The organism is Corallococcus sp. AB018 (genome assembly GCF_003986945.1).
GTDB classification, from domain to species: domain Bacteria; phylum Myxococcota; class Myxococcia; order Myxococcales; family Myxococcaceae; genus Corallococcus; species Corallococcus exiguus.
In genome coordinates this window covers 1-57,671 of the sequence record NZ_RAWR01000026.1, presented here as the reverse complement: position 1 = coordinate 57,671, position 57,671 = coordinate 1, and the positions used below count along the sequence as shown (strand labels likewise).

General features: G+C 69.2%; 22 protein-coding genes and 1 pseudogene (1 of these 23 running past the window's edge). 6 read left to right on the top strand and 17 right to left on the bottom strand.

Annotation, left to right across the window (positions count from 1 at the left end):
• From D7Y11_RS08530 to D7Y11_RS08475, 13 genes are all read right to left on the bottom strand, one after another.
• Positions 1-287, bottom strand: the start of a protein-coding gene (locus D7Y11_RS08530) for an aspartyl/asparaginyl beta-hydroxylase domain-containing protein (RefSeq protein WP_121776331.1). It extends 565 nt beyond the left edge of the window; only the first 287 of its 852 coding nucleotides appear in the window; it begins with the start codon at positions 285-287; its stop codon lies beyond the left edge, outside the window.
• Between the two features lie 55 nt (positions 288-342).
• Positions 343-1,668, bottom strand: a complete 1,326-nt coding sequence (locus D7Y11_RS08525) for a glycosyltransferase (protein WP_120574211.1) — start codon at positions 1,666-1,668, stop codon at positions 343-345.
• 24 nt (positions 1,669-1,692) lie between these two features.
• Complete coding sequence (locus D7Y11_RS08520) at positions 1,693-3,213, bottom strand: hypothetical protein (protein WP_120574210.1); 1,521 nt, start codon at positions 3,211-3,213, stop codon at positions 1,693-1,695.
• On the bottom strand, positions 3,210-18,812 hold the full coding sequence (locus D7Y11_RS08515; RefSeq protein WP_126933437.1) for a non-ribosomal peptide synthase/polyketide synthase: 15,603 nt from the start codon (positions 18,810-18,812) through the stop codon (positions 3,210-3,212). Before D7Y11_RS08515 ends, D7Y11_RS08520 begins: the two co-directional genes overlap by 4 nt.
• A gap of 44 nt (positions 18,813-18,856) precedes the next feature.
• Positions 18,857-23,401, bottom strand: coding sequence for a type I polyketide synthase (locus tag D7Y11_RS08510; RefSeq protein WP_120574208.1), 4,545 nt, complete (start codon positions 23,399-23,401; stop codon positions 18,857-18,859).
• The gene (locus D7Y11_RS08505; RefSeq protein ID WP_126933436.1) at positions 23,401-38,322 is read right to left on the bottom strand and encodes a non-ribosomal peptide synthase/polyketide synthase; all 14,922 of its coding nucleotides are present in this window, start codon (positions 38,320-38,322) and stop codon (positions 23,401-23,403) included. Before D7Y11_RS08505 ends, D7Y11_RS08510 begins: the two co-directional genes overlap by 1 nt.
• Positions 38,319-38,507: a hypothetical protein gene (locus D7Y11_RS43215; protein WP_158641906.1), complete on the bottom strand. Its 189-nt coding sequence runs from the start codon at positions 38,505-38,507 to the stop codon at positions 38,319-38,321. The genes D7Y11_RS08505 and D7Y11_RS43215 overlap by 4 nt, the downstream gene beginning before the upstream one ends.
• Positions 38,508-38,548: 41 nt before the next feature.
• Positions 38,549-40,192 (bottom strand): cyclic peptide export ABC transporter, encoded by a 1,644-nt coding sequence (locus D7Y11_RS08500; protein ID WP_126933435.1) that lies wholly within the window; start codon positions 40,190-40,192, stop codon positions 38,549-38,551.
• Positions 40,193-40,264: 72 nt separating this feature from the next.
• Complete coding sequence (gene sbnB / locus D7Y11_RS08495) at positions 40,265-41,278, bottom strand: 2,3-diaminopropionate biosynthesis protein SbnB (protein WP_126933434.1); 1,014 nt, start codon at positions 41,276-41,278, stop codon at positions 40,265-40,267.
• Between the two features lie 43 nt (positions 41,279-41,321).
• Positions 41,322-42,281, bottom strand: coding sequence for a 2,3-diaminopropionate biosynthesis protein SbnA (sbnA, locus tag D7Y11_RS08490; protein ID WP_199753707.1), 960 nt, complete (start codon positions 42,279-42,281; stop codon positions 41,322-41,324).
• A gap of 108 nt (positions 42,282-42,389) precedes the next feature.
• The gene (locus D7Y11_RS08485) at positions 42,390-43,775 is read right to left on the bottom strand and encodes a serine hydrolase (RefSeq protein ID WP_126933432.1); all 1,386 of its coding nucleotides are present in this window, start codon (positions 43,773-43,775) and stop codon (positions 42,390-42,392) included.
• Entirely contained in the window at positions 43,772-44,878 is a 1,107-nt protein-coding gene (locus D7Y11_RS08480; protein ID WP_126933431.1) for a serine hydrolase, read from the bottom strand. The genes D7Y11_RS08485 and D7Y11_RS08480 overlap by 4 nt, the downstream gene beginning before the upstream one ends.
• A gap of 279 nt (positions 44,879-45,157) precedes the next feature.
• Positions 45,158-46,036, bottom strand: coding sequence for a hypothetical protein (locus D7Y11_RS08475; protein WP_126933430.1), 879 nt, complete (start codon positions 46,034-46,036; stop codon positions 45,158-45,160).
• Positions 46,037-46,220: 184 nt separating this feature from the next.
• On the opposite strand from D7Y11_RS08475, the gene D7Y11_RS44195 reads away from it, so the two are divergent.
• Complete coding sequence (locus tag D7Y11_RS44195; RefSeq protein ID WP_233607240.1) at positions 46,221-46,406, top strand: hypothetical protein; 186 nt, start codon at positions 46,221-46,223, stop codon at positions 46,404-46,406.
• Positions 46,407-46,648: 242 nt separating this feature from the next.
• Positions 46,649-47,020: pseudogene (locus D7Y11_RS08460) on the top strand (transposase); the annotation flags it as partial.
• Between the two features lie 261 nt (positions 47,021-47,281).
• Here the strand turns inward: D7Y11_RS08460 and D7Y11_RS08455 are convergent.
• Genes D7Y11_RS08455 through hutH form a run of 3 tightly spaced genes read right to left on the bottom strand, consistent with a single transcriptional unit; the run spans position 47,282 to position 51,426 of the window.
• Positions 47,282-49,027, bottom strand: a complete 1,746-nt coding sequence (locus D7Y11_RS08455) for a zinc ribbon domain-containing protein (protein WP_126933427.1) — start codon at positions 49,025-49,027, stop codon at positions 47,282-47,284.
• The gene (locus tag D7Y11_RS08450; protein ID WP_126933426.1) at positions 49,024-49,872 is read right to left on the bottom strand and encodes a hypothetical protein; all 849 of its coding nucleotides are present in this window, start codon (positions 49,870-49,872) and stop codon (positions 49,024-49,026) included. Before D7Y11_RS08450 ends, D7Y11_RS08455 begins: the two co-directional genes overlap by 4 nt.
• 30 nt (positions 49,873-49,902) lie before the next feature.
• A complete protein-coding gene (gene hutH, locus D7Y11_RS08445) occupies positions 49,903-51,426 on the bottom strand; it encodes a histidine ammonia-lyase (protein ID WP_126933425.1) in 1,524 nt (507 codons plus the stop codon).
• 146 nt (positions 51,427-51,572) lie between these two features.
• Here hutH and D7Y11_RS08440 point away from each other — a divergent pair, with 146 nt between their 5' ends.
• The 4 genes from D7Y11_RS08440 to D7Y11_RS08425 all read left to right on the top strand — a co-directional run bounded on the left by D7Y11_RS08440 (position 51,573) and on the right by D7Y11_RS08425 (position 56,649).
• Positions 51,573-52,850, top strand: coding sequence for an aspartate kinase (locus tag D7Y11_RS08440; RefSeq protein ID WP_126933440.1), 1,278 nt, complete (start codon positions 51,573-51,575; stop codon positions 52,848-52,850).
• A 119-nt stretch (positions 52,851-52,969) separates the two neighbouring features.
• Positions 52,970-53,269, top strand: a complete 300-nt coding sequence (locus D7Y11_RS08435) for a helix-hairpin-helix domain-containing protein (RefSeq protein ID WP_233607239.1) — start codon at positions 52,970-52,972, stop codon at positions 53,267-53,269.
• 9 nt (positions 53,270-53,278) lie between these two features.
• Entirely contained in the window at positions 53,279-55,297 is a 2,019-nt protein-coding gene (locus tag D7Y11_RS08430; protein WP_126933423.1) for a zinc-ribbon domain-containing protein, read from the top strand.
• Between the two features lie 155 nt (positions 55,298-55,452).
• Positions 55,453-56,649 carry a glycosyltransferase family 2 protein gene (locus D7Y11_RS08425; protein ID WP_120600211.1) on the top strand — a complete coding sequence of 399 codons (1,197 nt, stop codon included), beginning with the start codon at positions 55,453-55,455 and terminating at the stop codon, positions 56,647-56,649.
• Positions 56,650-56,744: 95 nt separating this feature from the next.
• Here D7Y11_RS08425 and D7Y11_RS08420 read toward each other — a convergent pair whose 3' ends face one another.
• Positions 56,745-57,593: a CHAP domain-containing protein gene (locus D7Y11_RS08420; RefSeq protein ID WP_126933422.1), complete on the bottom strand. Its 849-nt coding sequence runs from the start codon at positions 57,591-57,593 to the stop codon at positions 56,745-56,747.
• Between the last annotated feature and the right edge of the window lie 78 nt (positions 57,594-57,671).

The window sequence follows — 57,671 nt, the reverse complement described above, 5'->3', positions numbered from 1 at the left end:
GGGATGATCTCCACTCCCCGCATCACCGCGTCCAATTCCTGTCGGATGACCTTCCAGTTGCGCTCCATGCGGCTGGTGAAGGGAAACGCCGCGGGGTCGAAGAAGGTATTGTTTGCGTCCGGCCGCTGGTGGATGGCCTGGGTGACCTGCCTGGCCGTGAAGAGGGCCCCTTGCGTGAGGGCCGTGCCGGCCAGCTCCAGCGCCTGTTGTTTCAGCGCCTGACGCAGACCCGGGGGGCGCGGGGGGGGATTGTTCCCGGAGCTGGAGGGGCTTTGGGTGTCTTCCATGTCTGGCTTTCTGGAGAGGGATTGAAGGGTTGGAAGGGAACGGGTGGAGAAGGGCTCACGCCCGGACCATGTGCTGCTCGAGGGACTCGGCCAGCGCCTGGTCCTGTTCGGCGGCCTGGAAGCAGTCCTGCATCCGCTCCAGGGCGCCGCGGTACGAGGGCCCGCTGATGATCTCCTCCAACTGCTGGACGAGGAGGTCCGGCGTCAGCGTGTCGATGCGGGTGCGCACGCCCAGCCCGTGGTGCGCGACCCGCGCCGCCATGCCGGGTTGATCCCACTGGACCGGCAACACGACCATGGGCACGCCGAAGTAGATGCACTCCTTGATGCTGTTGAAGCCGCCGTGGGTCACCATCGCGGTCGCGCGCCGCAGCATCCGCAGCTGGGGCACGTGCTTCACGGACACGAGGTTGTCCGGCGTTCCTCCTGGGACCTCCTCCGTCCACTGGTTGGTGGCGACCACGAACTGCCAGCCCGGGCGCTGGCGGGCCGCCTGGGCGACGGACTGGTGGAAGCGGCGGGCCTGATCCGCCTGGTTGACCATCGTCCCCAGCGAACACACCACCAGCGGACGCTCCTCATCGAGCCGCTCCCAGGGGAAGTCCGGCTCCTGCCGCTCCAGGTCGATGCAGGGCCCCGTGAAGTGGAGGCCGGCGGAGGGCTTCGCGCCGCGGAACTCCACGAACTCCCGCGGGCAGGGCACGAGCAGGGGCTCGTGCGCGCCGGTGACGCGGCCGCCGAAGTCCAGGCTCGACACCGGGTAGCCATGCTTGCGCGCCAGCGCGCGCCGGAACTTCATCGAGTCCGGCTCAATGCCCACCCAACTGCCCAGCGAGCCCAGCTTCGTGTCGATCAGGATGCGTCCCCAGTCCACGGTGTTCCGGACGAGCGTGGGGAGCCGCTCGTCGGGGATGAGCCCCGAGCTGGTCGGTGGCGTCCGGGGCTCCCAGCGCAGGGGGATGCTCGTGCTCAGCGCCACGGTCGGCACCCGGTGGCCGTGGAGGACGAGGGCCTGCTCCGGCTGCAGGATGTCGATGACGCCCAGGTCCGGGCGCGTCCGCTCGACGATCGCGTCGAACTCGCCCTGGAGCATCGCCTCCAGCGTCTGCGTCTGCCTGCGGGCCAGCTCGCGCAGGAACACCAGCCTGGACAGGCCGCTCAGCGTGCCCAGCCGGGCATTGCTCCTGGCCTGGAAGCCCTTCGGGTAGAGGGACTCGAAGAGGCACTCGAAGCCGAAGCCCTCCGCGCGGATGAAGTCCTCCGTGTCAGGGAGGCTGCAGTAGATGATCCGGTGGCCGCGCTTCTGGAGCGCGCGGGCCATCTTGAACGTGGGGTTGATGTGCCCGCGCGCGGGCATGGGAACGAAGAGGATGGTGGACATGCCTGCACCTGGGAGAAGGGGCGGCTAACGCGGGCCGGGGTCGCGCAGGAGGGAGGGCTCCAGGAAGGCGGAGTCCGGCGGGTACCAGGCCCACGCGCCCGGCGTGGACCCTGGCGGGCGGGCTGACTCCGGAGTCGCGAGCGACAGCACGCCCTTGTCGAAGAGCGCCTCCAGCGGCGCGAGCGGGGGGGCCCCGCGCAGGACGTCGCCCGCGGAGTTGCCCAGCACCCGCGGCAGCAGCGCCTGTTCCTCCTCGCCCAGCCGATCATCGCGGTAGTCGGAGCGGAAGCGCCCGCTGGCCGCGTCGAGCCGGCGCACGGTGGGGCTCAGCCGCACGACCAGGTCCTCGAACGCCCAGTCCGGCCGCGCGGGGTCCGACTCCAGCCGGGCGATGCAGGCTCGGACGCTGGAGGAGAAGGCGGCGCGGGTGAAGGTGCGGCGGATCAGCGCGGCGCCCCGCTGGCAGGCCTCACGCAGGGGCGCTGGCGCGAGCACGTCCTGGAAGATGCGGGCCGCCAGGGAGGCGTAGGCGTCCGGGGCGCCAGCGGCCATCGCCTCGGTCTCGTGGACGAGGATGCCGTGGCCCGGCGGGAGCGCGTGGCGGTTGTTGCCCGCGCCGTTGGTGTAGACGGGACAGCCGTTGAGCACGGACTCCAGCACGTACATCCCGAAGGGCTCCGGGGTGGTGTTGTAGCAGAGCCCGAAGCGGGCCTCGCGCACGAGGCGGAAGAGGGCGGGCTGGCTCAGGTGCGGGACGGGCAGCAGCAGATCCTCCAGCGTCGCGTCCGCGGCCTGAAGCGCCTGGGCGAGCGCGTGCGCCTGGAAGGGGAAGTCGAAGCGGAGCACGTGTTGCAGCAGCGCGAAGTCCTGGGCGGCCACCACCAGCCGCACGGGAGGATGGCCGTGCTCGCGGGCTTGCGCGCGCAGGCCCAGGAGGATGGCGCAGACGGACTGCCAGTCCGCCTTGCCGGGCTGGATGGCGTGGCCCAGCACCTCGCCGCGGTCCAGCGCCTCCTGCACGGTCCGGGGCAGCTCGACGCCGGGGAGGCGCCCCTCGCCGTCGGGGGCCTCCAGGCACGGCAACGTCGGCACGAGGGTGCTTACGTTCGCGGCCCCGCGCGGATCCAGGCACCGCCGAGCGGACCAGTCCGGGGTCAGCAGCAGCGACGTGAGGGTGTCGTGGATGTAGGGCGACAGCGCCCCGTACAGGTCGATGAGCGGGTTGCCCAGCCACGTCGTGGGCTGGCCGTGGAGGCCGTGGAAGAACACGAACGTCCGCCGCGCCAGCTCCCTGTTGGGCGCGCGGATGCCCAGGCCCATGTCGCAGTAGACGGCCAGGTCCGCGGCGGGCCGGGAGTGCAGCGCCAGCACGCGCCGCGCGTTGGCCACCGGGATGCCGGAGTCCCCCGTGTTGGGGTAGTGGCGGTTGAAGCGCTCGACGTCGTGGCCGAGCGCTCGCAGCTCCTCCTCCATCCAGGCGTTGATGGCGCCCGCGACGCTCTGGAACGGCTCCGCCTCCAGGTACAGCCGGGTCCTCGTGCTCATGCGACCTCCCGTGACTTCGAGTCCGAAGGGGGCGGGGCCAGCGACCCCAGGGGCCGGTCCGGTTCCTCCACCACCTCCATCAACAGCGCCTGGAGCGCGTCCACCATCCGCGCGACCGTCGTCGCGTCGAAGAGCTCCGTGCGGTACTCCAGTTGGCCCGTGAGTCCTTCCGGGCCGTCCGTCAGCAGCAACTGCAAGTCGTTGAGCAGCAGGCCCAGGTCCGCGTCCAGCGGTTGGATCTCCAGCCCGGCCAGGGTGACCGCTGGCGCGGCGGAGGCGTGGAAGACGTAGCCGAGCGGGCTCAGCGGACGGCGGTCCACGACACCTGGACGCAGCAGCGACACCAGCTCCGCGTGGGGCAGGTCCTGGTGCTCGGAGGACTCCAGGTAGCTGGCGCGCACGCGCCGCAGGACCTCTCGGAAGGAGGGGTTGCCGGACAGGTCCGTGCGCAGCAGCAGGTAGCTGGCGAACATGCCCACCAGCGGCTCCAGCTCCGGGCGCGGGCGGTTGGCGTGCACGATGCCCACCACCGTGTCGCCGCACTGGAGCGTCCGCGCGAGGAACGTCTTGAAGGCCGCCAGCCCCAGCAGGAAGGGGGTGACGCTCTCGCGCCGGGCCAGCGTGTGGAACCGGGCGGACAGCGCGGGCGGGAGCGTGAAGCCGTGGCGTCCCTTGCGGAAGGTGCCGGCCTCCGGGCGCGGGCGGTCCAGGGGCAGCGACGCCGGCAAAGGCTTCTCCAGGCGGCGGCTCCACCAGTTGCGGTGGTGCTCCAGCACCTCGCCGCGCATCCACTCGCGCTGCCAGCGGGTGTAGTCGCGGTAGCTCACGGTGAGCTCCGGCAGCGGCGAGGGCTGCTCGTCGCGGAAGGCGGGGTAGAGCGCAGTCAGCTCTCGCAGCATCACTCCGCCGGACACCTGGTCGGTGAGTGCGTGGTGGACGGCGAGCATGAGGACGTGGCGGCTGTCCGTGACGCGGAAGAGGCGCGTGCGCATCAGCGGCCCGTGCTCCATGTCGAACGGGCGCCAGCCTTCTTCTTCCATCCGAGACATCAGCGCCTGCTCGCGCGTGTCCTCGGGCAGGGGGCGGAGATCCTCCATGGGGAGTTCCCACTCCGTGGGCGGGGCCACGCGCTGTACGGGCTGACCGTCCACGCTGGGGAAGGTGGTGCGCAGCGGTTCGTGGCGGCGCACCAGCTCTTCAATCGCGCGCCTCAGGGCCTCCACGTCGAGGGAGCCGTCCAGGCGCAGCGGGGTGAGCACCTGGTTGTAGACGCTCCCCGCGCCCATTCGCTCCGGGGACCAGTAGGCGGCCTGTGCGTGCGAGAGGGGGACTTCGCCGTCCTCGGTAGAGGGCGTGATGGGGGGCGGCCTCGCGAGTGAACCGCTGCGTGGGGCCCGGAGCCGATCCGCGAGGCGGGCCACGGTGGTGCGGTCGAACAGCTCCTGAAGCGACACGTCCACGTCGAACACGGCGCGCAGGCGCGCCACCAGTTGCGTGGCGAGTAGCGAGTGGCCGCCCAGGTCGAAGAAGTCGTCGTGGATGCCCACGCGCTCCACGCCCAGCAGCTCCGCCCACAGCGTCGCGAGCAGCTCCTCCACCGTGTCGCGAGGAGCGACCTGGAGCGCCGCCCGTGCGGGCGGAGTGCCCGGGACGGGCAGCGCGCGCGTGTCCACCTTGCCGCTGGCGGTGAGAGGCAGCGCGTCCAGGAACACGAACGCCGCCGGCACCATGTACTCCGGCACTCGCGCCTTGAGCATCGCGCGCAGTGGGGCTTCGTCGGGGGACTCGTCTCGAGAGACGACGTAGGAGACGAGGCGGAGGAGGGAGGGAGAGTCCTCGCGAAGGAGGGTGAAGGCGTCCAGGACGGAGGAGGAGTCGCGAAGGAGGGAGGAGACTTCGGAGGGCTCGATGCGGAAGCCGCGCAGCTTCACCTGGGAGTCGAGGCGGCCGAGGAACTCGAGGCGGCCGGAGGGCAGCCAGCGGACGCGGTCGCCAGTGCGGTAGAGGCGCTCGCCCGGCTCGCGAGAGAAGGGATGGGGAATGAACTTCTCCGCGGTGAGGGAGGGCTGGCCGAGGTAGCCGCGAGCAACGCCAGGGCCGGAGACGAAGAGCTCACCGGGGAGGCCGACGGGGACGGGGCGAAGGAGGGCGTCGAGGACGAAGAGGCGGACGTTGGGGAAGGGAGCGCCGATGGTGGGCTGAGAGGGAATGAGCTGCGACTCAATGGAAGCGCAGACAGTCACTTCAGTGGGGCCGTAGGCGTTGAGCAGGAGGCGCTGGGGGTGGACCCAGCGTGAGGCGACGGCAGCCGGGAGCGCCTCACCCGCGGAGATGACGATGCGCAGGGAGTCGAGGCCCGTGGGGTCGAGCTGAGCGAGGACGGAAGGCGTGAGGGTGACAGCGGAGATGGCGCGGTCGCGGAGCAGGGAGTGGAGGGGCGGCCCTGGGAGGAGCTGCTCGCGAGGAGCAAAGTGGAGGCAGGCGCCTGCGAGGAGGGAAGAGAAGACCTCGCAGACGCAGGCATCGAAGCCGATGGAGGCGAACTGGAGGACGCGGGAGGAGGAGTCGAAGTGGTGTTCGCGGACGGCGGCGAGGGCGGTGTTGGCGAGGCCGCGGTGGGTGAGGAGGGTGCCCTTGGGCTTGCCGGTGGAGCCAGAGGTGTAGATGACGTAGGCGAGCGAATCGGGCAGGGAGCGTGGAGGAGGCGGCTGGGTGGAGCACGAGGCCACCTGATTCCAATCCGCGTCCACGCACACCAGCACCCCGCTGTGCGCCGGCAGCTCATCCGCCAGATGATCCTGGGTGACGACCACGGGGGCGCCGGAGTCGGCGAGCATGAAGGCGAGGCGGTCTGAGGGAAGCGTCGGATCCAGCGGCACCCATGCGCCGCCGGCCTTGAGGACGGCGAGCATGGAGACGACGAGATCGAAGGAGCGCTCGAGGCAGAGCGCGACGCGGGTCTCGGGACCGACGCCGTAAGCGCGCAGATGCCAGGCGAGCTGGTTGGCGCGTGCGTCGAGCTGCTGGAACGAAAGGGTGTCGTCGCCAGCGGCGAGAGCGGCAGCGTCGGGAGTGCGGGCCACCTGCGCTTCGAAGAGCTGGTGGACGAGGCGCTCCTGGGGGAAGGCCACGTCGCTGGCATTCCACTCCACCAGCACCTGGCGCCGTGCCTCTTCCGTGAAGAGCGACAGCGCGCCCAGCGGCTGGTCGGGTGAGGCGAGCACCGCCTCCAGCGCGGTGCTCCAGTGCGCCAGGAGCTGGTCGATGGCTTCCGCGCTGAAGCGCGCCGGGTCGTAGCCCAGTCGCAGGAGCAGCTGGCGGTCGGGGATGACCATCGCCGCGAGCGGATAGTTGATGCGCTCCAGGAAGCTGATGTCGCGGATCGCCAGGGCGCTGCCCCGCTCGATGACGGACGTGTCCACCGGGTAGTTTTCGAAGACGAGGAAGCTGTCGAAGAGGGACGAGCCGCGCGGCAGCTCGCTCCAGCCCTGCACCTTCACCAGCGGGCTGTGCTCGTGCTGGCGCATCTCCGCCTGCCATGCCTGCAGCTCCTTCAACCACCGCAGCACCGGCACGTCCGGATCCATCCGCACGCGCACCGGCAGGGCGTTGATGAAGAGGCCCACCATGGACTCCACGTCCGTCAGCTCCGGCGGACGTCCGGAGACAGTGGTGCCGAAGACAGCGTCGGTCGTGCCCGCGCAGCGGCCGAGCACCAGGCCCCACGTCGCCTGCACCAGCGTGTTGAGCGTGAGCTGGTGGTCGCGGGCGAACGCCTGGAGCTCCAGGGTGCGCTCCGCGCTCAGATGGATCTCCCGCTCGCCGGGAGCCAGGGGCGCCGCGTCCGCGCTCACGGGCCGGGCGAGGGGCAGGGGCGTGGGCTCCGTGAAGCCTCGCAGCGACTTGCGCCAGAAGGCCTCCGAGCCGGCGTCGTCCCGGCGCTGGAGCCATGCCACGTAATCGCGGAAGGGAGGGCTGGACCGGTCCGGAAGAGGCTCGTCGCGCAGGAGCGCCTGGTAGGTGGTGAAGAGCTCCTGGAACAGCAGGCCCAGGCTCCACCCGTCCAGCAGCACGTGGTGGTACGTCCACACCATGCGCGTGACGTTCTCCTCCAGTCGGATGAGCGCCAGCCGCATCAGCGGAGGCCGGGACAGGTCGAAGCCCTGGGCGCGATCGCGGGCCAGGAAGTCTTCCAGCCGGAGCTGCTGCTCCGCCGGGGACGCGTCGCGCCAATCCAACTCCAGCCACGGGAGCGGGGCGCGGGCGCTCACCACCTGGAGCGGCTCGGCCAGTCCCTCCCAGAAGAGCGCGGTGCGCAGCAGGGGCTGACGCTCCACCAGCCGGTCCATGGCGCGGTGGAAGGCGTCGCGGTCCAGCGGCGCGTGGAACGTCCAGGTGAGCTGCTCCAGGTACATGCCCACCTGGGGCTCGAACAGCGCGTGGAAGAGCATGCCCTGCTGCATGGGCGACAGCGGGTAGATGTCCCTCGCGAGCGGCGCCGTCTGGAGGATGCGCTCCAGGGCGCTCGGGGCGAGGCGGGCCAGCGGGAAGTCCGCGGGGGTGCGCCGTTCCGCGTCCGTGCCCAAGCGACCGGCGATGATCCTCCGCAGGGCGTCGCCCCAGGCGGTGGCGAGCGCCTGGATGGTGGCGTGGGAGTGGAGCGCTTCGCTGTAGCTGACGAAGAGGTCCATCCGGCCGGAGAGCACGTAGCCGCCCGCCTCCAGCACGTGCGGCCGGCGCTCCGACTCGCCAATGGTCGGACCCGCGGACTCACGCACCAGGGTGAAGGGGCCCTCGGCGCGCGAGTCCGTGTCGAACTGGCCCAGGTAGTTGAAGCTGAGCTCCGCCGCGGGCAGGGCGCGCAGCCGCCGCGCTGCTTCGTCCTCGCGCAGGTAGCGCAGCAGGCCGTGGCCGAGTCCGCGCGACGGTACCTTCGCCAGCGCCTCGCGCACGGCGCGCACCGCGTCTCCCGGACTGGCCTCGGAGGGGACCTCCAGCAGCGCGGGGTACAGCGCCGTGAACCAGCCCACCGTGCGCGACAGGTCCACGTCGTCGAAGAGGTCCTCGCGGCCGTGGCCCTCCAGGTCCACCAACTGGCGCGGCTGGCCCGTCCAGGCCGCCAACGCCTGCATCAGCGCCGCGAGCAGCACGTCGTCGATGCGCGCCCGGTACGCGGCGGGCACGTCCTGCAACAGCAGGCGCGTCTCCTCCGCGCTCAGCGACACCGTCACGCCTCGTGCCGACGCGAAGGTGGCGTCGCCGCCGGCACCCTCCCGGGGCAGCGGGCGCACGCGCGAACGGGATGCGTCCAACCAGAAGGGCAGCTCCGCCGTCACCGCTGGCGAATGGGCGTGCGCCACCAGCCGCTCCGCCCACGCCTTGAAGGACGTGCTCTTGGGGGGCAGTGACACCGCGCGCCCCTCCTGGAGCTGCCGGTACACCGTGGCCAGGTCCTCCAGCATCGTGCGCCACGAGACGCCGTCCACCGCCAGGTGGTGGATGACGAGCAGCAGGCGTCCAGACTTCTCCTCCGACGGGTCCACCAGCGCCGCCGCCACCAGCGGGCCGTCCTCCAGCGAAAGGCCGCGCTGCAACTCCCCGGCGACCTGCTCCAGGCGCGCCGCGTCCACCCGCCGCACCACCACTCCGCCGGGGCCGGGCTCGGCGCACGTCTGCCGCCAGCCCTCCGCCGTCCAGGTGAGGCGCAGCCGGAGCGCGTCGTGGTGCGCGAGCAGGTGGCCCAGCGCCGCTTCCAGCAGCGGCACCTCCATCGGTTGGCGCAGCTCCAGCACCATGGCCTGGTTGTTGTGCTGCGGTGCCTTCAGCTCGCGCTCCACGAACCAGCGCTGGATGGGTGTGAGCGGCACCGGACCCACCACCGGCCCCTGCTCCCCGGTTGGCACGTCCGCCGGAACCACCAGCGGCGCAAGCTCCGCGATGGTCGGGTGCTGGAAGAGCTGCCGGGGCGTGAGGCGCAGGCCCACGCGGTGCGCGCGGGCGATGATCTGCAGGCTGACGATGGAGTCTCCGCCCAGCGCGAAGAAGTTGTCGTGCAGGCCCACGTTCTCCCGGCGAAGCACCTTCGCCCAGATGTCCGCCAGCCGCTGCTCCACCTCTGTCCGAGGCGCCACGAACGGCGTCCCCACCGAGCGCTCCAGCTCCGGCGCGGGCAGCGCCCTTCGGTCCACCTTGCCGTTGGACGTGAGCGGCAGGGACTCCAGCGCGACGAGCGCTGCGGGCACCATGTAGTCCGGCAGCCGCTGCTGAAGGTGCTGGCGCAGCGTTTCGATGTCTGGCGTCTGGCCCACGGCGGGCGTCACGTAGCCCACCAGCCGCTTGCCGCCCGGCGCGTCCTCGCGCGCCACCACCACCGCTTCGCGCACGGAGGGGTGCAAGGCCAGCGCGGTTTCAATTTCTCCCAGCTCGATGCGGAAGCCGCGGATCTTCACCTGCAGGTCCGAGCGGCCCAGGTACTCCAGCTGCCCGTCGGCGCGTACGCGCGCCAGGTCTCCCGTCCGGTAGAGGCGCTCTCCGGGGCGCGTGGCGAAAGGGTGCGGCACGAAGCGCTCCGCTGTCAGCTCCGGACGGTGGAGGTAGCCGCGCGCCAGGCCCGGGCCTCCCACGTACAGCTCGCCCGGGATGCCCACGGGCTGGGGCTGGAGGCGCGAGTCCAGGACGAAGGTCTGGAGGTCCGGGATGGGCACACCCACGATGCTGCCCGAGCCCCCTTCCGCGTCGGCCGTGTGCACCACGCGGTAGGTGACGTGGACCGTCGTCTCGGTGATGCCGTACATGTTGATCAGCCGGGGCCGCGCGTCCCCGTGCCGCGCGAACCAGGGCCGCAGGCTGGCGAACTCCAGGGCCTCGCCGCCGAAGATGACGTAGCGCAGGGACAGCGCGCCGGGCTCGTCGGAGGTCGCGTCCGCGTGGAGCAGCTGGCGGAAGGCGGAGGGCGTTTGATTGAGGACCGTCACCCTCTCGCGGCGCAGCAGCGACAGGAAGCTCTCCGGCGAGCGGCTCACCCAGTAGGGCACCACCACCACGCGCCCGCCGTACAGCAGCGCGCCCCACAGCTCCCAGACGGAGAAGTCGAACGCGTACGAGTGGAAGAACGTCCACACGTCCTGTGCGCCGAAGCCGTACCAGGGCTCCGTGGCGGTCATCAGGCGCACCACCTGCTCGTGCGCCAGCTGCACGCCCTTGGGCCGGCCCGTGGATCCGGAGGTGTAGATGACGTACGCCAGGTTCTCCGGGGCGACTCCCGCGTCGGGGGCGTGGACGGGCTCCGCTTCGAGGCCGCGGTCGTCCAGCAGCACCACGTGTGCGCCGTGCGCCGGCAGCGCTCCCTGGAGAGAAGTCTGGGTGACGAGCACCGGGACGCGGGTGTCCTCCAGCATGAAGGCCAGGCGATCCATGGGGTACGACGGATCCATGGGGACGTAGGCGCCGCCTGCCTTGAGGATGGCGAGCAGGCCCACCACCATGTCCAGCGAACGCTCCACGCACAGCCCGACGAGCGTCTCCGGCCCCACGCCGAAGGAGCGCAGGCGCCACGCGACCTGGTTGGCGCGCGCGTCCAGCTGCCGGTAGGTGAGGTGCTGCTCGCCGCAGGTGGCGGCGAGGGCGTCCGGCGTGAGGGCCACCCGCGCCTCGAAGCGCTGGTGCAGGGTGGGGCCTCGCGCGAAGCCCTCGCGCGGGGTGTTCCACTCCACCAGGTGCTGGTGGCGCTCGGCTTCGGTGAGCAGCGGCAGCTCCGCCACGCGCCGCTCCGGGTGGGCGGTGACGTCGCGCAGCAGCACCTCCAGGTGCCCCAGCAGCCGCTCCGCGGTGTCCGGCTCGAAGAGGTCGGCGTTGTACTCCAGTCCCAACTGCTGGCCCTGCTCACTGTCGGTGACGTAGAGGGTGAGGTCGAACTTGGCGGTGCGCCCCTCCACGGGCAGCGGGCGCATCGTCAGCCCCGGCAGGGCCCGCTCCAGCTCCAGGCCGTGCTGGTGGACCAGCATCACCTGGAACAGCGGCGTGCGGCTCAGGTCGCGCTCCGGCTGGAGCACCTCCACCAGTCGCTCGAAGGGCACGTCCTGATGGGAGAAGGCGCCCAGCACCGCCTCACGCGCCTGGGCGAGCAGCTCGCGGAACGAACGTTCGCCGTCGATGCGGGCACGCAGCACCAGCGTGTTGATGAAGAGGCCGATGAGCCCCTCCAGCTCCGGGCGCCCGCGGCCGGACACGGGCGTGCCCACGCCCAGGTCGTCCTGGCCAGAGTAGCGGAACAGCAGCGCCTGGAGCGCGGCCAGGTACGTGGTGAAGGGCGTGACGCCCTCGCGGCGGTGGAAGGCTCGCAGCGCGTCCGACAGGTCGCGCGGCAGCCGGCGGGTGGCCACCGCACCCTTCGATGTGACGAGCGCGGGACGCGGCCGATCCGTGGGCAGCTCCAGCGCCCGGGGCATCCCGTCCAGCTGCTGGCGCCACCAGCCGAGCTGCGCGTCGAGCACATCACCCTGGAGCCAGGAGCGCTGCCACACAGCGTAGTCCGCGTACTGCACCGGCAGCGGCGGCAGCGGTGAAGGTTCGTCGCGGAGGAAGGCGTCGTGCAGCACGGCCAGCTCGCGCAGGAGCACCTCCAGCGACCAACCATCGGAGACGATGTGGTGCAGCGTCAGGAGCAGCACGTGACGCCGGGGCTCCAGGCGCAGCAGCGTGACGCGCATCAAGGGGCCACGGGCGAGGTCGAAGGGCCGGTGCGCCTCTTCGACGGCGAGCCTGCGCGCCTCCTGCTCGCGCTCGGTCGCGGGCAGCGACTCCAGGTCCACCACGGTGAGGGGCGCGGAGGCCTCCGCGTGCACGCGCTGCTCTCCGCCGTGCTCGCCCTGGAGGAACGTCGTGCGCAGCGGCTCGTGGCGGCGGACGAGCTCCTGGAAGCACCGCTCCATCAGGCCCACGTCCAGCGCTCCCTCCAGCTCCAGCGCGGCGGGGATGTTGTAGAGCGGGCTGCCGGGCTGCCACTGATCCAGGAACCACATGCGCTGCTGGGAGAAGGACAGGGGCAGCGCGCCGTCGCGCGGCACGGGGCGAGGAGCCGGAGTTGAGCCTTCCTCGGGAGTCCGTGTGTCCACCAGGACGGCGAGCTTCGCGACCGTGGGCGCGTCGAAGAAGGCGCGCAGGGGCAGCTCCACGCCGAAGGTCTCCTGCACGCGAGCCACCAGGCGTGTGGCGAGCAGGGAGTGGCCACCGAGCGCGAAGAAGTCGTCGTGCGGGCCCACGCGCTCCAGCCGCAGCACGCGCGCAAAGAGGCCGCACAGCAGCTGCTCCGTGCGGGTCCGTGGCGGGGTGGAGACGCGCGTCGCCTCCATCGCGGCGGTTGGCGCGGGCAGGGCCCGGCGCTCCAGCTTGCCGTTGGCGGAGAGCGGCAGCGCGGCCATCACCACGAAGGCCGCGGGCACCATGTACTCGGGCAGCCGTTGCTGGAGGTGCTGGCGCAGCGTGGCCGTGTCGGCTTCTTGGCTCGGGCCGGGCACCACGTAGGCCACCAGGCGCGGCTCGCCCGGCACATCCTCGCGCGCCACGACCACCGCCTCGCGCACGGCGGGGTGCAGGCCGAGGCAGGCTTCGATTTCGCCCAGCTCGATGCGGAAGCCGCGCAGCTTCACCTGGAAGTCGGTGCGGCCCAGGTACTCGATGGCTCCGTCGGGCCGGTAGCGCGCCAGGTCTCCCGTCCGGTAGAGGCGCGCACCGGGCTGTGTACCGACGGGGTCCGGCACGAAGCGTTCAGCGGTGAGGTCCGGCCGGTGGTGGTAGCCGCGCGCCAGGCCCAGGCCTCCAATGTAGAGCTCGCCCGGGATGCCCACGGGCACGGGGCGCAGCCTCGCGTCGAGGACGTGCAGACGCAGGTTCGTGATGGGACGGCCGATGGGGACCGTGCGCGACGGGTCGCCGTGTTCGCACGTCCAATGCGTGACGTCGACGGCCGCCTCCGTGGGGCCGTAGAGGTTGAACAGCCGCGCTGGCAGCCGCTCCAGGCAGCGCCGCGCGAGATCCGGGGGGAGGGCTTCGCCGCTGGAGAAGATGCGCTGGAGGGAAGCGCAGGATTCCAGTCCCGGCTGCTCCAGGAAGACCTGGAGCATGGACGGCACGAAGTGCAGCGTGGTGATGCGCTCCTCGGCGATGGTGCGCGCCAGGTAAGCAGCGTCCTGGTGGCCTCCGGGGCGAGCCATGACCAGCCGCGCGCCAGTCATCAGCGGCCAGAAGAACTCCCACACGGAGACGTCGAAGCCGAAGGGCGTCTTCTGCAGGACGGCGTCACCGGGTGTGAGCGAATAGGCGGACTGCATCCACGCCAGCCGGTTGTGGATCGCGGCGTGGGTGTTGAGCGCGCCCTTGGGCCGGCCGGTGGAGCCCGACGTGTAGATGATGTACGCGGCGCCCTCGGGCGCGACGGCAACGCGGGGCCGGTGCGTAGGCGCGCGCGCGACGGTGTCCCAGTCCGAGTCCAGGCACACCACGCGCCCGGAGGTCGTGGGCAGTGAGGGCTTCAGACTCTCCTGGGTGAGGAGCACCGGGGCCTTGGCGTCTTCCAGCATGAAGGCCAGGCGCTCGGCCGGGTACGACGGATCCATCGGCACCCAGGCACCGCCCGCCTTGAGGATGGCGAGCAGGCCCACCACCATCTCCAGAGAGCGCTCCACGCACACGGCCACCGGCACTTCCGGGCCCACGCCCAGCGAGCGCAGGTGGTGCGCGAGTTGGTTGGCGCGGGTGTCCAGCTCCCGGTACGTGAGCCGCTGGCCTTCGAACACGACCGCCGGTGCGTCCGGCGTGCGGTCCACCTGTGCCTCCACGAGCTCGTGCAGCCTCGCTCCGGCCGGTGCCTGCGTGCCGGTGTCGTTCCACGCGACGAGCAGCGTCTGGCGCTCTGCGGGCGTCAGCAGCGGCAGCTCGGAGAGGGGCGCTTCCGGCCGCGCCACGATGCCGGTGAGCAGCTCCTGCAGGTGGCCGGCCATGCGGGCCACCGTGGCCGCGTCGTAGAGGTCGGTGTTGTATTCGAAGGAGAGGCCCAGCCCTTCGGGGTGGTCGGTGAAGGCCAGCGACAGGTCGAAGCGCGCGGTGCGGCTCTCCACCTCCAGCGGGAGCAGGGTCAGGCCCGGCATCGCGCCGGTGAGCTCCAGCCCCTGCTGGTAGATGATCATCACCTGGAAGAGCGGCGAGCGGCTGGGGTCGCGCTTCGGCTGGAGCGCCTCCACCAGCTTCTCGAAGGGCACATCCTGGTGCGCGAGCGCGCCGAGCGTGGACTCGCGCGCCTGGGCGAGCAGCTCCCGGAAGGAGAGCCCCGGCCGTGGCCGTGCGCGCAGGACCACGGTGTTGATGAAGAACCCGATGAGCCCTTCCAGCCCCTGCTGCTCACGGCCCTCCACGGGCGTGCCGAGCGCGAAGTCCTCCTGGCCAGAGTAGCGGTGCAGCAGCACCTGCGTGGCCGCCAGCAGCGTCACGAAGGGCGTGACGCCCTCGCGGCGGTGGAAGGCGCGCAGGGAATCGGAGAGGGCGCGCGGCAACCGGGTCTCGCTCACGGCGCCGCGGTGGCCCTGGGTCGCGGGCCGGGGGCGATCCGTGGGCAGCTCCAGCGCCTGGGGCATCCCGTCCAACTGCTGGCGCCACCAGCCGAGCCGCGCGTCGAGCACGTCGCCCTGAAGCCAGGAGCGCTGCCACACGGCGTAGTCCGCGTACTGCACCGGCAGCGGTGGAAGCGGTGACGGCTGTCCCCGCTGGAAGGCGTCGTAGAGCGCGGCCACCTCGCGGAGCAGCACCTGGATGGAGCGATCATCCGAGACGATGTGGTGCATCACCCCGAGGAGCACGTGCTCCTGTTCCTCCAGCCGCAACAGCGTGAGCCGCAGGACCGGTCCCGCCGACAGGTCGAAGGGCCGCTGCGCTTCCGCGTCGGCGAGCCTGCGCGCCTCGGGCATCCGCTCGGCGGTGGGCAGGCTGCTCACGTCGATGACTTGAAGCGGAATGGACCGCGCCGGGTGGATGAGCTGGTGGGGCTCCTCCTCCGTGGAGTCGAAGGTGGTGCGCAGGGATTCGTGACGGCGGATCAGTTCGTCGAAGGCGGACTGGAGCGCGGGGAGGTGGAGGGCGCCGAGGAGCCGGAGCGCGGAGGGGACGTTGTAGAAGGCGCTCTGGGGCTGCCAGCGGTCGAGGAACCAGAGTCGCTGCTGGGCGAAGGAGAGAGGCGGGGGCGCGCCATCGCGAGGTGTGGGGCGAAGCGGAGGCGCGGAAGAAGAGAAGGAGGAGTCGCGAAGGGCGTCGAGGCGCTGGGCGAGGAGCGCGGGAGAAGAGGCCTCGAAGAGGGCGCGAAGGGGCAGCTCCAGGCCGAGGGCTTCGCGCACGTGGGCGACGAGGCGGGTGGCGAGGAGTGAGTGTCCACCGAGGGCGAAGAAGTCGTCGTCGATGCCGACGCGCTCCAGCCGCAGCAAGCGAGCGAAGAGGCCGCAGAGGAGTGCCTCGGTGCGCGTGCGGGGCGGGACGAAGGATGCGGCGAGAGAGGCGTCTGCGTCGGGGAGAGGAAGGGCCTTGCGGTCCACCTTGCCGTTGGAGCTGAGGGGCAGGGTGTCGAGGAGGACGAAGGCCGAAGGCACCATGTACTCGGGCAGGTGCGAGGCGAGCGACGCGCGGACTTCGGAGACGTCGAGAGGCAGGCCCGGGCGCGGGCAGAGGTACGCGACGAGACGCGCGTCACCGGGGGAGTCCTGGCGAACGAGGACGACGACGTCACGCACGGCGGGCAGCCCGCGCAGAGAGGCTTCGATTTCACCCAACTCAATGCGGAAGCCGCGCAGCTTCACCTGGAAGTCGATGCGGCCCAGGAAGTCGAGGGAGCCGTCGGGAAGCCAGCGGACGCGGTCACCGGTGCGGTAGAGGCGCGCGCCGGGTGAGGAGGCGAAGGGGTCCGGAATGAAGGAGACGGCGGTGCGGGAAGCGTCGAAGAGGTAGCCGCGGCCGACACCCGTACCCGCGACGAAGAGCTCGCCCGGAATGCCGAGGGGGCAGGGCCGAAGGAGGGAGTCGAGGACGTAGAGGCGGGTGTTGCAGACAGGGCGGCCGATGGGGACAACGGAAGAGGCCGGAGGTGAGGAGAGGAAGGCGTGGGTGACGTCGTCGGAGCACTCGGTGGGGCCGTAGGCGTTGACGAGGGGAATGGCGGGCCACGCGAGAAGCCAGCGGCGAGCGGTTTCGGCGGGAAGGGCCTCTCCGGTGGGAAGCATGAAGCGCAGGCGAGAAAGCGCGGGACGTGCAGCGCCGCGAGAGTCCGCTTCCTCGAGCAGAGCATTCAGCAGGGAGGGGACGGACTCGACGATGGAGACGGCGTGGGCCTCCAGCGCATCAAGCAGTGAGCTAGGAGAGTGGGCAACGTCGTCGCCAAGCACCAGCGTCTGGCCACCGACGAGCAGGGCAACGAAGGACTGCCAGACGGAGATGTCGAAGCACTGGGACGCCGTCTGGGCGACGACGTCCTTGGGCCCGAGGCCGAGTGCAAGCACCTTGGCATGCAGGTGGTTGAGCATGCCGCGCTGCTCGACCATGGCGCCCTTGGGGGTGCCGGTGGAGCCCGAGGTGAAGATGACGTAGGCGAGGTGTGAAGGAGACGCGCGAGGCGAGAGGCGCGAAGAAGGAACGTCCGCGTTCAGGGAGGCTTCGAGCGAAAGGACGCGCGGGCGAGAGTCCTCGGGCAACAGCGCGAGTGCGGAAGCCAGCAGCGGCGCGAAGACATCGGCGACGAGGACGAAGGGAGCGCGGCTGAGGGAGAGAATCTGGGCGAGGCGCTGAGGCGGGTGGAGCGGGTCGAGGGGCAGCCAGGCAGCGCCGGCCTTGAGGACGCCGAGGTTGGAAGCGACGAAGTCGCAGCCACGAGGGGCCAACAGAGCGACGAGGGAATCGGGCTGGACGCCAGAGGCGACGAGGTGGTGTGCGAGGCGGTTGGAGCGAGCGTCGAGGGCGCGGTAGCTGAAGGAAGAAGACGCGTCGCGGACGGCGACGGCGTCGGGAGCGCGGTCGGCCTGGCCTTCGAAGAGCTGATGGAAGCAGGCGTCGAGCGGCACGTCGGCGTGGGTGCGGTTGAAGTCGAGGAGCACCTGACGCTGCTCGGCCTCGGGCATCAGCGGCAGTGAGGCCAGGGACGCCTCGGGGCGCGCGACGGCGGCCTCCAGCACCGTGCGCAGGTGCTGGGTGAGGCGCGCGATGGTCGCTTCCTCGAACAAGTCGGTGCTGTACTCCACGTGACCGACGAGCCCGCCTCGCTCCACCTCCACCAGCGACAGGGTGAGGTCGAACATCGACCGGCCCGCGGTGCTCTTGATGGCCTCCAGCGCCAGGCCTCCCAACTGGGGACGGCCCTGCGGCTTCTGGAGGATGAGCATCACCTGGAACAGCGGCGTGTAGCTGAGGCTGCGCCGGGGCTGGAGCTCCTCTACCAGCTTCTCGAAGGGTACGTCCTGGTTGTCGAACGCGCCCGTCGCGGCCTCACGCACCCGGCCCAGCAGCCCCAGGAAGGTGGGATCGCCGGACAGGTCCGTGCGCAGCACCAGCGTGTTGAGGAAGAAGCCGATGAGGCCCTCCAACTCGGCCTGGCTCCGGCCGGCGCTGGGCGTGCCCACGCAGACCTCGTCCTGCCCCGAGTACCGGTGCAGCACCGTCTGGAAGGCCGCGAGCAGCACCATGTAGAGCGTGGCTCCGCTGCGCCGGCCCAGCGCCTTGAGCTGCTCCACCAGCGCGGCGGGCAGCTCCACGCGCAGCTCCGCCCCCTGGAATGTCTGAACGGCCGGACGCGGCCAGTCCGTGGGCAGCTCCAGCACCTGCGGCGCGCCGCTCAGCCGTGCCTTCCAGTAGTCCAGCTGACGCCGCAGGGCCTCGCCCTCGCGTCCCTGCTGCTGGCGCGCGAAGTCCGCGTATTGCAACGGCAGTGCTGGAAGCACTGGCGCGGTGCCGGCGACGAAGGCTTCGTAGAAGACGCCCACCTCGCGGATCAGCACTTCGATGGACCAGCCGTCGGAGACGATGTGGTGCATCGTCAGGAGCAGCACGTGCTCCTCCGGCGATAGCCGCAGCAGCCGGGTGCGTAGCAGCGGTCCGCGCGTCAGGTCGAACGGCCGTCGCGCCTCCTCCGCCATTCGCATGCGCGTCTGCTCCTCGCGCTGCTCCAGCGGCAGGCCCGTCAGGTCCTCCGGTGCCAGCGCCAGTGTCAGTGACGGCTCCGCCACCTGCACGGGCTGACCGTCCTGATCCATGAAGCGCGTCCGCAGTGATTCATGGCGCTCCACGAGCGCGTTGAAAGCGCGCCCGAGGGCTATCACGTCCAGCGGCCCGCGCAGGCGGAACGCGGCCGGGAGGTTGAACAGCGTCGTCCCGGGCTCCATCCGATCCAGGAACCACAGCCGCTGCTGGGCGAAGGACAGCGGCGACGGTTCGGACGCCGCGCGCGCGGGCCTCGGGGCTGGTGCAAGGTCCTTCGCCGGCGCACCGGAGGCCTGCTGCCGTTCGGCCATCTTGCGCAGCAGTTGCTCGCGCTTTTCGGGAGGAAGGTGGGCGATCCGGTTGCGAATGTCGCTCATGGTGCTCGGTCGGTGAAGAAGGTGGGGCGAAGAGGGGGAGCGGCTCACTCCAGCTCGGACAGGAGGGACTCCAGCTCTTCCTCGCTCATGTTCTCGGTGCGGCTTTTGACGATGGCCACGGCCATGCCCGCGATAGTGGGCGTCTCGAAGAGCGTCCCCAGGCGCAGCTCCACCTGGAACGCCTGCCGGACGCGCGCCACGACCTGCGCGCCCACCAGCGAGTGTCCGCCCAGCTCGAAGAAGTCATCGTGGATGCCGGGCTCCGCGACGCCGAGCAGTTCCGCCCAGATGGCGGCGATCCCCTGCTCGACGGAGTCTCGGGGCGCCACGAAAGCGGTCCGCACGCCGCGCCGGGAGTGCCCGGCTCCCGTGCTCGTGGCCGGTGCCGTGCCGGTGCGCTCGCGCCGCAGCCACATCGCCTGCCGCGCGGAGAGGTCCGTGGTGGACACCGCCCAGCGGCCCTCGGCTCGCGCGGACAACAGCCGCCGCAGGGCGTCCGAGCCCTCGGCGAGCGTCATGTCCGACGCGCCAGGCACTTCACTGTCCTGATGCCAGCCGTCCCAGTCCACGCTGAGCCATTGCGTCCCGCCCGCCCGGGCGCGGTCGCACGCCAGCGTGTCCATGAAGGCATTGGCCGCCGCGTAGGCGCTGAACCCCGGGCCGCCCAGCACGGTGGACAGCGAGGACTGCAACACCACGAAGTCCAGCGGCGGCCCACCGGCCAGTGCGGCCGTGAGCCACCGGGTGCCATGCACCTTGGCGGCGAGCTGCTCCTCACTCCGCTCGCGCTCCAGGTCCACCAGCGGCACCGACGTCCGCGCGCCAATGATGCCCGCGGAGTGCACCACGCCATGCAGTGCCCCGAAGCGCGCCCGCGCGCGGGCCACCACGGACTCCAGCTCCGCCCGCCGGGACACGTCCGCCGACAGCACCAGCACCTGCGCGCCACGGGCCTCCATCGCCCGCAGGCGATGAATCTTCCGCGACACGTCATCCTCCTCGCCGTGCGCGCGCAGCCACGCGTCCCATTCTTCCGGAGAGGGGAAGGTCGAGCGGCCCACCAGCACCAGCCGCGCTCGCACCGCCGCCGCCAGGTGTTCGGCCAGGCCCAGGCCGATCCGTCCCAAGCCTCCGGTCAGCAGGTATACGCCCGCTTCACGCAGCGGCGCTGTGTCCGCGCTCGCGGAGGGCAGCCGCGTCGCCTCGAAGTGCTCGGCGTAGCGGCGCGAGCCGCGCCAGGCCACCACGGGCTCCGCCGCATCCAGGCGAACCTCCGCCGCCAGCCGTTCCAGCAGGCCCGCCTGCTTCGCCGCGTCCTCGGGCAGGCGCACGTCGATGCAGCGCGTGCGCAGCCCCACGTGCTCCTGCGGGACCACCTTGCAGGGGCCCACCATGAGCGCGCGGGCGGGCACCAGCGGCTCGTCTCCCGTCACCTCCAATGCGCCACTCACCAGCACCGCGACGTCCACCGGCCCATTCACCGGCCGGGCCTGGATCGCCCGCAGCAGGGCGACGAGGCCGTGGAAGCCCCGCTCCAGCTCCGTGGCGAGCGCCGCGTCTGCATCCCCACCGATGGTGGGGCCCAGGCCCCATGCGTGCACCACGCGCCGGGGCGTGCCCACGGCCTCCAGCAGCGCGCGGTAGTGCGCGGGTTCTCCAGGCACGAGCTCGAAGGTGCGCGCGTCGCGTTGGGAGAATCCGGACGCGGGCACCACTCGCACCACCTCCGAGCCCCCCGCCTCCAGTCGCGCCGCCAGCTCCGCGCCGAAGCCGGTGGCGTCGACGAAGGCGAGCACACGCTCACCACTGACAGCCGAGGGAGCAGGTGGCGGCGTGGGCTTCCAGGCCGGCTGGTAGAACCACTCCGCCGCGTCGTCCCGCTTGCGGAGCGCCGTCCCGGCCGTCCGGGGATCCGCCGCGGCGTGCGTTCCCGCCACGGCCTCCAGCCAGTAGTCCTCCCGCTGGAAGGGATAGGGCGGCAGCTCGACGCGGCGGTGCTCGCCCGGACCCTGGAGCCGCTCCACGTCCAGCTCCGCGCCCGCCAACCACAGCCGCCCCGCGGCATTCAGGAGCACCGCGGCGTCCGGCTGAGGATCCTGCGGCCGGCGCATCGAGGCGACAATCGTGCGCCCCGCCGCGTTCGTGGCCTGCCGCGCCAGCATCGTCAGCGCCTGCCCCGGCCCCACCTCCAACAGCAGCCGGTCCGGCTCCTCGAGCAGCGTCGCCACGCCTTCCGAGAAGCGCACGGGCCGCCGCACCTGCTCCGCCCACGCGCGAGGATCCGTCGCCTCCGCGTCGGTGAGCCAGGTGCCGGTGAGGTTCGAGACGCAGGGGATGGACGGAGGCGACAGGCGCACCCGGCGCAGCGCCTCTTCCAGGGGCCGCAGCATCGGCTCCAGCATCGCGGAGTGGCCGGCGTAGGTGCTGTGCAGCAGGCGGCACTCCACGCCGCGCGCCACCAGCTCCGCCTGAACCGCGTGCACGGCATCGGGAGGCCCCGACACGACGCACAGCGAGGGCGCGTTGCTGGCGGCGATGCCCACCGGCCTTCCCACCAGCAACGGGCGCACCTCTGCTTCAGGGAGTGACACGGACAGCATGGACCCCGCGGGCAGCTGCTGGATGAGCCGGGCGCGCAGCGCCAACATCGCCGTGGCGTCCTCCAGCGTGAAGATGCCCGCCACACAGGCCGCCGCGTACATGCCGACGCTGTGGCCGATGAGCGCCTGGGGCCGCACGCCCACGTCCATCCACCAGCGCGCCAGCGCGTACTCGATGGTGAAGAGCGCCGGGTGGCCGAACGTCGTCTGCTCCAGCTTCCGGGTGGCCTCCGCGTGCTCCGACGCGGCCGGGAAGAGGATGCGCCGCAAGTCGGAGCCCAGGTGCGGGGTGAAGCGCTCGCAGCACGCGTCCACGTGCTCGCGGAAGCGGGGCTCCGCGGCGTACAGGCCGCGGCCCATGTCCACATGGTGCGAGCCCTGACCGGGGAAGAGGAACGCCACCGAGCAACGCCCGTCCCCCGCGACCTCCGTGAGCAGCCGCGCGTCGCGTGCCGCCAGCGCCTCCCGGGCCTCGCGCGCGTCCTGGGACACCAGCACCCGCCGGTGCTCGAAGCGACGACGTCCCACCATCAGCGTGTGGGCGACGTCCGCCAGCGCAACCTCCGGGTGCTGCTCCAGGTGCGTGGCCAGCCGGTCCGTCATCTCCTCCAGCGCGGGCGCGGTCCGAGCGGACAGGGCCAGGAGCTGCCACGGGCGCTGCGCGGGCGTGCGCTGCGCGGGCGTGGGTGCCTCCTCCAGCACCACGTGCGCGTTGGTGCCTCCCATGCCGAAGGAGCTCACACCCGCGCGTCGGGACTTCGCGCCGGGCCACGGCCGCGACGCGGTGTTGACGGCGAAGGGACCGTCGTCGAAGGGGACGCGCGGGTTGGGATTCTGGAAGTGCAGACTGGGGGGAAGTCGCCGGTGCGCCAGCGCCAGCGCCGTCTTGATGAGACTCACCACGCCGGCCGCCGCGTCCATGTGGCCCAGGTTGCTCTTCACCGAGCCCAGGGCGATGGAGCCCCGAGGCAGCCCCTGGAACACCTGGTTGAGCGCGGCCACTTCAATGGGGTCTCCCAGTTGGGTGGCCGTCCCATGGGCCTCCACGTACTGAATGGAGTCGGGATCCACGCACGCCACCGCGAGCGCTTCGGAGATGACCTGGGACTGTCCGTCCACGCTGGGCGCGGTGAAGCCCACCTTGTCCGCGCCGTCGTTGTTGATGGCCGACCCGCGGATGACCGCGTGGATGCGGTCTCCTGCCTCCAGCGCGTCCGACAGCCTCTTGAGCGCCACCACCGCCACGCCCGAGCCGCCAATGGTGCCTTCGCCCCGAGCGTCGAAGGGACGGCAGCGTCCATCCGGAGAGAGGATGCCTCCGTCCCGATACGAGTAGCCGGCGCGCTGGGGCAGCGCCAGCGCGACACCGCCCGCGAGCGACAGGTCCGACTCGCCGGACAGCAGGCTCTGGCAGGCCAGGTGCACCGCCACCAGTGACGTGGAGCACGCCGTCTGCACGGTGAGGCTCGGGCCGCGCAGGTCCAGGCGGTGGGAGACGCGCGTGGCGAGGAAGTCCTTCTCGTTGGCCACCATCAGCGAGAACAGGCCCTGCGACGCCACCAGGTCCGGCCGGGTCAGCAGGTTCGCGATGAGGTAGGTGCTCCGGCCCTCGCCCGCGAAGACGGACGTGGCGCCACGCCCACGTGCGTCCCCATGGCCGGAGCGCTCCAGCGCCTCCCACGCGCACTCCAGGAAGAGGCGGTGCTGGGGATCCAGCAACTCCGCCTCGCGGGGGCTGTATCCGAAGAAGGCCGCGTCGAAGGCGGCCACGCCGTCCAGGACGAAGCCTTCGCGCACGTAGCCCGGCTGCTCGCGCACGGTGCGAGGCACTCCAGCCGCCTCCAGCTCCGCGTCGGAGAAGGACGTGCGCGGCTCGACGCCGTCGTCGATCAACCGCCAGAAGGATTCGGGATCGCGAACGCCCGGAACGCGCAGCGCCATGCCGACGATGGCGACGGACTCGGACGGGGATGAAGGGTCCTGAGCCATCACGCGCTTCCCTTCTTGCGGCGGCTCAGTCGCTGCTCCCGTTGTTGATCCATGCGCTCCTTGCGGCCCTCGCCGCGCTCCTGGCTGGACTCCAGCCGCGAGCCTCCGCCGGACTGGGACAGGTGTTCGGCCAGACCCGCGATGGTGGGGTACTGGAAGAGCACGGGCAGGGAGAGCCGCAGGTCCAGCGTCGTCTGGAGGCGCTCCTGCACGCGGACGATGAGCAGGGAGTTGCCGCCCACGTCGAAGAAGCGCTCGTGGCGTCCCACGCGCTTGAGGCCCAGCAGCTCGCACCAGAGAGCCGCCAGCGTGCGCTCCAGATCACCCTGCGGCTCCACGTAGCCCTGACCGCCGCCGACATGGGTCTCGTCGGGAGCGGGCAGCGCGCGCGTGTCCACCTTGCCGCTAGCGGTGAGGGGCAGCGCGTCCAGGAACACGAACGCCGCCGGCACCATGTACTCCGGCACGCGCTCGCGCAGGTATGTGCGCAGCGCCGCCGCATCGTGCCCGGGCTCGCGCGAGACGACGTAGGAGACGAGGCGGTGGAGAGAAGGCGAGTCCTCGCGAAGCAGCGTGAAGGCGTCGAGGACGGAGGAGTGGTCGCGAAGGAGGGAAGAGACTTCGGAGGGCTCGATGCGGAAGCCGCGCAGCTTCACCTGGGAGTCGAGGCGTCCGAGGAACTCGAGGCGACCGGAGGGCAGCCAGCGGACGCGGTCACCGGTGCGGTAGAGGCGCTCGCCCGGCTCGCGCGAGAACGGATGAGGAATGAACTTCTCCGCAGTGAGCGAGGGCTGTCCTAGGTAGCCGCGAGCGACGCCGGGGCCGGAGACGAAGAGCTCACCGGGGAGGCCGACGGGGACGGGCCGCAGGAGTGAGTCGAGGACGAAGAGGCGGACGTTGGGGAACGGAGCGCCAATGGTGGGCTGAGAGGGATTGAGCTGCGACTCGATGGAAGCGCAGACAGTCACTTCAGTGGGTCCGTAGGCGTTGAGCAGGAGGCGCTGGGGGTGTGCCCAGCGGGAAGCGACGGCAGCCGGAAGCGCCTCGCCAGCGGAGATGACGGTGCGCAGGGAGTCGAGCCCAGAGGGGTCGAGCTGCGCGAGGACGGACGGGGTGAGGGTGACGGCGGAGATGGAGCGGGCGCGGAGCAGGGAGTGGAGAGGAGTCCCTGGGAGGAGTTGGTCACGAGGGGCGAGGTGGAGGCAGGCGCCCGCGAGGAGAGAGGAGAAGACCTCGCAGACGCAGGCATCGAAGCCGATGGAGGCGAACTGGAGGACGTGGGAGGAGGAGTCGAAGCGGTGCTCGCGAACGGCGGCGAGGGCGGTGTTGGAGAGGCCGCGATGGGTGAGGAGGGTGCCCTTGGGCTTGCCGGTGGAGCCAGAGGTGTAGATGACGTAGGCGAGCGAGTCGGGCAGGGAGCGGGGAGGAGGCGGCTGGGTGGAGCGGGAGGCCACCTGACTCCAATCCGCGTCCACGCACACCGAAGCGCCGGCATGCGCGGGCAGCACGGACTTCAAGCGCTCCTGGGTGAGGACCACGCGAGCGCCGGAGTCGGCGAGCATGAACGCGAGTCGGTCCGCGGGCAGGGTTGGATCCAGGGGCACCCAGGCGCCACCGGCCTTGAGTACGGCGAGCATCGAGACGACGAGGTCGAAGGAGTGCTCGACGCAGAGCGCGACGCGGATCTCGGGACCGACGCCGTAAGCGCGCAGATGCCAGGCGAGCTGGTTGGCGCGTTCGTCGAGCTGCTGGAACGAGAGGGTGTCGTCGCCGGAGGCGAGCGCGGGGGCCTCGGGCGAGCGGGCCACCTGGGCTTCGAAGATCTGGTGGACGAGGCGCTCCTGGGGGAAGGCCACGTCGCTGGCGTTCCACTCCACCAGCACCTGATGACGCTCTTGTTCCGGAAGGAGCGACAGCGAGGCGAGCGGGCGGGCCGGCGCGGCGATGACCTCGGTGAGCAACGCGGACAGGTGATCCGCCATGCGCGCCACCGTGGCCTCGTCATGGAGGTCGGTGTTGTATTCGAACGACGCGCGGAGGCCTTCGTCGGTGTCGGTGAAGGAGACGGTCAGGTCGAACTTGGCGCCCTGTCCATCCAGGGGCACCGGGCGCGCGATGAGGCCGGGCAGTGCCTGCTCGACGTGCAGGTCCTGCTGGTAGGCCACCATCACCTGGAAGAGGGGTGAGCGGCTGAGGTCGCGCTCGGGCTGGAGCGCCTCCACCAGCTTCTCGAAGGGCACGTCCTGGTGCGCGAGCGCGCCCAGGGTGGATTCGCGCGCCTGGGCGAGCAGCTCCCGGAAGCTGATGCGTGGATCGAACCGGGCACGTAGCACCAGCGTGTTGACGAAGAATCCGACGAGCGCCTCCATCCCGGCATGCGTGCGGCCGGAGACGGGAGCGCCCACGGTGAAGTCGTCCTGGCCCGAGTAGTGATGCAGCAGCGCCTGCGTCGTCGCCAGCAGGGTCATGAACGGGGTGACGCCTTCAGCGCGGTGGAAAGCGCGCAGCGCTTCGGAGAGCGGGCGCGGCAGCATCCGGGTGAGGAGGGCGCCGTTGAACGTCTGCAGCGCCGGACGCGGACGGTCCGTGGGCAGTCGCAACGCATGCGGTGCGCCGTGGAGTTGCTGGCGCCACCACCCGAGCTGCGCGTCGAGCACGTCGCCCTGGAGCCAGGAGCGCTGCCACAGGGCGTAGTCCGCGTACTGCACCGGCAGCGGCGGAAGCGGCGACGCCTCGTCGCGAAGGAAGGCGTCGTAGAGCGCGGCCAGCTCACGCAGCACCACCTCCGAGGATCCGCCGTCGGAGACGATGTGATGCATCACCACCACCAGCACATGGTGATCCGCATCGAGCCGCACCAGCGTGGTGCGCAGCAGCGGTCCATGCGCAAGGTCGAAGGGCCGCCGGGCCTCATCGCTGGCGATGCGGAGCGCTTCCGGATCGCGCTGCTCCGAAGACAGCTCCCTCAGATCCACCAGGGTGAGCGGAGACGTGAGCACGGGGTGGATGAGCTGCACCGGGCCCTCAGGGCTGTCCTGGAACGTCGTCCGGAAAGATTCGTGACGACGGATCAGTTCGTCGAAGGCCGACTGGAGCGCGGGGAGGTGAAGGGGGCCGGTGAGCCGGAGCGCGGAGGGGATGTTGTAGAAGGCGCTTTGGGGCTGCCAGCGGTCGAGGAACCAGAGGCGCTGCTGGGCGAAGGAGAGAGGCGGAGGCGCGCCATCGCGAGGTGAGGGGCGAAGAGGAGGCGCGGAAGAAGAGACGGAGGAAGCACGAAGCGCATCGAGGCGCTGGGCGAGGAGCGCGGGAGAAGAGGCCTCGAAGAGAGCGCGAAGGGGCAGCTCCATGCCGAGGGCTTCGCGCACATGGGCGACGAGGCGGGTGGCGAGGAGTGAGTGGCCACCGAGAGCGAAGAAGTCGTCGTGAATGCCGACGCGCTCCAGGCGCAGGAGGCGAGCGAAGAGGCCGCAGAGGAGGGCCTCGGTGCGCGTGCGGGGCGGGACGAAGGATGCGGCGCGGGAGGCGTCGGCGTCGGGGAGAGGAAGGGCCTTGCGGTCCACCTTGCCGTTGGAGCTGAGGGGCAGGGTGTCCAGCACCACGAAGGCGGCGGGCACCATGTACTCGGGAAGCCCCTGACTCAGATGGAGCTTGAGGACTTCGACCTCCAGCGATGCATCCGCCTTGGGCGTGACGTACGCAACGAGACGCGCGTCGCCGGGGGAGTCCTGGCGAACGAGGACGACGACGTCACGCACGGCGGGCAGTTGGCGCAGGGAGGCTTCGATTTCACCCAACTCAATGCGGAAGCCGCGCAGCTTCACCTGGAAGTCGATGCGGCCCAGGAAGTCGAGGGAGCCGTCGGGCAACCAGCGGACGCGATCACCCGTGCGGTAGAGGCGCGCGCCAGGTGAGGACGAGAAGGGGTTCGGAATGAAGGAGACGGAGGTGCGAGAGGAGTCGAAGAGATAGCCGCGGCCGACACCCGTGCCCGCGACGAAGAGCTCACCGGGAATGCCGAGGGGGCAGGGCCGCAGGAGAGAGTCGAGGACGTAGAGGCGGGTGTTGCAGACGGGGCGCCCGATGGGGACGACGGAGGAGGCCGGAGGGGAGGAGAGGACTGCGTGGGTGACGTCGTCAGAGCACTCGGTGGGGCCGTAGGCATTGACGAGGGGAATTGCGGGCCACGCGAGAAGCCAGCGGCGAGCGGTTTCCGCCGGAAGGGCCTCACCCGTGGGAACCATGAATCGCAGGCGGGAGAGGGCGGGACGTGCGGATCCGCGAGAGTCGGCCTCGTCGAGCAGGGCGCTCAGCAGCGAGGGGACGGACTCGACGATGGAGACGGCGTGGGCCTCCAGTGCGTTGAGGAGGGCAGAAGGCGAATGCGCGACGTCGTCACCGAGCACGAGCGTCTGGCCACCGACGAGCAGGGCGACGAAGGACTGCCAGACGGAGATGTCGAAGCACTGAGAGGCCGTCTGGGCGACGACGTCCTTGGGACCGAGGCCGAGAGCAAGCACCTTGGCATGCAGGTGGTTGAGCATGCCGCGCTGCTCGACCATGGCGCCCTTGGGGGTGCCGGTAGAGCCGGAGGTGAAGATGACGTAGGCGAGGTGCGAAGGAGACGCGCGAGGCGAGAGACGCGAAGAGGGAACGTCCGCGTTCAGAGAGGCTTCGAGCGAAAGGACGCGCGGGCGAGAGTCCTCGGGAAGCAGCGCGAGTGTGGAAGCCAGCAGCGGCGCGAAGACATCAGCGACGAGGACGAAGGGAGCGCGGCTGAGAGAAAGGATCTGAGCGAGGCGCTGGGGCGGGTGGAGCGGGTCGAGGGGCAGCCAAGCAGCGCCGGCCTTGAGGACGCCAAGGTTGGAAGCGACGAAGTCGCAGCCGCGAGGAGCCAGCAGGGCGACGAGGGAATCGGGCTGGACGCCAGACGCGACGAGGAGGTGGGCGAGGCGGTTGGAGCGGGCGTCGAGGGCGCGGTAGCTGAAGGAAGAAGACGCGTCGCGGACAGCGACGGCGTCGGGGGCGCGGTCGGCTTGAGCCTCGAAGAGCTGGTGGAAGCAGACGTCGAGAGGGACGTCGGCGTCGGTGCGGTTGAAGTCGAGGAGCACCTGACGCTGCTCGGCCTCGGGCATAAGGGGCAGCGAGGCCAGGGACGCCTCAGGGCGAGCGACGGCGGCCTCCAGCACCGTGCGCAGGTGCTGGGTGAGGCGCGCGATGGTCGCCTCCTCGAACAGGTCGGTGCTGTACTCGAAGCGGCCACGCAGGCCGTCATTGGACGCGGTCAGCACCAGCTCCAGGTCGAACTTGGAGGTGCCGTGGTCGACGTCCAGCCGGTGTAGCTCCAGGCCCGCGTGGGCGGTCTCCGGCAGGCGGTTGTTCTGGAACGTGAACATCACCTGGAACAAGGGTGAGCGGCTCAGGTCGCGCCGGGGCTGGAGTTCCTCCACCAGCTTCTCGAAGGGCACGTCCTGGTGCGCATATGCCCCGAGCGCCGCCGTGCGCACGCGCGTGAGCAGCTCCCGGAAGGAGATCGCGTCATCCAGACGCGTGCGCAGCACAAGCGTGTTGGCGAAGAAACCAATCAACCCCTCCAACTCGACGCGGCTCCGGCTGGCGACGGGCATACCGATGCAGAGGTCGTCCTGGCCCGAGTACCGGTGCAACACCACCTCGAACGCGGACAGCAGCACCATGAACGGGGTGACGCCTTCACGCCGGCTCAGTGCCTCGACCGCGTCGGACAGCTCGCGGGGCAGGTGGACGAACCAGCTCGCGCCCTGGAGGGACTGGACCGCGGGGCGCGGCTTGTCGGTGGGCAGCTCCAGGACGCGCGGCGCGTCCCCCAACTGCTGACGCCAGTACGACAGCTGCGTCTCCAGCGCCTCGTCCCGCAGCCACCGCCGCTGCCACGCGGCGTGATCCGCGACCTGGATGGGCAGGTCGGAGAGCGGCGAGGGCTGGCCTCGGGTGAACGCCGCGTAGAGGGCCATCAGGTCCTCGACGAGCACGTTCATGGACCAGCCGTCGGAGACGATGTGGTGCATGGTCAGCAGCAGCACATGCTCGCGTTCGGCCAGGCGCAGCAGCGTGACGCGCAGCAGGGGGCCGCGCGTCAGGTCGAAGGGCCGGCGCGCCTCCATGGTGGCCCGGTGCTGGACCTCCGCCTCGCGCTCCGCAGTGGAGCGTGCCGACACATCGATGACCGTGAAGTCGGGAGCCAGCGAGTCCGCGATGCGCTGCTCGGGCCCTTCCACGCCCTCGTGGAAGGTGGTGCGCAGGGACTCGTGGCGATAGGTGAGGGCGGAGAAGCCGCGACGCAGGGACTCCACGTCCAGCGCTCCGCTGACACGCACGGCGGCCGGCACGTTGTACGCGACGCTGCCCGGCTCCAACTGCTCCAGCAACCAGAGGCGCTGCTGCGCGAAGGACAGCGCCAGGGGCCCGGTGCGCTCCGCCGGTGAGAGCGGAGGCGACTGCCGGCCCTGCTTCGCCGCGCGCAACGCATCCACCTTCTCCGCGAGCGCCGCCAGGGTCGGGGCCTCGAAGAGGCTGCTCAGGGGCAGCTCCACCTGAAGCGCCTCGCGGATCCGCGAGACGGCCTGGGTGGCCAGCAGAGAGTGCCCGCCCAGCTCGAAGAAGTGGTCATACGCGCCCACTCGCTCCACGCGCAGGACGCGAGCCCACACGGAGGCCAACAGCTCCTCGGTGAAGGTGCGCGGCGCGACGGTGCCGGACTCCACCGCGGTGGCCTCCGGCGCGGGCAGCGCCTTGCGGTCCACCTTGCCGTTGGGCGTGAGGGGCAGCGCGGCCAGGGTGACGAAGGCGGACGGCACCATGTAGCGAGGCAGGTGCCGCTGAACTGCTTCCTTGAGGACTGCCGCGTCCGGCACGTGGCCGGGCTGGGCCACGACGTAGGCCACCAGTCGCTTCTCGCCTGGAGCGTCCGAGCGCGCGTGGACGACGACGTCCCGCACGGACGCGTGAGCGCGGAGCACCGCCTCCACCTCGCCCAGTTCGATGCGGAAGCCGCGCACCTTCACCTGGTTGTCGATGCGGCCCAGGTACTCCAGGTCTCCGTCAGGCAGCTGCCGGACCAGGTCCCCGGTGCGGTAGAGGCGCGCGCCGGGCTCGCGTGAGAACGGATGGGGGATGAACCGCTCCGCGGTGAGCTCAGGCCGGTGGAGATACCCGCGAGCCTGCCCCGCGCCTCCCAGGTGCAACTCGCCGGGCACGCCCAGGGGCACGGGGCGTCCGCGCGCATCCAGCACCCATGCGGAGGTGCCGGGCAGAGGGCGCCCGATGGTGGGCTCGCTGCGCGCGTCCTGGGGAACCCGCGTGAACGTGGAGTAGGTGGTGTCCTCCGTGGGGCCGTACAGGTTGAAGACGTGCTCCACGTGGCCCGTGCGGTACAGGTCCGCCACCAGCGAGCCCGGGAGCGCCTCGCCCGCCAGGTTCACCGTGCGCAGGGACGCGGGCAGTGCACCGGCCCTCACCAGCTCCGTCATGGCCGACGGCACCGTGTTGACGAGCGTCACCTCACCCGCCGCCGCGAGCCCCGCCAACGCCAGCGCGTTGTCCGCGAGGATGACGGTGCCTCCCCGTGCCAGCGGGGCGAACATCTCGAAGAAGGACAGGTCGAAGCAGAACGACGTCGCGGCCAGCACGCCGGACAGTTGCTCGCGCGAGAACACCGACAGCGTCCAACGCAGGAAGGCCACCGCGCTGCGATGCTCCAGCGCCACGCCCTTGGGCCGGCCGGTGGATCCGGACGTGTAGAGGACGTAGGCCAGGGAGTCCGGCCCGGTGCTCGCGGGCGCCAGCGGAGCCAGCAACACCGGAACCTCCGCGCCCGCCTCCAACCGGACGACCCGCGCTCCGTGCGATGGCAGCGTCCCCTCCAGCTTCGCCGTGGTGATCAGCACCGGCGCCTGGGAGTCCTCCAGCATGAACGCCAGCCGCTCCGCGGGGTAGGCCGGATCCAACGGAGCGTAGGCGCCGCCCGCGCGCATCACACCCAGCAGGGCGATGACCAGCTCGGGCGTGCGCTCCAGGCACACGGCGACGCGAGTCTCCGGACCCACGCCCAGCTCACGCAGCGTGTGCGCCAGCTGGCGCGTGCGCGACTCCAGCTCGCCGTAGGTGAGCCGCCGCGCCTCATGCACCAGCGCCACCGCGTCCGGCGTGCGCGCGGCCTGTGCCTCCACCAGGTGATGGACACAGGTCTCCCCCGGAAGCTCGGCGCGCGACCCACTCCACGCGCGCAGTTGCTGCCACTCGCGCTCGGGCAGCAGCTCCGCCCGGTCGTAGCGGCTCTGAGGCGCCTTCGACATGGCGCCGAGCACGCTCAGGTAGTGCGCCTTGATGGACTCCACCTGCTCGGCGCCCAGGCCGTTGCAGTCCAGGGCGATGTGCAGCTCGGTGCTGGCCGTGTTGACGTTGAAGTAGGCCGTCCAGGCGAAGTACGTCTGGTCGGTGGCCATCATGTCCAGGACCTCCAGCCCGCGCAGCTCGCGCAGCCGGTCCAGGATGTGGAACTGGGTGAAGTTGAAGGCCGTGTCGAAGAGCGGCTGCCCGCCTCCGAAGGTCTTCTGCAGCTCCGCCAGCGGGAAGCGCCGGTGCGGCAGCCGGGCGCGCTCCGCCTCGAAGGCATCGCGCGTCAGGTCCAGCCACGACCCTCCCGCCGCGTCCATGCACAGCGGCAGCGTGTTGAGGAAGATGCCCAGCACCTGATCGCCGCCGGGAACCTCCGGGCGTCCGTTGGCGATGATGCCCGTCACCACCTCGTCCTTCCCGGTCAGCAGTGCGACGACGCGAGCGTGCGCGGCGACGAGGACGCTCTTGAGCGGGAGGGTCGTCTCGGTGGCGATCTGCTTGAGGCCGGTGAGCACCTCGTCGGCCACCGGGAAGATGATCCGCAGGTGCTGTCCGGCCGGCTCACCTTCGGCCAGGGGCCAGGGCATGAGCGGAGCGCGCTCCAGTCGAGACAGCTCCCGGGCCCAGAAGTTCTTCGACGCCTCGGAGGCCAGCGCCGCCCGCTCCAGCGCGATGAAGTCCCGGTAGGTGGTGGCCGGAGGCGGCTCTACCGGCGTGGGGCCATCCAGCGACGCCACGTAGAGCCGCAGCAGCTCCGACCACAGCGAGGCCACGCTCCAGCCGTCCAGGAAGGGCTCGGACAGGGTGATGCGGAAATCGTCGTCGGTGAGGCGGTGGACGTTGATCCGGATGAGCGGCGGCGCGCGCCAGGTGAAGCCCAGACGGCGCTCGGCCTGGCTCCAGGCCTTGAAGTCCTGCCGCTGCTCCTTCTCCGGGCGATCCCGCCAGTCGAACACCGCGAGCGGCGCCTGCGCGTGCGTGTACACCAGCTGCAACGGTTCGCTGAAGGAGACGTCGAAGGCCGAGCGCAGCATGGGGTGGCGCCGCGCCATCTGTTCAAGCGCCCGTCGCAGCGCGTCCTCGTCGAAGCGCACCCGGACATGGAAGCTGGTGAGGTAGACCTCGTAGCCCTGGCGCAGCTCCGCGTGGAAGACGAAGCCCGCCTGCAACCGCGACAGCGGATAGGCGTCCGAAAGGCCCGCGGGCAGCGCCGCGAGGTCCGCGTCGGACACCAGCGAGAAGGGCTCGGTGCGCACGGCGGTCTCACCCGAGCGGCGCAGCGCCTGGGCCAGCGCGCCCACCGTCTGGTGGTCGAACATCTCCGCGATGCTGAGCGTGAGCCCCCGCTCGCGGGCTCGCGCCACCACGCGCAGGCTGCGGATGGAGTCGCCTCCCAGCTCGAAGAAGTTGTCGTCCACGCCCACCTGATCCACGCCCAGCGCCTCGCTCCACACCTGGCACAGCAGCCGTTCCAGGTCGTTGGTGGGCGCCACGTAGCCCTCGCTCAACGAAGGGCGCAGGCGCTCCGGAGCGGGCAGCGCGCGGCGGTTCACCTTGCCGTTGGCGGTGAGCGGGAGGGTGTCCAGGAAGACGAAAGCGGCGGGCACCATGTGCTCGGGCAGCCGCTCGCGCAGGAAGGCGCGCAGTTCGCCCACGGTGGGTGCTTGCGCGTCCGGGCGCGCCACCACGTAGGCCACCAGTTGCTTCTCGCCAGCGGCGTCCTCGCGCGGCACGACCACCACTTCGCGCAGCGCGGGGTGCCGGGCGATCGCGCTCTCCATCTCACCCAGCTCGATGCGGAAGCCGCGCACCTTCACCTGATCATCCAGGCGGCCCAGGTACTCCACGTCGCCGTCGGGCAGTCCGCGGGCCAGGTCTCCGCTGCGGTAGAGGCGGGCGCCTGTCCCCGGGCGGAAGGGGTCGTCCAGGAAGCGCTGCTGATTGAGTTCAGGCCGCTGGAGGTAGCCGCGCGCGACGCCCGCGCCGCCGACATACAACTCACCGGGCACGCCCACCGGCACCGGCTGCTGGTGCTTGTCCAACAGCAACAGGGACAGATCCTGGATGGGCGCGCCAATCACGCTGCCCGGCGCCTCGTCCACGTCACGCGCGCGCAGGGGCCGGTAGGTGACATGCACCGTCGTTTCGGTGATGCCGTACATGTTGACCAGCCGGGGCCGCGCGTCCCCGTGACGCTCGAACCAGGGGCGCAGGCTGCCCAGCGGCAGGGCCTCGCCGCCGAAGATGACGTGGCGCAGGGCCAGGGCGTCGGCCGGCGCCGCCAGGTCCTCGTGGATGAGCGACTGGAAGGCGGACGGCGTCTGGTTGAGGACGGTGACCTGCTCGGCTCGCAGCAGCGCGTGGAAGGCCTCTGGAGAACGGCTCACCCGGTACGGCACCACCACCAGCCGGCCGCCGTACAGCAGCGCGCCCCACAGCTCCCAGACGGAGAAGTCGAACGCGATGGAGTGGAACAGCGTCCAGACGTCGGAGCTGTCGAAGCGGAAGTCATCCCAGGTGGCGTCGAAGAGCCGAGTGACGTTGGCGTGCGTCACCTGCACGCCCTTGGGGCGGCCCGTGGAGCCCGACGTGTAGATGACGTATGCGAGCAGGTCGCCCGACACCGCGACCTCAGGCCGCGAGCGAGGCGCGTCGGTGAGACTCGGCGACTCCTCATCCAGTGCGACCACGTGGACCGCCACGTCACCCAGTGAGTCCGCCAGCCGGCGCTGCGTGAGCAGCACGCGAGCCTGACTGTCCTCCAGCATGAAGCGGGCCCGCTCGGCAGGGTAGGCAGTGTCGATGGGCACGTACGCCGCCCCCGCCTTCAGGATGGCGAGCACGGCCACCACCATGTCCAGCGAACGCTCCAGGTACAGCCCCACCAGGTCGCCCGGCACGATGCCCTGGTGCACCAGGTGGTGGGCCACCTGATTGGCGCGAGCGTCCAGCTCCGCGTAGGTCCACGAGCGCTCCTCGAGCGTCACCGCCACGGCGTCCGGCCGCTCCGCCGCGCGCGCCTCGAAGCGCTGATGCAGGCAGACCTCGCCCCGAGGATCCACGCGGAGTGAGCGTGGAGGACGCGTGAGCGCCTCGCGCTCCTCCGCCGACAGCAGGGGCAGCCGGGAGATGGGTCGCGAGGGATCCTCCGCGATGCCCTCCAGCAGCCGCTCCAGGTGCCCGGCCATGCGGACCACGGTGGCCGCGTCCAGCAGGTCCACGTTGTAGCGGAGCGAACCCGCGAGCGTGCCCTCCACCTCGGCGAACGTCAGCGTGAGGTCGAAGGGGGCGACGTGCCGCGCGAGCGCGAGTGACTCCACCTCCAGCTCACCCAGGCGCATCCGCAGCCCGCTCTCATCCAGGGCGAAGCCGCTCAGGTCCTCTTGTCCGGGCAGCGACGCGCGCTGCAACACCAGCTCCACCTGGGCGAGCGGAGGCCGGCTGGGATCGCGCCGCACGCGCAGCCGGTCCACCAGCGTGGTGAAGGGCAGTTCCTGGTGGGCCAGCGCGTCCACCACCACGCCCCGCGCGCGCTCCAGCAGCTCCAGGAAGGACGGCTCGCCGCTCAGGTCTCCGCGCAGCACCACCTGGTTGACCAGGTAGCCCACCACGCTCGCCAGCTGCGGCCGGGGGCGGCCGTTGACGGGAGAGCCCACCCAGACGTCCTCCTGCCCGGTGTAGCGATGCAGGAGCGTCTGGAACGAGGCGAGCAGCAGCGTGAAGAGCGTGACGCCGCGCTCGCGGGCCAGCGTGAAGAGCCGCTGGGCCAGCGGCGCCGGAAGCCGGAAGGCGTGCGCCGCGCCCGCGTAGGTCTGCACGGGCGGACGCGCGCGGAAGCGGGGCAGCTCCAGCGGCGTGGGCTCACCGGCGAGCCGCTCCCGCCAGTGCTCCCACAGCCGCTCGCCGTCGCGCGCGAGGACTTCGCGCTGCTGACGCTCGACGCCGGGCATGTCCAAACGCACCGGAGGCAGGGCCGGCGGCTGGTGACGGAGCTCGCCCTCGTACAGCGCGCCCAGGTCGTGGAGCAGCACCGCCATGGACACCAGGTCCACGATGATGTGATGGACGCCCAGGATGAGCACGTGCTCGCCCGCGGGGCGCGCCAGGACGTGCACGCGCATCAACGGCCCGGAGGCGAGGTCGAAGGGCCGGGCCGCCTCTTCGCCCAGGAACTGCTCCAGCCGCGCTGCGTCCCACGCGGTGGCGTCCTCGTGGACGAAGTGGACCGGGGCGTGGGGCAGGATGCGCTGGACGGGCTGGCCCTCCACGCGGACGAAGAGGGTGCGCAGGCTGGCGTGACGGTCCACCAGTGCCTGGAAGGCGCGCTGCAACGCGAGCACGTCCAGCGCGGAGCGGATCCGCAAGGCCTGCGTGACGTTGTACTCGGTGGTGTGCGGGGAGAGCTGGTGCTGGAACCAGAGCCCCCACTGGCCGGGGGTGAGCGCGTAGTCCCCGGGCGCCACCGTCGTCGTCTCGGAGGCGGGCACGTGCTCCGCGGCGTCGAGCGCCTGCACGAGGAAGCCCGCGAGCTCCTCCGGCGTGGGGCCGCTCAACACGCGCTGGAGCGGGAGCGTCACGCCCAGGTGCTGCTCGACGGCGTGGCCCAGCTCCACGATGCCCAGCGAGTCCAGTCCCAGCTGGCTCACCCGGACCGCCGGCTCCACGGCCGACACCGGGGCGCGCAGGGCCCGCGCCAGCTCGCGCCGCACCCAATCGAGCAGGGCCTGCTGCCGCTCGGCGACGGGCATGGCCCGCAGCGTGGCCACGTCCGGCCCAGGCCCGGCGTCGGGGCTCGCGTCCTCAGCGGAGGCGCGCGTCAGCACGGAGCGGCCCACCACCCGGATCTGGCCCTCGCCCAGCCACTGCCGGCACGTGCTGCGCATCAGCTTGCCACTGGAGGTCTTGGGCACCGCGCCGTGGGGCACCAGCACCACGGTGTCGAGCCGCAGCTCGTGTTCCTGCTCCATGGCCGCGCGCACCGCGGCGGCCACCGCCTCCACGTCCACCGTCTCGTCGCCCACCTCCACGACCATCACCACCCGCTCGCCCTCCGACGCGTCCTCGGAGAAGGCCGCGTTGCAGCCCGGCCGGATCGCCGGGTGGCTGCGCTCGGCCGTCAGCTCCAGGTCCTGGGGGTAGTGGTTGCGGCCGCGGACGATGATCAGGTCCTTGCGGCGGCCGGTGATGAAGACCTCGCCGTCCCGCATGAAGCCCATGTCGCCCGTGCGCAGGAAGGGGCCCGTGCCATCCGCCAGACGGGCACGGAAGATCTCCTCGGACAGCTCGGGCCGGTTCCAGTAGCCGGCGGCCACGCTGGGGCCGGACACCCAGAGCTCTCCCACCTCGCCGGGGGCCCGGAGCTGGCACGTCCGTGGCTCCACCACCAGGATGTCGTGGTCGGGCAGAACCCTCCCGCTGCCCACCAGCACGCGGGCTTCCGGCGCGTCCGCGCTCGTGGGCACGGGCCGGTGGCCCTCCATGCTGGAGGCGACCACCGGGAGCAGCACGGGGGGCGCGGTCGTCACGCCGCCGGTGAGGGCGAGCGTCGCCTCCGCCAGGCCGTAGCCCGGCATGAAGGTCTCCATGCGGAAACCCTGGGGCGCGAAGGTCCGCGCGAAGCGCTCCAGCGTGTCCGGGCGGATGGGCTCCGCGCCGTTCATGGCGCCGCGCCAGTGGCTCAGGTCCAGCGTGGCCCGCTCCTCAGGCGTCGTCTTGCGCACGCACAGGTCGAACGCGAAGTTGGGGCCACCGGACACCTGGGCGCGAAGCCGCGACATCGCCTCCAGCCACCGCAGGGGCTTGCGGAGGAAGGACAGCGGCGACATGAGCGTCACCGGGTTGCCCGCGTACAGCGGGTTGAGGATGCCGGAGATGAGGCCCATGTCGTGGTACGGCGGCAGCCACATCACCCACCGGTCATCCTGCCGCAGGTCCAGGCCCAGCGTGATGATCCGCATGTTGGCCACGAGGTTGCCGTGGCGGACCATCACGCCCTTGGGCATGCCGGTGGAGCCGGACGTGTACTGAAGGAACGCCAGCGACCCGGCCGTCAGCTCCGGGCGCCGCCAGCCGTCCTCCAGCCCCTCGGGCAGCGCGTCGGTGGCGATCCACTCCAGGTCCCGCAGCTCCGGCGCCAGCTCGAAGATGTACTCCGCCAGCTCCAGGATGAAGGACGTGGTGAGCACCACCGTCGCCTGGGCGTCGCGGATGATGGCGCGCAGGCGCGGCAGCGTGCGCTCCAGCCGCGCCGGATCCGGCGGATACGCGGGCACCGCCACGGCGCCGCCCAGGACGCAGCCGAAGAACCCCGCGATGTATTCAGTGCCCGGCGGGTAGAGCAGCATCACCCGCTGTCCCGCGTGCCGCTCCGCCAGCCGCGCGCCAATGCGCCGCGCCCGTGTGAAGAGCCCCGCGTGCGTCAGCTCGGACTGCTCCCCCGGCTCGTCCTCCAGGAACGTGTAGACGGGGAAGTCCGCGCGCGTCTCCACCCGGAGCGCGAGGAGGTCCATCAGCGTGTCGGCCTTGGGATGAATGACTCGATCGTTCATGGCTCGGGGCGGGGCGGCGCGCGATGCGTGGAAGAAACGGAGGGGAGGGAAGCGTGGGGTGAAACCCGGGCGGCGATGCTCTTGGCCACCCGCGGCGACAGGGCGACCACCGTCAGCGTCGTGTTCACCGCGCCCTCGGAGGGCAGGGTGGGCAGCGCCACGTCCACGGCTTCAATCCCAGGCATCTCCAACGGCCGGGGAGGAGGGTGGGGCGCATGCGAAGGGCTCACGCCGCCGAAGCGGGCGCCGCCGCGACGGTCTTGCCCAGCTCCAGCTTGATGACCCGGTGCGCGAGGTGGAAGTAGCGGTCGTCGTGCGTGATGACGAGCACGCCCTTGCCCCGCGCGGCCAGCTCCGGAAGCAGCCGGCGGTAGAAGACCTCGCGGAACTCGGGGTCCTGGTCCGCCGCCCATTCATCGAACAGGTAGAATGGCTTGTCCTCCAGGAGCGCGACGACCATCGCCAGGCGCTTGCGCTGGCCGGTGGACAGGCTCGTCGTGGAGAACCGCCCGTTGACGACCTGGAGCTTCGTGTCCAGCTCGAACAGCCGCAGGTACTCCTGCACGCGTCCCTGGAGCGGGGCGAGGTCCACGCCGCGCAGGTTCTCGAAGAGGTGGAAGTCGGTGAAGATGGCGGAGAACGTGTTGCGGTACGCGTCCCGGTTCTGGTCCGTCACCGGGACCCCGTTCCAGAGCAGCTGCCCGGACCTGGGCGTGTAGAGCCCGGTGAGCAGCCTGGCCATCGTCGTCTTGCCGCTGCCGTTGCCACCCACCACGAACACCAGCTCCCCGGAGCGCAGCGCCAGGTCGATGGGGCCCACGCGGAAGGCGGCCTCCTCGCCCGCGTCGCTGAACGCGTACGTCGCCGACTCGACGACCACCTCCTGCCGCCCGTCGGCGGGCAGGGCCAGCGCGGCAGGGGCGGAGGGCTCCTCGGTGAGCGACTCGGTGAGCGAAAGCTCCAGCTGCTGGAGCTTGTCAAGCGCGATGCTCACCTGGGGCCAGCGGCCCACGTCCTCCAGCAGCCCTCGGAACGGCCCCCACATGTACATCAGCGACAGCACGTAGCCGCGCGTGGCGTCGGTGTCGTGCGCGCTGAGGGCGAAGACGCCGAAGAGCATCACGCCCAGCACCAGCCAGGTGAAGAAGTGCACGAAGCTGCCCATCAGCGCGACGCTGATGGCCGCGTGCATGCCCTTGAGCCGGGTGCGCTCCACGGCGGGCGCGTAGTCCTCCTCCATGAACGCCCGCCGGCGCGGCTCGTGGAGCTTGAGCTCCTTGATGCCGTCCAGCACCTGCTGCTGCTCGCGGAACAGGTCGTCCTGGGTGTCGCGCTCCTCGCGCCACAGGGGGACCATCTTGCGGGTCGCGAAGTAATAGAAGACCACCAGCAGCGTCATGGCGGGCAGGACCAGCATCATCCCGCGGGGCGACAACCATGCCATGTACCCCAGGCAGCCGAGCACGATGGTGGTGCAGACGATGAGCCCGGGGATCTTCGAGGCGATGTTGACGATGGCCTGCACATCCTGGGAGAGCGCCGCGAGGACAGGCCCTTTGCCAATGATCTCCAGCCGCCGGTAGGGCGCCACGAGGATGCTGCGGCCCAGCTTGAGGCGCAGCTCCGCGGTGATGGAGCGCGACACCTTCGCCAGCAGCAGCTCCGGCACGGTGTTGCCCACCAGCACGCCCACGCTCAGGGCGATGAAGCCCACGAGCATTGTTTTCAGGCTGGACTGGTCCGTGCCCAGCGCATGGCTGATCAGCGCGAGCAGGGCGCTATTGCAAAAGCCGGAGAAGATGCCCGTGACCGCGATGACGATCATCGAGGTCCGGGAGCGACGCAGCAGGAGCGACAGCAGGGAGAACATGAAGGGCCTCTGCGGCGTGGCACTGACCCAGATGCAGCGGAAGGATCCTTCCCCTCCGCACGCGATGGGACGTCAGCGGGTGAGCTCCCAGAAGAAGTCGTTCACGGCGACGTGTTCGTCACGCGCGACGGCGACGTCGTAGACCCACTTGCCGACCGCCAGGTCCAGCACGCCGAGTCCGAAGGGCGAGAAGATGATGGGCTGGGTGCGGTCCACCTGGCAGCGGCCCAGGATGAGCTGCGCGAGCGTGCCCGTCACGAACCCCCGCCCACCGCTCAACTGCTCCGCGAGGTGGGGCGACGTGTTGGCCTTCATGACGTGCTCGACGTCGTCGACGATGTTGTGCGAGGCCAGGAGCAGCTCGGGGGCCAGGTCCCGCAGGGAGATGTTGAGGACGATGGGGTTGTGCGCCAGCAGGGCCGGGTCGCGGATGTAGGGCGCCCCGGCGACCGTCGCGAGGACGAGCAGGTCGCTGGAGCGCACCACGGTCTCCAGCTCCTTCTCGCAGCGGATGACGCCATGGCGCGCCGGCCGGCACGACTCCCGGGCGAAGCGCTCGGCCTCCGAGGGGACCAGGTCGTGCAGGAGGACTTCATCCACCTCCCAGCCCAGCTCCATGAGGAACGTGTAGATGTAGCGGGCGATGAGGCCGTTGCCCACGATGCCCAGCCTGCGCACCTGGCGCTTCCGGCCGTTGAGCCACTCCGCCGCCAGCACCGCGGAGCCCGCGGTCCGCGCCGCGGAGATGATGGAACTCTCCAGGCACGCGAAGGGGTAGCCCGTCTCATAGTCGTTGAGCAGGAGCACCGCGGAGGCGCGGGGGAAGCCCTTCGCGACGTTGTCCGGGTAGCTGGCGATCCACTTGATGCCGGACACGTTGGTGGTGCCGCCCAGGTAGGCCGGCAGCGCGATGATCCGGTCGCGAGGCCTCTCCGGGAAGCGCAGGAAGTAGCTGTCCGGGTTGACGCTCTGCTTCTCCTCGTGGGCGAGGTAGGCGTCCCGCACGCGGTCCACGCACTCCTGGGTCGCGCCCTGGATGATGGAGTGGATCGTCTTTCCGGTGATGACGTTGAAGGGGAAGGTCATGGGGTGTTCGAGGGCTCGTGGACTCGAGCAGGGGCGCGGCGGCTCAGGAGAAGCGCGCGGTCCAGGAGGGGGAGAAGATGGTGTCCAGGTAGGCCGTCCCGCGGTCGGCGCACATGAACAGGACGGTGGGAGGCGTAGGCAGCTCGCGGAAGCGGGGCAGGTAGCGTTTGACGGCCGCGAAGCACGAACCCGAGGACCCGCCCACCAGCAGGTTGTGTTGCAGGAGCAGCTCCCGGCAGCACTGCACCGTTTCGTACTCCGGCACCAACACCACGTCATCGATGAGCGCGTGGTTGACCAGCTCAGGCCGCACGCTGGCGCCGATGCCGGGGATGAAGCGCTTGCCGGCCGCCCCGCCAAAGATGACGGAGCCCTGGGCGTCCACGGCGACCACGCGGATGGAGGGGAACACCTCCTTGAGCCGGCGGGACACGCCCGCGATGGTGCCTCCCGTGCTCACCCCGACGAAGACGTAGTCGAGCCGCTGGAACGTCCGGCGGATCTCCTCGCCGGTGAGCCAGTAGTGCGCCTCGACGACGTCAGGGTTGCCGTACTGGTTGGGCCAGAAGGCGCCCTGGATGGTGCCGCAGAGCTCCCGCACCTTGTTCAGGCGGGTCTTCAGGTAGCCGCCCATGTCGTCGCGCTCGGTGACCTTCACCACCTGCTCGCACGTGCGCTCCAGGAAGGACTCGTAACCGGGCGTGATGTTCGGATCGATGACCGGGATGAACTTCAGCCCCAGCAGCTTCGAGTACGTGGCCAGGGCCGACGCGAAGTTGCCGGAGGACGACTCCACGATGGTGGAGCCCTCGTGCAGCTCCCCTCGTTCGGCGGCGCGCTTGAGGACCCACAGCGCCGGCCGATCCTTGAGGCTGCCCACGGGATTCTGGCCTTCCAGCTTTGCGTGGAGATCCAGTCCCTCCCACGACAGCCGCACAGTGGGTGTTTCCTTCAGGACGAGCTGCAGGGCCGCAATTCGTTCGATAAGGGGGGTGTGTAGCACGGTGAGTGCTAGCGATAGTCCCTCAATAGTTGGAAGTCAACAATCGTTGGGAATCCGTGACAGAGTAGCATTTCATGTCACAGGGCCGAGCTGGAGCTGACGAGGACGTCACTCGTCCCGAGGCTCCAACTCTGAGATCCGCCCGGCTTCATCGAAGCGGACGATCCAGCGGAGCGTCTGGTCCTTCCCGTGGATGGAGCGGTAGGTCCGCGACAGATGATCCGCGGAGTCCTCCAGGAGGATCAGGCGGCTCAGCGGAGGCAGTCCGCCGAGCGCGATAGGCAGCCACTCATTCAGATCCGCGAGCGAGTCCTTCGCGGGACCGGTGAAGTGGCGGGCGTCCGCGTTCCCCGCGAGCAGTGCGGGCAGCAGGGCCTTCAAGGCCACCGTCCGTTCGGGAGCGGCGTCGGTGATGCCGGGCTCGTTCAGGAAGGGAGGAGGGGACAGGAAGAGCTTGGCCACGCCGTGCGCGAGCGAAGGGCTCAGACGCCGCTGGTTGGTGAGCACCACCACGGCCAGTTTGTCGGCTGGGTAGAAGACGGTGTCGGAGAGCGCGGGCCCGCCGCTGTGAGCGACCTCGTGGCGTCCCCGGTACTGGCCCACGGTCCATCCCACCGCGAAGCTGCTGGGCTTGCCGTCATTGAGCGTGGGCGGCGTCCACATGGAGGAGCGAAGGTCCGCGTTCAAGAGCTTGTCGCCCATGAGCGCGGTCGCGAACCGGGACATGTCCGTCACGGAGGAGAACAGGCCGCCGGCTGACAGCGTGTAGCGCGGATACATGAACCAGTATTGCTGCTGATGGTCGGTGCGCCATTGATACGTCGCCGAGCGTTCCGCGACGACATCGCTGGTCAGGACGACATGCGCCTCGGTGAGTGAGGCATGGTCGAAGCCGCTGTTCGTCATGCCCAGGGGCGTGAAGATGCGGTCGCGCAGGAGCTGCTCGTAGGGGGCGCCGCCGACCTTCTCCAGGACATGGGTGAGGAGGACGAAGTCGTCCGAACCGTAGGCGTTCTTCTCACCCGGGGCTGAAGCAAGTGGGGCGCGCTTCGCCGCATCGATCGCGGCAGTGACGCTGGCGTTGTCCGCGTCTACAGGGCCAGGCCGGAGGCCCGACGTGTGGCTGGCGAGGTGGAGCAGGGTGATGTCCTTCCAGGCGGGAGGACAGTCAGTGATGTATTGGCAGACGCGGGCATCGAGCTTGAGCTTGCCCTGGCCCACGAAGTCCATCAGCAACACGGCCGTGAACATCTTGGTGCCGGAGGCAATCTGGAACGCCGTGCGAGTGCTCGCGGGGGCTTTCCATTCCAGGTTCGCCGTGCCGTAGGCAGCGAGCTTGATGACCTTGCCGTCACGGACCACCGCGACCGCGGCGCCAGGGATGTGGTTGCGAGCCATCTCCGCGCGCAGGAAGGTGTCTACCTTGTCCGGGGCGCTCCAGGCGACCTGCGCCCAACCCAGGAGTAGCAGCAGACCGCAGTGTCGGATGTTCATGGGGTCATCTCCGCCGGGGCCAGCTTGAGCTCCAGGAGCGATTCCGTGAGGTCGAAGAGCTTCGCGTCATCCGGGCGCAGGTTGCTCATGAGGATGACGGTGCGGCCGTCCTCCAGGACGCGCCAGGCGACGGTGCGGTACGCGCCGCCCGTCCCATCGTTGGTCGCGACGGTGTAGGGGGCGGGCCGCCTCTTCGCAGCGAAGGTCCGCACCCGGCCACCCAGGGCATACGCGGACTCGGGATGTTCGATGGTCAGGAGCGCCTTGCGCGACTCGGTGGACAGGAGCTTTCCGGAGAGGACTCCGTGGGTGAGGCGGAGCATGTCGTCGGCGGTGCTGTAGAAGCCGCCCGCGGCGACGATGTAGGCCGGAATCAGGAAGGCCTTGCGTTCCGCCTTCGGCTTCAGGGCTTTGTAGCCCAGGGCGAGCTCCCGGATGTCCTTGGATTCACCCGCCGAGATACCGCTGTCCGCCATGCCCAGCGGCTTGAAGACGAGCCGCTTGGCGAGCTGCTCGAAGGACTCCTTGGAGACCCGCTCGAGAATGGCCTGCACGAGGACCCAGTTCGTGAGGTTGTAGTCGAACCGGGTGCCAGGGGCGAACGCGAGGTCCCCGCTCGCGAACCTCGCGACAGCGTCGGGCACGGGCGACCGATCGCTCTGGATGCTGGGGTCCTTCTCGTAGGCATCCATGAGGCTGTCGGGCAGGCCGCTGCCATTGCTGAGCAGGTGGCGAAGCGTGAGTTGTTTCCCGGTGTCCGCGCGGTACTCCGGGAGGTAGGTGAGGATGGGCTCGTCGAGCTTCAGTTTCCCGTCATCCACCAACCGCAAGACCATGATGGACGCGAGCCACTTGCCCACGGAGCCCGTGAAGAAGCGGCTGTTCCGCTTGATGGGGCGCAGGGTTTCGGCATCCGCGAGGCCAAACGCTTCGACGTAGTCCACCCGCGCACCCTTGCCCACGAGGACGACGCCGTTGAAGTGCGTGTCCGCGGTGAACTGCTGGACCCGATCCTGAATTCGATCTTCCGCAAGCGCAGGGAGCGGCACGCAAAGGCCGGCAAGCAGTCCCAGGCAGGTCAGCTTGAAGTGGTTCACGGACATGAAGCTCCTCCATGCGAGAAGAGTGGGCCCAGAAACTCGGTACGTTGATCGCCCACGCTTATTGCAACGGTGGGGCTTCGCGCAAAGTGGGCCTTAACTTTGAGACAGTTCCTCCTTGTCCAGAACCGCGCAGGCACCCATCTAATAGCCAAAGGCGGTCTGTCTCGGTCTAGCCGAGACCTGTAGTAGGCGTCGAACAGTTGCTGCTCGACTGTATTTAAGAAGAAGAGCGTGGGGTAAGTTTAATCTGACTACGGGAAATATTTGCAAGCCCCAGCGTCATTTTGCGGTTGGTGGGGCAAGAGCGCTTCCTGCCAGACGTGCGGATGCATCGACTATCCGTTCTGCCAATCCGCTGGACTGATTGTCTCCTCCGGGTTCGGCTGGAAGGTTAGGCTGCGGCTTGGCGGCCAATGCAGGTCCTGGACTAACTAAGTGGCCAACAATCTGCCTTAATGTTTCTGAGTATAGTTCATTGGAAACTGCGCCAGCACAATCGATGGCCACTTGCAATCTGTCGAAGTAGGCGATTTCGTTGCTTGAGAATTGGTATTGATCTCTCAGCCTGCTTTCTTGGCGAAATAGTGCGGCTCCGGCTGTTAACATTACTGCTGATGTGGATATGCTAGCTAGGAAGTAGCGCCAGTCTTGGTGTTTTGACACAAGCCATATTGCAGCAATGGGGCCGCCAAGGGCTGCCACCAAGAATGTGCAGCCCATGAAGAATGCCATTCGGGATCGTTCCCATAGTCGATCCATGTCTTTTCTGGTGTTGTTGGCTCGGACGGTCAGGGTGATTTTGGCTAGCGCTGCTCCATTTTCTTGGCCGCGCTGGCTGGCTGCCGAGAAGCGCTCAAACATTTCCTGCTGTTGGCGTAATAAATATTCAAATTCGGGTGTGATTCTTGGTTTTTTGGGTTTGTGATGCGTTAGAAATTGCCATGCACCAAGGATGATTCCAAAAAACAGCCAGCCGTAAAAGAATGCGCTTTCAGCGTTGCTGTCAATCGTGCTTGCGATGGCACTAGATAGAATGCCTCCAAGTGTGCCGAAAATGAACCCTATTAGAAGGCTGGCTAGTAGCGCGTCTAGATGTTCGCGGGGGGTTTTGTTTCTGATGTATTGGAATGGGTCGTTCTTTGGTTCTGTCGGTTCCATTTTTCCTTAGGTGTCTGGGGTGTTGGGTAGTGCTCTGGAGGTCATAGGCCAATTTCGTGATGCTTGAGGCTACCCCAGGTTGAGCTTTGTGCGCTTGTCGAGGGTTGAACTCTTGTGGCCGTCCGGCCAACGACGTGCCGTGAGGGATTGTCGGGGTAGCGGTGCGCGGCGGACACTTCTGGGTATGTCGAAGCAGGTGGAGAAGCCGGAGTGGGCGCGCGTCGCGGAAGCCTTCGAAGCCAGCGGGCAGACGCAGCGGCAGTTCGCGCAGCAGCGAGGCGTGAGGCTGAGCACGTTGCAGTCCTGGGTGTACCGGCGTCGGCGGGCCGCGACGGCGTGCGGTGCGCCGGTGCGACTGTTGTCGGTGTAGGTAGCGACGGCCCTCGTGGCGTCCGAGTCCGTGCTGGTGGCGGCAAGCGGCGCGCGGGTGCGTTTCGCCGTCGGGACGGACGTGGCCTACGTGGCCCGGCTTGTCGCCGCTCTGTGGAAGTGAAGCCGCGATGTTGACCCTTCCCGCGTCGGTGCGCGTGTGCTGGCTACGGAGCCAGTGGACATGCGCAAGTCCATCGACGGCCTCATGGCGCTGGTGCGCACGGCCTGGGGCGAGGACGGTTGGAGACGCAGACTCCGTGCCACCTGCCCAAAGGCCCCATGGGGCAGGCCCTCTCCTATGCCCTGAAGCAATGGGACGCCCTCACGCGCTTCGCCTCCGACGAGCGCCTGCCTTTGGACAACAACCGCTCCGAGGCGGCGCTGCGCAAAGCGGCCCTGGGCCGGAAGAACTTCCTCTTCGTCGGCCATGGGGCCGCGGGGCAGAACCTCGTCGGCCTCTACGCCCTCGTCGCCACCTGCGAAGCCAACGGCGCCAAGCCCGAGGCCTACCTCGCCGACGTGCTGCTGCGCGTCCAGACACAGCCGCATGCCCGAATCGGCGAGCTGCTGCCGCACGAATGGAAGCGTCTTCGCGCCACTGACTCCTCCTAACGCTCCCTCACTACGACACCTCACCCCACTGGGCCTCGCGGCTCCCGCCACGCACGGCCGAGGCTTGCTTTCAAGCTCGCCGATACGTCATTGGCGGGACGGTTACGCAACTCCGGAACCGCTGGCGATTCACCGTGCCGAAGGCCCGAGCGAAGTTCCATTCCCAGCCCGCTGACTTCACTCGGTCATAGGATTAGTTCGGCAAGGTGCAGAGGCGACAAATCCCCAGATACATAGATCTCCGCTGGAATAGTTATTGTGTCATCCGGCTAAGAATTCCTCGACGGCATAGCGGATCAACGGGATTCGCTTCTCGCCAATCGCCGGGATGTCATCAAGTTCCTCGTTTGTGGCAGCCCTTATGCTGCCGACTGTTTTGAATTTCCCATGGGCCAGAACTCGCTGTTTGATTCCTGGCGTAAGTTCTAGAGCCTCAATTGGTTGAGACAGTAGTTCTTCGTAGGGCGATGCGTGGGAAATTGGTTTTCCGCATTGCATGCAGAATCGTGACTCCTGGGGGACGGCTGCGCCGCAGGATTCACAAGCGACAAGGTCCGAATCCTCATCAGGCGAAAAATCAAGAAGTCTCGGACTGTTTCTGGTGTACTCCTTAAAGCGCTCGCGTGCCGGATCTGTTAGTGCGGAAACCCAGGCGTCGACAGGAAGGTTTACTTCACCGCCGAACAGTGCATTTTCACGAACGAGAATTGCTGGGTGTACTAAAAACATTTCTGCACGATCGCGCCCTGTAATCTTCTTTGGGCCTCTGCTAAAGATAATGCCTGCATACTGCAGAAGTTTCATTGCGGCATGGACGCGATAGGGGACGGTTTTGTGTGTTGATATGGCAACATAGCAAGTCGGCCTTTCGTTGGAGTCGCGCTTGTATCCTTTGTTGGCTTCGCGGATTCCATCGATAAGCACCTGGGCAAGGTCGACTGCTGCGTCAACGTACTTTTGCTTTGAGCGTAGGCGCGCTTGGAGTCGTTTGAGGTATGGCCAGAGGTTTTGATCTGGGAGTTGTTTCGCTGCAGCCATTGCCTGGGCATTTGATATCACGTCGCCAGACTCAAGATTGACCCAGTTGAGGAGATGAATAAACCATCGTGGATTGCCGCCAGACGCCTTAATGAGAAATTTTGTTTGGGCGTCCGACCTGGCCAGGATTGCACCGACTTTGGAGTCTGAGAATCTCCGCCGCACTAGTTCTTGAAATAGTGCCATTCCTTCGGAGTTTTCGATTGGGCGATCTATCGACAGTGTTATTGCGTCTTGGCCGACGTCGAAGTCTCGACCATAGTTAGTGGTGTTGGGGTATACGGCGGCCTTGGTTGAGATGCGATAATGCCGAAGGTGGCGCATGAGTTGGAAAAACTCAGGCTGTAGTTCTTCTGCAAAATTTTGAGCTGCTTCATCGAGAAAAAACGCAACTGACTCGAACTCGCAGGCGTCGAGTGCAGCAACGATTCGTTGTTGAATTCCATCAAGACGCGCGAAATTCACCAGGTCGCTTTCCGTGACGCCAAGAAGAGCGGCGCCTTTTGCCGGATTGGCAACTTCAGGGCGATCGTGGTGACTTTCGAGCTGGCTGATGTATTGGTCTAAAGGGATTGGGCCGAAGATGTTTGATTTTAACTTAACCTCAGGGCGAATTTCGTTCACGCTGTCGCGGATTCCAGAGAGAAGCTTGGCGAAGACCCAGTGTTGAAATGGGCTATAGCCACTTCGCTGTTCCGCGTTTGCATTGTAAGTTGCTAGGTATCTGGAGAAGCTCACGAAAACGGGTAGCGTTGTCGGCCGCTCAGCCTTTAGTCGTTCATACGCCACCCGGAGCAGCATAGTCTTGCCGGTGCCCCGACTGCCTTGCAGAAGATGCATTCCTGACGACATAAGACGAGCAACAATAGCCTCGTCTCCGCCAGCGCCTGCAAAGAGGCTTAGGACTTGTTTGGAGGTCAAGTCCTCTGCTCTGTCGCTGCCAAGCAGTGCATCCTGATCAAGCGTCATTTCGAGCCCTTTTTGGGTTTCGAGGCGTTGCTGAATGTTTGAGGCGTCGGAAATGAGACGCCAGTAAGGTCTTCTTCGCGTTCGAGAAAGGTGAAATATATCCTGAAAACTCGTTCTACTGATAGTTCAAAAGACTGAGCCGTTTCCAGTCGAGCGCGGGTGGTCTTCTTGTGTACATGGCTGCTGAGTAATTTGTAGACGGCTGCCGCCTCGTCGAAAATGTTTGAAGCGGATGTGTTCGGGCACTGCTTTTTGAAGCCTTCGTCTTCGAATAGGTTTTTGAAGTAGAGTTTGAATTCATGGTCTGAGGCAAACATCTCGTGGACCATGAGGAAGTTCTTGTTTGATGCCCAGAGGTTCAGGGAGATTAATTGCTGGCTGTAATACAGGGCTGTGAAGAGTCCTTCCATGACGCCGCGTAGCATTACAAAGGCAATTCTGTTTCGGCCGAGCGCTGCTCCGAGATAGCTGTCGAGCAGTTCGTCTCGGGTGTCGTTGAGCAGTTCTTGGATGTCGGAGTTTCCTTGGCTCAGGAGTGCGGTTGCTGCGTCAAATGACTGGAGCGCCTGTGAGCCGTGTTTAATTAGATTTTGTACGACTAGTTGCTCGGTGAGGCCGCTTTTTGTTTTTTCCAGATGCCTGATGATTTCTTGAGAGAAACTATCCGCGCCCGCGTCGGTCGTGGTTGGATCTGTGTGTGGGGGTGGGCTATTTGTGTTTGGCGTAGGCTGGGAATTGGGCTCGGTAGTGTTTTCTGGCGGATTGACCGGGGCATCCGATGTCGTGGGACTGGAAGGTGCCACGGCACTGGTTGAGTCGATCTTCGCGTCTGATTTGTCAGGCATGGGCGGTAGGTGCATTGCGATGTGGTCCACTTATACTGCCGACCGCACCGCCTCACGAATCGCCCCAGACTCCACCAGCGCAGTGACTGCGGTGATGTCGTGATGCAGTTCGCGGTCCCGGTCCATGTGCGGAACCTTGCTACGAATCAGCTCATACGCCGCCAGCACGCCCTTGCCGGGCTTCACCGGCTGACGGAAGTCCAGCGCCTGCGCCGCGACCAACAGCTCAATCGCCAGGCACGAACGCGCGAACTCCGACACCTGTCGGCCCTTCAACGCCGCCGTCATTCCCATGGACACGTGGTCCTCGCGGCCCGCGCTGGACGGAATCGAGTCCACGGACGCCGGGTGGCTCAGGATGCGCGACTCCGCCACCAGGGCTGCCGCCGTCACCTGCGCAATCATGAACCCTGAGTTCAACCCGGAGTTCTTCGCCAGGAACGCGGGCAGACCCGACAGGCTCGGGTTCACCATCTGCTCCACTCGGCGCTCGCTAATCGAGGACAGCTGCGTCAGCGCCATGGCCACCACATCCATCGCCAGCGAGATGGGCTGACCGTGGAAGTTGCCTCCGGAGATGATGCTCTCCGTGTCCGCGAACACCAGTGGGTTGTCCGTCCCGCTGTTCACCTCGACCTCCAGGATTCGCCTCGCGAACGCCAATCCCTCTCGCGCCGACCCATGCACCTGCGGGATGCACCGCAGGCTGTACGGGTCCTGCACCTTGCTGCAGTTGACGTGCGTCTCCACCAGCTCGCTGCCCTTGAGAATCCGGCGCAGGTGGTCAGCCACCGCCTTCTGGCCCGCGTGCGGGCGCACCGCGTGGATCTCCGGCAGGAACGGCTTGTGGCTGCCCAGCAGGCCCTCCACCGTCATTGCTCCCGCGATGTCCGCCACGTCCGCCAGCAGCTCCGCTCGCAGCTGCGTCAGCGTGCCCACCGCGCACATCGCCTGGGTGCCGTTGATCAGCGTCAGGCCTTCCTTCGCCTCCAGCACCACCGGCTTCAGGCCCGCCTTCTCCAGCGCCTGCTTCGACGGCATCCGCACGCCCTCGAAGAACGCCTCGCCCTCGCCAATCAGCACCAGCGCCAGGTGCGCCAGCGGGGCCAGGTCTCCGGACGCGCCCACGCTGCCCCGCTCGGGGACCACCGGCACCACGTCCCGGTTCAACATGTCGATGGCCAGCCCCAGCGTCTCCATCCGGATGCCGCTGAAGCCCTTCGCCAACACGTTGGCCCTCAGCAGCAGGAGCACCCGGGCCTCCGGCAGGGGCAGCGGATTCCCCACGCCACAGGCGTGCGACAGGATGAGGTTGCGCTGCAGGTCTCGCAGGTCCTTCCGGTCGATCCGCACCTCCGCCAGCGTGCCGAAGCCCGTGTTGATGCCGTAGGACGGCGTGTCTCCGGCAGCCACCCGGTCCACCAGCGCCCGGGAGGCCTGCACCCGCTTCGCGGCTTCGGGGGCGAGCTCCACCGTGACTTCGTGGCGGGAGACCTGGAGGATCTCCTCCAGCTTCAGGGTGTCACCATCGATGAGGAGGCGGGGGCGGGACATGAGCGGGCTACTCCGGGTATGCGGCTTGAAAGTCGTTGGGCCACGAACGCTAGCGGATTCGCGGCAGGCAGGTTGAGGGCCCTTTACACCCAGGCCCCGGCGCCCATATAGCCTGCGCCCGTCCGTGCAGGGAGGTCGTGAGCCCCGTGGCCCTCATCGTCCAGAAGTACGGCGGTACCTCGGTGGGTGACACCGAGCGCATGAAGAATGTCGCGCGCCGCTGCATCGCCGCCCAGAAGGCCGGCCATGACGTCGTGGTGGTCGTCTCCGCCATGTCCGGTGAGACCAACCGCCTGCTCAAACTGGTGGCGCAGATCACCGACCGGCCCGACGAGCGCGAGCAGGACGTCGTCGTCGCCACCGGCGAACAGGTGTCCATCGGGCTCGTCTCCATGGCCATCCATGCGCAGGGCGGGAAGGCCGTCAGCTTCCTCGGCCACCAGGTGCGCATTGTCACCGACAGCACCTTCTCCAAGGCGCGCATCAAGAGCATCGACGCGGAGCCCATCCGCGCCGCGCTGAAGCAGGGGAAGATCGTCGTCGTCGCCGGCTTCCAGGGCGTGGACGAGACGGGCAGCGTCACCACGCTCGGCCGCGGTGGCTCCGACACGACGGGCGTCGCGCTGGCGGCCGCGCTCAAGGCCGACGCGTGTGAAATCTATACGGACGTCGACGGCGTCTACACCACCGACCCCAACGTGTGCCCGGCCGCGAAGAAGCTGGACCGCATCACCTACGAGGAGATGCTGGAGCTGGCCAGCCTGGGCGCCAAGGTGTTGCAGATCCGCTCGGTCGAATTCGCCATGAAGTACAAGGTGCCCCTGTGGGTGAAGTCTTCCTTCACCGAGGATCCGGGCACGCTCGTCTGTGAGGAGGACGCATCCATGGAGGACGTGCTGGTTCGAGGGGTCGCGTACGACCGGAACGAGGCGAAGATCACCGTGGTGGGCGTGCCGGATCAGCCGGGCGCCGCGGCGAAGCTCTTCGGGGCGCTCGACGCGAAGCACATCGTGGTGGATCTCATCGTACAGAACCTGTCCCGCGACGGGCGCACCGACGTCACCTTCACCGTCGCCAAGTCGGACTTCGCCAAGGCCCACGAGGTCGTGAAGCAGGCCGCGCAGGACGTGGGCGCCACTGGCGTCGAGGTGGATGACACCATCGCCAAGGTGTCCATCGTCGGCGTGGGCATGCGCAACCACTCGGGCGTGGCGGCGCGGATGTTCCAGACGCTCTCTCAGGAGGGCATCAACATCCAGCTCATCTCCACGTCGGAGATCAAGACCTCCTGTGTGATCCACACGAAGTACACGGAGCTGGCGGTGCGCGCGCTGCACACGGCCTTCGGGCTGGACGCGCCGCCCCCCGTGACGGCCACGCCCACCGTGTCGGAAGTGGACGCGCTCCAGGGGCAGAAGGCCTGAAGCGGTTCGGGCGCACGTCCGCGCTCGCGGCGCTGTCCCTGGGGCTGCTCGCCCTGGGCTTCACCGCTCGGGCGCGGTGGCCGGATTCGCGGCCCTCGCTCGACTGCCCGCCGGAGGCCGTGCGGCTGGACCCGGCGGGGCTGGCCACATGTGGCCCGGGGGCTGTGCCCAAGGGTGCACAGGCGCTCGCGCTGGGGCTCAAGCTGGACCTCAACGCCGCCTCCGAGTCGGAGTTGGCCCTGTTGCCCGGTGTGGGCCGTGACCTGGCCAAACGGCTGGTGTCCGCCCGCGAGGAGCAGGGCCGGTTCTCGAGCTGGGAGGACGTGGACGCGGTGCCCGGTGTGGGCGCTGCCAAGTTGGAGACCCTCCGGGCAGCCACCGTGCTGGACGCGGCGGCGGCCGATGGAGGCGTGTGGTAAGCACGGCCGGTGCAGATCGCCTGCCCGCAATGCTCGATGCAGTACGTGCTGGATGCCCGACTCCTGCCGCCCAGTGGCGCGTCGGTGCAGTGCACGCGGTGTGGCCACGTGTTCATGGCTTCGCCCACCGGCGTCATGGCTCCCGCGCCGAAGATTCCTCCGGCGGGTGGGGGAGACCGGACGGGCGCGCAGTCGTCCACGCAGATCTTCGGCGGTGAAGGCGCTTCCAACCTGAAGTCCACGAACCTGTTCGCGGGTTCGACCACGGCCTCCGGATCCTTCGTTCCGCAGCCGACTCCGGCTTCGGGCGCGCTGACTTCGTCCGGCGTGATTCCTCCGCCTCCGTCCATCGCTCCGGTCGCGGCGCAAGCTCCCGTGGCGTCCGGCGCACAGGCTGCGGCGGTGATGGGCACGACGCGGGCCTTCGGGGCAGTGGGGCCCGGTGTGGGAACTCCTCCTCCCGCGGCGCCGCCGGAGCAGGGTGCGGCTCCTGGGTCGACGACGCGCGCGTTCGGCGCTGTCTCCGCGTCGTCCTCGGGTTCGTTCCGCCTCGCGGAGCCCGGCTCTTCATCGCGTGGGCCGGAGGGTGGGGGAGCGACGCGTGCGTTCGGCGTCGTGTCAGGCCCTGCGCCTTCGGGTGCCGCCGATGCGGGCATTGGAGCCACGCGTGCGTTCGGCGCGGTGTCGGGTCCCGCGTCTTCGGGTGCCGCCGATGCGAGCATTGGAGCGACCCGTGCGTTTGGCGCGGTGTCGGGCCCGTCGGATTCCGTTTCGGTGTCGGCCTCTCCGGTTTCCACCGCTCCCCGTTCCTTCGAGAGCATCTCGCCTTCGGGCGACCCCGCGGATCCACCGTGGTCGGCGGCTGGCGGCTCCCGCTCCAAGCTCGTTCCGGAAGGCCACGGCGACGCGCCCTGGGCGACCTCTTCGCCGACCGCGACCGTCTCTCTACCCGACGACGACGCGCCCTTCGCTCGCACCGAGCCCTCGAAGCCCGCGGTTTCGCCTTCCGGTGCGTCGGTGCTCGGGGGCGGACTGGACCGGCCCCTTCCTTCCCGGAAGCCCTCCGGCGACCTGCCCCCGGAGCTGCTCGGCGCGTCTTCCCGCGCCGACGCCATCGTCATCGAGAACGGCAGCCGGCGTTCCTCCGGGATGAGCTGGGTGCTCCTCGGGCTCACGGTGCTCGCGGGCATCGTCCTGGCCGGGTACCTGGCGTATCCCGTCTTCCGTGACCGCAACTCGGCCATGCCCGTGGAGGCCGTGACGAAGAAGGAAGAGGCCGTGCGGGCCCTGCGCCTCGATGACGCTCCCGCGCGCGAACAGGCCATCCAGAACCTCAAGGTCCTGGCCACCGCGCACCCCAAATACGCCGAGGTCCAGGCCGAGCTGGCCGTGGCCTACATCCTTCAACTGGGTGACCTGCACGCCGAGTTCGACCGCCTGAACCTCCAGGCGTCCGCGATCAAGCGGGAGATCGATGCGGTCACCACCGCGAAGTCGTCGCCGAACTGGATGGGCCAGGCCAACGCGCTCCATGACGACCTGCGCGCGACCGAGCGCGACATGCAGCCGCTGCGCACCGACATCGCCGAGCGGCGCAAGGCGCTCGACGCGCTGATGGAGACCCTCCGGGCCGCTCCGGACGTGGAGCCCGCCGCCACCGTCGCCGCGCGCCTCAAGGCCCAGGCCCTCTACGCCGCGGTGACCGGAGCCCCCAACGCCCTGGGCCTCGCGGAACGCCTGCGTCAGGTGGAGCTCCCGCCGTCCTGGAGCATCCTCGCCCGCGCCGAATACGCCCTCAGCTCCGGCACACCCGCCACCATCGAGGCCGTCGCCAGGGAGCTGGAAGCCCTGCGCGCGCAGGACCGGTACCTCTTCCGCGCCTTCGTCCTGGGCGCCCGGCTGGCCATCCGCCAGGGCGACCCGGATACGGCCCGGAACCTGCTGGACGAAGTGGTGGCGCTCAACCCCAAGCACGACCTGGCCAGGCGCATGCTCGCTCAAACCGCGGCCTCCGAGCCCTCGCCCTGAAACGTTGACCGGATCACCTCCGCCTCACCCTGGAGAAACTCCAGTCCGTCCCGGGGGCTCGGTGGCTCCCTCGCCCTGAAGTCCCTCTGGACGCCCAGGCATGCACCTTGCTTCGTCCCTGGGTGTCGAGGACTCGGGGTTCGGAGGGTGGGTCGATGGCGGAGGTCTTCTTCTGGTGCGCGGCGCTTGCGCTCGTGCACACTTATTTTCTCTATCCCTTGAGCCTGTTCGCCCTGGAGGGCGCGGCCCAGGTCTTCCAGAACCTGCGCAGGATGCGCTCGGGTGAGGCGGCCAGCGTGGGCGTCAAGGCCGGGCCGTTGCCCTCGGTGAGTCTGGTGGTGGCCGCCTACAACGAGGCGGACTGCATCGAGTCCAAGCTGCGGAACAGCCTGGCGCTGGACTACCCGGCGGACCGCTTCGAGGTCGTCATCGGTTCGGACGGCTCCACGGATGGCACGGACGGCCTCGTGCAGAAGTGCGCGGATCCGCGCGTGCGCCTGTCGCCCGCGGCTCGCGCCGGCAAGACGACGGTGCTCAACCGCTGCATCCCGTCCGCGCACGGCGACATCGTGCTGCTGTCGGACGCGAACACGATGATCGACGCGGACGCGGTGCGGAAGATCGTCCGCCACTTCGAGGATCCGGAGGTCGGCGCCGTCTGCGGCAAGCTGCGCCTCTACAACCCCACGAAGCAGGACTACGAGGAGAGCGCGTACTGGAGCTACGAGTCCCTCATCAAGATGTACGAGGGCCGGCGCGGCGCGGTGGTGGGGGCCAACGGCGGTCTCTACGCCATCCGGCGCTCGCTCTTCACCCAGCTGCCGCCGTCCACCATCGTGGATGACTTCGTGATTCCGCTGCGCATCCTGGAGAGCGGCTTCAAGGTCGTCTACGAGGAGGGCGCCGTCGCTCACGAGGAGACGACGGAGGACTACGGCAAGGAGTTCGGCCGGCGCGCGCGCATCGCGGCGGGCAACTTCCAGAGCCTGGGCCTCGTGCCCGGGCTGCTGCTGCCCACGGCGGGCTTCGCCGCGTTCGCCTTCTGGTCGCACAAGCTCCTGCGCTGGTGCGCTCCGGCGCTGATGGCGCTGGCGCTCGTCGCCAACCTGTTCCTGCTCGACAGCGTGTTCTACCGCTTCACGCTGGGCGCGCAGCTGGGCTTCTACGCCCTGGCGTACCTGGGCCGCTCCGGTGTCTTCAAGAGCGGCGCCGCGAAGAAGGCCACGTCCATCGCTTACTACTTCGTGACGATGAACGCGGCCATCGCGGTGGGCTTCTGGCGCTTCCTGCGCAACTCGCAGCGCGCCGCGTGGGACCGCACGGCTCGCGTGCCGACGTCCACGTCGACCTGACCTTCAACCGAATTGGCAGTCCAGGCCCGCCGGTTCCCCGCGGCGCTCCGGCTGGTTCCGGAAGCGCACGGATGGAATCGGCGGGCTTTCCTTTTTCAGCGGGCCGCCACTGCCATGGGCTTCGCCGGGCCGGAGGGCAGCACGCTTCCGAACGCGGCGAAGAGCTGGCCGGTGAGCACGTGCGGCTGACCGGGGCCGGGGCTTCGCAGCATGTCGTTGAGCACCTCGCCCGTCTTCGGATCGCGGGCCATGTGGGGGCGCGCCAGGTTCATCTGGTAGCGGACCACGCCGCGCTTCACCCGGTGGATGACGGTGACCGTGCCGTCCGCGTCCACGCCGTCCACCAGACCCACGTGGGTGAGGCCGTCGTTGCGCCGGCCGTCGCGGTTCTGATCGTACGTCTCGCGGAAGAACACCAGGTCACCCGGCACGGGGCGCCCGCTCGTGTACACGCGGCCGTTCGCCTGGGCGTAGCGGTACATCGCGGTGACACCGTTGTCCCCGGGCTTGAGGGTGCCCCGGAACTTCACGCCCGCCTGGGAGTAGGTGGCGTCGATGAGCGCCGTGCAGTCCGCCGGGTAGCGCTTGCCGTTCACCTGCACGGAGGACTGACCCACCAGCGCGCGCGCCGTGGCCAGCACGCGCTCGCGGGGATTGGCCGTGGGGGCAGGGTTGGCCGTCTGCTTCGCGGGCGTGACGCGCGCCTTCGCCGGGGCCTTCTTGGCCGGTGCCTTCGCTACCGCCGGAGCCTTGCTCGGAGCGGAGGTCTTCGCGGGGGCGCTGTCACGGACCGCCACCTCCTCGGACAGCGCGGCGCGCGGGAAGGCCGGCGGGGAAGCGGAGCGGTAGCGCACGGCATCCGACGCCACCCAGGCCCCCGTGGGGGAGCCCGTCGCACAGCCCGTCGTCATCGCCAGCATCGCCATCCATGCGCCCAGCTTCATGGCCACCTCGTCCTGTAGCGTCCTGGGACAGAGGCTCCCTCCGCTGGCGCGTGTAGGCAAGAAAACCACCCAGGCAAC

Excerpts from the sequence above, each read along its gene's own strand:
- D7Y11_RS08525 (WP_120574211.1), bottom strand. The coding sequence starts at position 1,668 with ATGTCCACCATCCTCTTCGTTCCCATGCCCGCGCGCGGGCACATCAAC.
- D7Y11_RS08520 (WP_120574210.1), bottom strand. The coding sequence starts at position 3,213 with ATGAGCACGAGGACCCGGCTGTACCTGGAGGCGGAGCCGTTCCAGAGC.
- D7Y11_RS08515 (WP_126933437.1), bottom strand. The coding sequence starts at position 18,812 with ATGAGCGACATTCGCAACCGGATCGCCCACCTTCCTCCCGAAAAGCGC.
- D7Y11_RS08510 (WP_120574208.1), bottom strand. The coding sequence starts at position 23,401 with ATGGCTCAGGACCCTTCATCCCCGTCCGAGTCCGTCGCCATCGTCGGC.
- D7Y11_RS08505 (WP_126933436.1), bottom strand. The coding sequence starts at position 38,322 with ATGAACGATCGAGTCATTCATCCCAAGGCCGACACGCTGATGGACCTC.
- D7Y11_RS43215 (WP_158641906.1), bottom strand. The coding sequence starts at position 38,507 with ATGCCTGGGATTGAAGCCGTGGACGTGGCGCTGCCCACCCTGCCCTCC.
- D7Y11_RS08500 (WP_126933435.1), bottom strand. The coding sequence starts at position 40,192 with ATGTTCTCCCTGCTGTCGCTCCTGCTGCGTCGCTCCCGGACCTCGATG.
- sbnB (WP_126933434.1), bottom strand. The coding sequence starts at position 41,278 with ATGACCTTCCCCTTCAACGTCATCACCGGAAAGACGATCCACTCCATC.
- D7Y11_RS08485 (WP_126933432.1), bottom strand. The coding sequence starts at position 43,775 with ATGAACATCCGACACTGCGGTCTGCTGCTACTCCTGGGTTGGGCGCAG.
- D7Y11_RS08480 (WP_126933431.1), bottom strand. The coding sequence starts at position 44,878 with ATGTCCGTGAACCACTTCAAGCTGACCTGCCTGGGACTGCTTGCCGGC.
- D7Y11_RS08475 (WP_126933430.1), bottom strand. The coding sequence starts at position 46,036 with ATGGAACCGACAGAACCAAAGAACGACCCATTCCAATACATCAGAAAC.
- D7Y11_RS44195 (WP_233607240.1), top strand. The coding sequence starts at position 46,221 with ATGTCGAAGCAGGTGGAGAAGCCGGAGTGGGCGCGCGTCGCGGAAGCC.
- D7Y11_RS08455 (WP_126933427.1), bottom strand. The coding sequence starts at position 49,027 with ATGACGCTTGATCAGGATGCACTGCTTGGCAGCGACAGAGCAGAGGAC.
- D7Y11_RS08450 (WP_126933426.1), bottom strand. The coding sequence starts at position 49,872 with ATGCCTGACAAATCAGACGCGAAGATCGACTCAACCAGTGCCGTGGCA.
- hutH (WP_126933425.1), bottom strand. The coding sequence starts at position 51,426 with ATGTCCCGCCCCCGCCTCCTCATCGATGGTGACACCCTGAAGCTGGAG.
- D7Y11_RS08425 (WP_120600211.1), top strand. The coding sequence starts at position 55,453 with ATGGCGGAGGTCTTCTTCTGGTGCGCGGCGCTTGCGCTCGTGCACACT.
- D7Y11_RS08420 (WP_126933422.1), bottom strand. The coding sequence starts at position 57,593 with ATGAAGCTGGGCGCATGGATGGCGATGCTGGCGATGACGACGGGCTGT.